At 72.0% G+C, this 56,196-nt stretch carries 50 protein-coding genes, 7 tRNA genes and 3 pseudogenes (1 of these 60 running past the window's edge); 20 read left to right on the forward strand and 40 right to left on the reverse strand.

Annotation, left to right across the window (positions count from 1 at the left end):
- Together O3W51_RS14590 and O3W51_RS14595 are read left to right on the forward strand one after the other, a co-directional pair.
- Window positions 1-364: pseudogene (locus tag O3W51_RS14590) on the forward strand (aldehyde dehydrogenase family protein); the annotation flags it as partial.
- A gap of 6 nt (window positions 365-370) precedes the next feature.
- Complete coding sequence (locus O3W51_RS14595; RefSeq protein ID WP_138352626.1) at window positions 371-1,162, forward strand: 3-oxoacyl-ACP reductase; 792 nt, start codon at window positions 371-373, stop codon at window positions 1,160-1,162.
- 57 nt (window positions 1,163-1,219) lie between these two features.
- On the opposite strand, the gene O3W51_RS14600 is transcribed toward O3W51_RS14595, so the two are convergent.
- Window positions 1,220-1,858, reverse strand: coding sequence for a vitamin K epoxide reductase family protein (locus O3W51_RS14600; protein WP_269286078.1), 639 nt, complete (start codon window positions 1,856-1,858; stop codon window positions 1,220-1,222).
- Between the two features lie 154 nt (window positions 1,859-2,012).
- Here O3W51_RS14600 and O3W51_RS14605 point away from each other — a divergent pair.
- Window positions 2,013-2,390 (forward strand): annotated as a pseudogene (locus O3W51_RS14605) (ATP-binding cassette domain-containing protein); the annotation flags it as partial.
- Window positions 2,391-2,498: 108 nt separating this feature from the next.
- Here O3W51_RS14605 and hisS read toward each other — a convergent pair.
- Window positions 2,499-3,761: a histidine--tRNA ligase gene (gene hisS / locus O3W51_RS14610; RefSeq protein ID WP_269286080.1), complete on the reverse strand. Its 1,263-nt coding sequence runs from the start codon at window positions 3,759-3,761 to the stop codon at window positions 2,499-2,501.
- 11 nt (window positions 3,762-3,772) lie between these two features.
- On the reverse strand, window positions 3,773-4,483 hold the full coding sequence (locus O3W51_RS14615) for an MBL fold metallo-hydrolase (RefSeq protein WP_138352629.1): 711 nt from the start codon (window positions 4,481-4,483) through the stop codon (window positions 3,773-3,775).
- 218 nt (window positions 4,484-4,701) lie between these two features.
- Here O3W51_RS14615 and O3W51_RS14620 point away from each other — a divergent pair, with 218 nt between their 5' ends.
- Both O3W51_RS14620 and O3W51_RS14625 read left to right on the forward strand, forming a co-directional pair.
- A complete protein-coding gene (locus O3W51_RS14620; protein ID WP_138352630.1) occupies window positions 4,702-5,526 on the forward strand; it encodes a peptidylprolyl isomerase in 825 nt (274 codons plus the stop codon).
- A 173-nt stretch (window positions 5,527-5,699) separates the two neighbouring features.
- Window positions 5,700-6,929 (forward strand): DUF349 domain-containing protein, encoded by a 1,230-nt coding sequence (locus tag O3W51_RS14625; protein WP_138352631.1) that lies wholly within the window; start codon window positions 5,700-5,702, stop codon window positions 6,927-6,929.
- 78 nt (window positions 6,930-7,007) lie between these two features.
- Here O3W51_RS14625 and O3W51_RS14630 read toward each other — a convergent pair whose 3' ends face one another.
- The 15 genes from O3W51_RS14630 to pgsA form a co-directional block, all read right to left on the reverse strand.
- Complete coding sequence (locus O3W51_RS14630; protein WP_138352632.1) at window positions 7,008-9,437, reverse strand: RelA/SpoT family protein; 2,430 nt, start codon at window positions 9,435-9,437, stop codon at window positions 7,008-7,010.
- A 126-nt stretch (window positions 9,438-9,563) separates the two neighbouring features.
- Entirely contained in the window at window positions 9,564-10,124 is a 561-nt protein-coding gene (locus O3W51_RS14635) for an adenine phosphoribosyltransferase (RefSeq protein WP_269286083.1), read from the reverse strand.
- Window positions 10,121-11,281 carry a protein translocase subunit SecF gene (secF, locus tag O3W51_RS14640; protein ID WP_138352634.1) on the reverse strand — a complete coding sequence of 387 codons (1,161 nt, stop codon included), beginning with the start codon at window positions 11,279-11,281 and terminating at the stop codon, window positions 10,121-10,123. The genes O3W51_RS14635 and secF overlap by 4 nt, the downstream gene beginning before the upstream one ends.
- On the reverse strand, window positions 11,281-13,059 hold the full coding sequence (gene secD / locus O3W51_RS14645) for a protein translocase subunit SecD (RefSeq protein ID WP_138352635.1): 1,779 nt from the start codon (window positions 13,057-13,059) through the stop codon (window positions 11,281-11,283). The genes secF and secD overlap by 1 nt, the downstream gene beginning before the upstream one ends.
- 90 nt (window positions 13,060-13,149) lie before the next feature.
- Window positions 13,150-13,584, reverse strand: a complete 435-nt coding sequence (gene yajC / locus O3W51_RS14650) for a preprotein translocase subunit YajC (protein ID WP_138352636.1) — start codon at window positions 13,582-13,584, stop codon at window positions 13,150-13,152.
- Window positions 13,585-13,744: 160 nt separating this feature from the next.
- Window positions 13,745-14,821, reverse strand: coding sequence for a Holliday junction branch migration DNA helicase RuvB (gene ruvB, locus O3W51_RS14655; RefSeq protein WP_138352637.1), 1,077 nt, complete (start codon window positions 14,819-14,821; stop codon window positions 13,745-13,747).
- A gap of 107 nt (window positions 14,822-14,928) precedes the next feature.
- On the reverse strand, window positions 14,929-15,552 hold the full coding sequence (gene ruvA, locus O3W51_RS14660; RefSeq protein ID WP_138352638.1) for a Holliday junction branch migration protein RuvA: 624 nt from the start codon (window positions 15,550-15,552) through the stop codon (window positions 14,929-14,931).
- Complete coding sequence (gene ruvC / locus O3W51_RS14665) at window positions 15,549-16,088, reverse strand: crossover junction endodeoxyribonuclease RuvC (protein ID WP_138352639.1); 540 nt, start codon at window positions 16,086-16,088, stop codon at window positions 15,549-15,551. Before ruvC ends, ruvA begins: the two co-directional genes overlap by 4 nt.
- Window positions 16,089-16,214: 126 nt before the next feature.
- Window positions 16,215-16,967: a YebC/PmpR family DNA-binding transcriptional regulator gene (locus O3W51_RS14670; protein ID WP_138352640.1), complete on the reverse strand. Its 753-nt coding sequence runs from the start codon at window positions 16,965-16,967 to the stop codon at window positions 16,215-16,217.
- Between the two features lie 60 nt (window positions 16,968-17,027).
- A complete protein-coding gene (pdxT, locus tag O3W51_RS14675) occupies window positions 17,028-17,624 on the reverse strand; it encodes a pyridoxal 5'-phosphate synthase glutaminase subunit PdxT (protein WP_269286091.1) in 597 nt (198 codons plus the stop codon).
- Window positions 17,625-17,631: 7 nt separating this feature from the next.
- Window positions 17,632-18,543, reverse strand: coding sequence for a pyridoxal 5'-phosphate synthase lyase subunit PdxS (gene pdxS, locus O3W51_RS14680; protein ID WP_138352642.1), 912 nt, complete (start codon window positions 18,541-18,543; stop codon window positions 17,632-17,634).
- Window positions 18,544-18,625: 82 nt separating this feature from the next.
- Window positions 18,626-19,183 (reverse strand): LemA family protein, encoded by a 558-nt coding sequence (locus O3W51_RS14685; RefSeq protein WP_138352643.1) that lies wholly within the window; start codon window positions 19,181-19,183, stop codon window positions 18,626-18,628.
- Window positions 19,184-19,205: 22 nt separating this feature from the next.
- The gene (locus tag O3W51_RS14690) at window positions 19,206-20,411 is read right to left on the reverse strand and encodes a glycosyltransferase family 4 protein (protein WP_138352644.1); all 1,206 of its coding nucleotides are present in this window, start codon (window positions 20,409-20,411) and stop codon (window positions 19,206-19,208) included.
- Window positions 20,408-21,325 carry a phosphatidylinositol mannoside acyltransferase gene (locus O3W51_RS14695; protein ID WP_138352645.1) on the reverse strand — a complete coding sequence of 306 codons (918 nt, stop codon included), beginning with the start codon at window positions 21,323-21,325 and terminating at the stop codon, window positions 20,408-20,410. Before O3W51_RS14695 ends, O3W51_RS14690 begins: the two co-directional genes overlap by 4 nt.
- Window positions 21,322-21,993, reverse strand: coding sequence for a phosphatidylinositol phosphate synthase (gene pgsA, locus O3W51_RS14700; protein ID WP_138352646.1), 672 nt, complete (start codon window positions 21,991-21,993; stop codon window positions 21,322-21,324). The genes O3W51_RS14695 and pgsA overlap by 4 nt, the downstream gene beginning before the upstream one ends.
- Window positions 21,994-22,275: 282 nt before the next feature.
- Here pgsA and O3W51_RS14705 point away from each other — a divergent pair, with 282 nt between their 5' ends.
- Together O3W51_RS14705 and O3W51_RS14710 are read left to right on the forward strand one after the other, a co-directional pair.
- Complete coding sequence (locus tag O3W51_RS14705) at window positions 22,276-24,507, forward strand: elongation factor G-like protein EF-G2 (protein ID WP_138352647.1); 2,232 nt, start codon at window positions 22,276-22,278, stop codon at window positions 24,505-24,507.
- 160 nt (window positions 24,508-24,667) lie between these two features.
- Window positions 24,668-26,317 (forward strand): hypothetical protein, encoded by a 1,650-nt coding sequence (locus O3W51_RS14710; RefSeq protein ID WP_138352648.1) that lies wholly within the window; start codon window positions 24,668-24,670, stop codon window positions 26,315-26,317.
- 169 nt (window positions 26,318-26,486) lie between these two features.
- Here the strand turns inward: O3W51_RS14710 and O3W51_RS14715 are convergent, their stop codons facing one another.
- From O3W51_RS14715 to O3W51_RS14730, 4 genes and pseudogenes are all read right to left on the reverse strand, one after another.
- On the reverse strand, window positions 26,487-27,044 hold the full coding sequence (locus O3W51_RS14715; RefSeq protein WP_138352649.1) for an HIT family protein: 558 nt from the start codon (window positions 27,042-27,044) through the stop codon (window positions 26,487-26,489).
- A 110-nt stretch (window positions 27,045-27,154) separates the two neighbouring features.
- Complete coding sequence (thrS, locus tag O3W51_RS14720; RefSeq protein ID WP_138352650.1) at window positions 27,155-29,134, reverse strand: threonine--tRNA ligase; 1,980 nt, start codon at window positions 29,132-29,134, stop codon at window positions 27,155-27,157.
- A 123-nt stretch (window positions 29,135-29,257) separates the two neighbouring features.
- Window positions 29,258-30,509 (reverse strand): annotated as a pseudogene (locus O3W51_RS14725) (hypothetical protein).
- Window positions 30,509-31,075, reverse strand: coding sequence for a DUF4365 domain-containing protein (locus O3W51_RS14730; protein WP_138352652.1), 567 nt, complete (start codon window positions 31,073-31,075; stop codon window positions 30,509-30,511). The pseudogene O3W51_RS14725 and the gene O3W51_RS14730 overlap by 1 nt, the downstream one beginning before the upstream one ends.
- Before the next feature lie 179 nt (window positions 31,076-31,254).
- On the opposite strand from O3W51_RS14730, the gene O3W51_RS14735 reads away from it, so the two are divergent.
- Window positions 31,255-32,004, forward strand: a complete 750-nt coding sequence (locus O3W51_RS14735; RefSeq protein ID WP_269286098.1) for an exonuclease domain-containing protein — start codon at window positions 31,255-31,257, stop codon at window positions 32,002-32,004.
- Window positions 32,005-32,077: 73 nt separating this feature from the next.
- On the opposite strand, the gene O3W51_RS14740 is transcribed toward O3W51_RS14735, so the two are convergent.
- Window positions 32,078-32,149 (reverse strand) — tRNA-Val (locus O3W51_RS14740).
- 38 nt (window positions 32,150-32,187) lie between these two features.
- Window positions 32,188-32,652, reverse strand: a complete 465-nt coding sequence (locus O3W51_RS14745; RefSeq protein ID WP_138352654.1) for an SRPBCC family protein — start codon at window positions 32,650-32,652, stop codon at window positions 32,188-32,190.
- Window positions 32,653-32,794: 142 nt separating this feature from the next.
- Here O3W51_RS14745 and O3W51_RS14750 point away from each other — a divergent pair, with 142 nt between their 5' ends.
- Window positions 32,795-35,332 (forward strand): SCO7613 C-terminal domain-containing membrane protein, encoded by a 2,538-nt coding sequence (locus O3W51_RS14750; RefSeq protein WP_269286102.1) that lies wholly within the window; start codon window positions 32,795-32,797, stop codon window positions 35,330-35,332.
- Between the two features lie 86 nt (window positions 35,333-35,418).
- On the opposite strand, the gene O3W51_RS14755 is transcribed toward O3W51_RS14750, so the two are convergent.
- Window positions 35,419-35,490: transfer RNA gene (locus O3W51_RS14755), tRNA-Val, on the reverse strand.
- A 54-nt stretch (window positions 35,491-35,544) separates the two neighbouring features.
- A complete protein-coding gene (locus O3W51_RS14760; RefSeq protein WP_138352655.1) occupies window positions 35,545-35,958 on the reverse strand; it encodes a TIGR02611 family protein in 414 nt (137 codons plus the stop codon).
- Window positions 35,959-36,148: 190 nt separating this feature from the next.
- Between O3W51_RS14760 and O3W51_RS14765 the strand changes: the two genes are divergently transcribed.
- Both O3W51_RS14765 and O3W51_RS14770 read left to right on the forward strand, forming a co-directional pair.
- Window positions 36,149-36,562 carry an SsgA family sporulation/cell division regulator gene (locus tag O3W51_RS14765; RefSeq protein WP_003959770.1) on the forward strand — a complete coding sequence of 138 codons (414 nt, stop codon included), beginning with the start codon at window positions 36,149-36,151 and terminating at the stop codon, window positions 36,560-36,562.
- 187 nt (window positions 36,563-36,749) lie between these two features.
- Window positions 36,750-37,310, forward strand: coding sequence for a CGNR zinc finger domain-containing protein (locus tag O3W51_RS14770; protein ID WP_138352656.1), 561 nt, complete (start codon window positions 36,750-36,752; stop codon window positions 37,308-37,310).
- 169 nt (window positions 37,311-37,479) lie between these two features.
- Here O3W51_RS14770 and O3W51_RS14775 read toward each other — a convergent pair whose 3' ends face one another.
- On the reverse strand, window positions 37,480-37,692 hold the full coding sequence (locus tag O3W51_RS14775) for a hypothetical protein (protein WP_138352657.1): 213 nt from the start codon (window positions 37,690-37,692) through the stop codon (window positions 37,480-37,482).
- A gap of 88 nt (window positions 37,693-37,780) precedes the next feature.
- Window positions 37,781-38,254: a hypothetical protein gene (locus O3W51_RS14780; protein ID WP_138352658.1), complete on the reverse strand. Its 474-nt coding sequence runs from the start codon at window positions 38,252-38,254 to the stop codon at window positions 37,781-37,783.
- A 149-nt stretch (window positions 38,255-38,403) separates the two neighbouring features.
- Between O3W51_RS14780 and O3W51_RS14785 the strand changes: the two genes are divergently transcribed.
- Window positions 38,404-38,919 (forward strand): DsbA family protein, encoded by a 516-nt coding sequence (locus O3W51_RS14785; protein WP_164296999.1) that lies wholly within the window; start codon window positions 38,404-38,406, stop codon window positions 38,917-38,919.
- A gap of 37 nt (window positions 38,920-38,956) precedes the next feature.
- Here O3W51_RS14785 and O3W51_RS14790 read toward each other — a convergent pair whose 3' ends face one another.
- Genes O3W51_RS14790 through O3W51_RS14800 form a run of 3 tightly spaced genes read right to left on the reverse strand, consistent with a single transcriptional unit; the run spans window position 38,957 to window position 41,701 of the window.
- Window positions 38,957-39,796 (reverse strand): GNAT family N-acetyltransferase, encoded by an 840-nt coding sequence (locus tag O3W51_RS14790; protein ID WP_138352660.1) that lies wholly within the window; start codon window positions 39,794-39,796, stop codon window positions 38,957-38,959.
- A 55-nt stretch (window positions 39,797-39,851) separates the two neighbouring features.
- Window positions 39,852-40,673 (reverse strand): aminotransferase class IV, encoded by an 822-nt coding sequence (locus tag O3W51_RS14795; RefSeq protein WP_138352661.1) that lies wholly within the window; start codon window positions 40,671-40,673, stop codon window positions 39,852-39,854.
- Window positions 40,670-41,701, reverse strand: a complete 1,032-nt coding sequence (locus O3W51_RS14800) for a chorismate-binding protein (RefSeq protein WP_138352725.1) — start codon at window positions 41,699-41,701, stop codon at window positions 40,670-40,672. The genes O3W51_RS14795 and O3W51_RS14800 overlap by 4 nt, the downstream gene beginning before the upstream one ends.
- Window positions 41,702-41,906: 205 nt before the next feature.
- Between O3W51_RS14800 and O3W51_RS14805 the strand changes: the two genes are divergently transcribed.
- The 5 genes from O3W51_RS14805 (at window position 41,907) to O3W51_RS14825 (ending at window position 42,389) form a co-directional block, all read left to right on the forward strand.
- Window positions 41,907-41,978 (forward strand) — tRNA-Gly (locus O3W51_RS14805).
- Between the two features lie 33 nt (window positions 41,979-42,011).
- Window positions 42,012-42,082 (forward strand) — tRNA-Cys (locus O3W51_RS14810).
- A gap of 3 nt (window positions 42,083-42,085) precedes the next feature.
- Window positions 42,086-42,157: transfer RNA gene (locus tag O3W51_RS14815), tRNA-Val, on the forward strand.
- A gap of 44 nt (window positions 42,158-42,201) precedes the next feature.
- Window positions 42,202-42,273: transfer RNA gene (locus O3W51_RS14820), tRNA-Val, on the forward strand.
- Between the two features lie 44 nt (window positions 42,274-42,317).
- Window positions 42,318-42,389, forward strand: a tRNA-Val gene (locus tag O3W51_RS14825).
- 92 nt (window positions 42,390-42,481) lie between these two features.
- Here O3W51_RS14825 and O3W51_RS14830 read toward each other — a convergent pair.
- The 4 genes from O3W51_RS14830 to O3W51_RS14845 form a co-directional block, all read right to left on the reverse strand.
- Window positions 42,482-42,796, reverse strand: a complete 315-nt coding sequence (locus O3W51_RS14830) for a TFIIB-type zinc ribbon-containing protein (RefSeq protein ID WP_198359265.1) — start codon at window positions 42,794-42,796, stop codon at window positions 42,482-42,484.
- Between the two features lie 63 nt (window positions 42,797-42,859).
- A complete protein-coding gene (locus O3W51_RS14835) occupies window positions 42,860-43,783 on the reverse strand; it encodes a phosphotransferase family protein (protein ID WP_198359266.1) in 924 nt (307 codons plus the stop codon).
- Window positions 43,784-43,954: 171 nt separating this feature from the next.
- On the reverse strand, window positions 43,955-44,158 hold the full coding sequence (locus tag O3W51_RS14840) for a hypothetical protein (RefSeq protein WP_138352664.1): 204 nt from the start codon (window positions 44,156-44,158) through the stop codon (window positions 43,955-43,957).
- Between the two features lie 305 nt (window positions 44,159-44,463).
- Window positions 44,464-44,694 carry a hypothetical protein gene (locus O3W51_RS14845; protein WP_138352665.1) on the reverse strand — a complete coding sequence of 77 codons (231 nt, stop codon included), beginning with the start codon at window positions 44,692-44,694 and terminating at the stop codon, window positions 44,464-44,466.
- Between the two features lie 201 nt (window positions 44,695-44,895).
- Between O3W51_RS14845 and O3W51_RS14850 the strand changes: the two genes are divergently transcribed.
- The 3 genes from O3W51_RS14850 (at window position 44,896) to O3W51_RS14860 (ending at window position 48,515) form a co-directional block, all read left to right on the forward strand.
- Window positions 44,896-46,059 (forward strand): serine/threonine-protein kinase, encoded by a 1,164-nt coding sequence (locus O3W51_RS14850; RefSeq protein WP_138352666.1) that lies wholly within the window; start codon window positions 44,896-44,898, stop codon window positions 46,057-46,059.
- A gap of 120 nt (window positions 46,060-46,179) precedes the next feature.
- Window positions 46,180-47,382: an acyl-CoA dehydrogenase family protein gene (locus O3W51_RS14855; protein ID WP_138352667.1), complete on the forward strand. Its 1,203-nt coding sequence runs from the start codon at window positions 46,180-46,182 to the stop codon at window positions 47,380-47,382.
- Complete coding sequence (locus tag O3W51_RS14860; RefSeq protein WP_138352668.1) at window positions 47,379-48,515, forward strand: acyl-CoA dehydrogenase family protein; 1,137 nt, start codon at window positions 47,379-47,381, stop codon at window positions 48,513-48,515. The genes O3W51_RS14855 and O3W51_RS14860 overlap by 4 nt, the downstream gene beginning before the upstream one ends.
- A gap of 253 nt (window positions 48,516-48,768) precedes the next feature.
- Here the strand turns inward: O3W51_RS14860 and O3W51_RS14865 are convergent, their stop codons facing one another.
- The 5 genes from O3W51_RS14865 to O3W51_RS14885 form a co-directional block, all read right to left on the reverse strand.
- On the reverse strand, window positions 48,769-49,587 hold the full coding sequence (locus O3W51_RS14865; RefSeq protein WP_138352669.1) for a TrmH family RNA methyltransferase: 819 nt from the start codon (window positions 49,585-49,587) through the stop codon (window positions 48,769-48,771).
- 75 nt (window positions 49,588-49,662) lie between these two features.
- Entirely contained in the window at window positions 49,663-50,895 is a 1,233-nt protein-coding gene (gene cobA, locus O3W51_RS14870; protein WP_138352670.1) for a uroporphyrinogen-III C-methyltransferase, read from the reverse strand.
- Between the two features lie 196 nt (window positions 50,896-51,091).
- Window positions 51,092-54,343: a nicotinate-nucleotide--dimethylbenzimidazole phosphoribosyltransferase gene (gene cobT / locus O3W51_RS14875; RefSeq protein ID WP_269286112.1), complete on the reverse strand. Its 3,252-nt coding sequence runs from the start codon at window positions 54,341-54,343 to the stop codon at window positions 51,092-51,094.
- Window positions 54,344-54,604: 261 nt separating this feature from the next.
- Window positions 54,605-55,807, reverse strand: coding sequence for a precorrin-6y C5,15-methyltransferase (decarboxylating) subunit CbiE (gene cbiE, locus O3W51_RS14880; RefSeq protein WP_138352672.1), 1,203 nt, complete (start codon window positions 55,805-55,807; stop codon window positions 54,605-54,607).
- A gap of 123 nt (window positions 55,808-55,930) precedes the next feature.
- Window positions 55,931-56,196, reverse strand: partial view of a GNAT family N-acetyltransferase gene (locus O3W51_RS14885; RefSeq protein ID WP_138352673.1) — the final stretch only. 382 nt of this gene lie beyond the right edge of the window; the window shows 266 of its 648 coding nt (coding positions 383-648); its start codon lies off the right edge, out of view; it ends in the stop codon at window positions 55,931-55,933.

The following is a 56,196-nucleotide window of genomic DNA, read 5'->3' on the forward strand; positions in this document are numbered from 1 at the left end:
CGAGCGGATGTAAGGAAGCAGCCCCGTGACCGAGCACCACCAGGTACTCAACCCCGCCACCGAGGAGATCTTCGGGCCGGTCGCCGTCGTCCTGCCCTTCGAGGACGAGGCGGACGCGCTGCGGCTCGCCAACGCCACCCGCTACGGGCTGTCCGGCTCGATCTGGACCCGCGACCTCGGCCGGGCCCTCCGGATGTCGCGCGGGGTCGCGGCGGGCAACCTGTCGGTCAACAGCCACAGTTCGGTCCGCTACGCGACGCCGTTCGGCGGCTTCGGGGAATCCGGCCTCGGCCGGGAACTGGGCCCCGACGCCCTCGCCGCCTTCACCGAGACCAAGAACGTCTTCATCAGCACTGAGGAGTAGCAGCGCATGTCAGAGCCATCCACCACCGAAGTCTGCCGCCGCCTCGTCGGCCGTACCGCGGTCATCACCGGCGCCGGCAGCGGCATCGGGCTGGCCACCGCACGCCGCTTCGCCTCCGAGGGCGCGAACGTGGTCGTCGCCGATATCGACGAGGGGTCGGGCAAGGCCGCGGCCGAGGAGGTCGGCGGGATCTTCGTCAAGGTCGACGTCACCGACCCCGAGCAGGTCGAGGCGCTGTTCAGGACGGCGTACGACACCTACGGATCGGTCGACATCGCCTTCAACAACGCCGGGATCTCGCCGCCCGACGACGACTCGATCCTCACCACCGGCCTGGACGCCTGGCGCCGGGTCCAGGAGGTCAACCTGACCTCCGTCTACCTGTGCTGCAAGGCCGTGCTGCCGTACATGCAGCGGCAGGGCAAGGGCTCGATCATCAACACCGCGTCGTTCGTGGCCAAGATGGGCGCGGCCACCTCGCAGATCTCCTACACGGCGTCCAAGGGTGGCGTCCTGGCCATGACCCGCGAGCTGGGCGTGCAGTTCGCCCGCGAGGGCATCCGGGTCAACGCGCTGTGCCCCGGCCCGGTCAACACCCCGCTGCTCCAGGAGCTGTTCGCCAAGGACCCGGAGCGCGCCGCCCGCCGGATCGTGCACATTCCGGTGGGCCGCTTCGCCGAGCCGACGGAGATCGCCGCCGCGGTGGCGTTCCTCGCCAGCGACGACTCCAGCTTCATGACGGCGAGCGAGTTCCTCGTGGACGGCGGCATCGGCGGGGCGTACGTCACCCCGCAGTAGCCGCGGGCCCCGCCGCGCCCGGAGGACGGGTGCGGCGGGCCTACCGGGCCCCCGGGCTCAGATGAGCGTCTTCCAGTACGACCACCAGCGGGTCAGGATCAGCATCGCGATGATGCCGTACCAGAGCACCGGCACGACCCAGTGGAACTCCAGGACCGCGCTACGCACCCCGGCCGGGACCTTGATGATGCCGTGCTTGATGTTGTGCACGGCCGTGTACCAGAAGAGCGCGATGGTGACGACCCAGGCCAGGGAGCACCACAGGCACAGGGAGTTGATGTTGTACAGCGACTGGTACTGCAGCCAGGTCACGAACCCGACGCCGAACAGGGTGCCGGCCTGCAGGCCGAGCCAGAACCAGCCCCGGTAGCGGGCGCCCGCGAGCACACCGACGCCGACGCAAACCACGATCGGGTAGGCGATCAGGCCGATCATCGGGTTCGGGAAGCCGAACGCGTGGGCCTGTTCGCTCTTCATGATGTTGCCGCAGGAGATGATCGGGTTCAGGCTGCAGCCCGGGACGAAGTTCGGGTCTTCGAGGAGCTTGAACTTGTCCCAGGTGATCACGAAGGACGCGAGCGTGCCGAGCGCGCCGCAGATCACCAGCAGCCACGCGAAGGGACGTCCCGTCCCGATGGTGTTCCCGGTCTCGCGGTCACCGTCGGTGAGAGTCTGGTCGAGCGCCGAAGTCGTCATATCGCCGTTCCGTAGATCCGTCGTTATCCCGCGCGACCTTCATTGTGCACCAGTGGCAGGGCCCGCAGGTGCCCGGTGGTCCATCGAACGGTGGACACGGGAGTGTCCTCCTGGTCGTCCCCCGCGGCGCCCGCCCGGGAGGATTCCTACCGGCATGGGAAACGAAGCGGTGCGGGTGCGGGGCCCCCACAAGCGGTACGGCGAGGTCACCGCGGTCGACGGAGTCGATCTCGACATCGAACGCGGCGAGGCGTTCGGGATCCTGGGCCCCAACGGGGCGGGCAAGAGCACGACGGTCGAGATCCTGCAGGGGCACCGGTCGGGGGACGGCGGCGAGGTGACCGTGCTGGGCGAGGACCCGGACCTGGCCGGCCGCGCCTGGCGCTCACGGGTCGGCATCGTCTGGCAGGACGAGTCGGCGCCGGCGGAGCTGACCGTCCGCGAGAGCGTGCGGCACTTCGCGCGGTACTACCCGCGACCGCGCGATCCGGCGGAGGTCATCGCCCTGGTCGGTCCCGAGGACAAGGCCGGTCACCAGCGCGATGCGGCACGGGCTGATCTGACCCCGCGTCCCGCACAGGGCGAAGGGCCCGGACAGCGACGGCTGTCCGGGCCCTTCCCCGCAGGTCGGAGCAGCGGGTCAGGCCAGCTTCTCCTGGAGGGTGGCGACCAGCGCGTCCAGGGCGACCGCCGTCTGCTCACCGCTCCGCATGTTCTTGAGCTGCACCACGCCCTCGGCCAGATCACGCTCACCGGCCACGATCGCGAAGCGGGCGTCGGCGCGGTTCGCCGACTTCATCGCGTTCTTCAGGCCCTTGCCGCCGAACGCGAAGTCGGTGGCGATACCCGCCCGGCGCAGCTCGGTGACCGTGCCGAAGAGCGTGCGGCGCGCCTCCTCGCCGAGCGGTACGGCGAACACGTCGGTCGTCGCGGGCAGTTCGAGCTCGACGCCCTCGGCCTTGAGCGCCAGCACCGTACGGTCCACGCCCAGCGCCCAGCCGACGGACGGCAGCGCGGGGCCGCCGATCATCTCGGACAGGCCGTCGTACCGCCCGCCGCCGCCGACGGCGGACTGCGAGCCGAGACCGCCGTGCACGAACTCGAAGGTGGTGCGGGTGTAGTAGTCCAGGCCGCGCACCAGCTTCGGGTCGTCCTCGTACGCCACGCCCGCGGCCGTCAGCAGCTCGCGCACCTGCTCGTGGTACTCCTTGCACGCCTCGCACAGGTAGTCACGGAGCATGGGGGCACCGGTCAGCTGCTTCTGCACCGCGTCGCGCTTGTCGTCCAGAACGCGCAGCGGGTTGATCTCCGCCCGGCGCACGGTGTCCTCGTCCAGGTCGAGACCGGCCAGGAACTGCTGGAGCGCGGCCCGGTAGACCGGACGGCACTCCTTGTCGCCGAGCGAGTTGAGCAGCACCCGGAAGTTCTTCAGGCCGAGTGCCTTGTACGCGTCGACGGCCAGGATGATCAGCTCGGCGTCCAGCACCGGGTCCTCGGTGCCGATCGCCTCGGCGCCGACCTGCGAGAAGTGCCGGTACCGGCCGGCCTGCGGGCGCTCGTAGCGGTAGTACGAGCCCGAGTACCAGAGCTTGACCGGCAGGTTGCCGAGCTTGTGCAGGTTGTTCTGCAGGGCGGCGCGCAGCACGGAGGCGGTGCCCTCGGGGCGCAGCGCGAGCGTGGTGCCGCCCTTGGTGGTGAGGGTGTACATCTCCTTGCTGACGATGTCGGTGGACTCGCCGACGCCGCGGGAGAAGAGTTCGACCGCCTCGAACCCGGGGGTCTCGATATAGCCGTAGCCGGCCCGCTTGAGCGGTGCGGAGATCGCCTCGCGCACCGCGAGATACGCCGCGGAGTCCGGCGGGATCAGGTCGTACGTGCCCTTGGGGGCCTGGAAGGTACTCACAGGAAGCCTTGTCACAATCCTCGTCGCGGAGCCGGTGAACCGGCTCCGAAGCCGCGGGCCGCTTCCCCCAGGTAGGGGTTGGCGGCGCGCTCGCGGCCGATGGTCGTCTGGGGGCCGTGGCCGGACAGCACCACGGTCGAGTCGTCGAGCGGCAGGCACACCCGCGCCAGCGACTCCATCAGCTCGTCCGCGGAGCCACCGGGCAGGTCGGAGCGTCCGACGGAGCCGGCGAACAGCAGGTCGCCCGAGAAGAACACCGACGGCACGTCGGAGGTCTCGGGAAGCCTGAAGGTCACCGACCCCTTCGTATGGCCCGGCGCGTGCGAGACGGTGAACTCCAGGCCGGCCAGCCCGAGGGCGGCGCCGTCGGTCAGCTCCCGGACGTCGTCGGGTTCCCCGATCGTCAGCTCGCCCAGCAGCTGCTGCCCGATGGAGCGCCCCAGGGCCTTCTCCGGGTCGCTCATCATGTAGCGGTCCCGGGGGTGGATCCAGGCCGGGACGTCATGGGCCCCGCAGACCGGCACGACGGACGCCACATGGTCGAGGTGGCCATGGGTGAGGATGACGGCGACGGGCTTGAGGCGATGCTTGGCGAGCGTGTCCTCGACGCCCTGGGTCGCTTGGTGACCCGGGTCGATGATCACGCACTCCTCACCGGCGGCGGGGGCGACCACATAACAATTGGTCCCCCAGGCCCCGGCGGGGAACCCGGCAATAAGCACGTTCGTCCTTCTGTCGTCCGCGGAGGTGTCGGCAGCTCACGAGCCTACCGGCGCGGGAGTGGCCGCGGCGAACCCGTATCGTCCCGCAGGTGCGCCTGTGCGTGGCGCGCGGGTACTGGACTGCGGGCCGGGTGGGGCGCGAAGATCTGCCGCACGCGGATTCACGTTCGAGATGACGTTTTCGAGAAGACTGAAGCAGAAGACCGGGAGACGGCGAAGTGGTCACCAAGGAACAGCGGCGGCGACAGCTCGCCCGAGAGAAGTTCGAGCGGCAGCAGCAGCGCAGGACCGCGGAGCAGTCCAAGGCCCGCCGGCGCAACAGCGTGATCGCCGCCGTGGTGGCCGTCGTGGTGGCCGCCGGCGCCACCGCGTACGCGACGGGCAGCCTGGACGGCAAGGAGAAGTCGAAGACCGACGCGGCCGCCAGTCCGTCGGCCACGACGCCTTCCAAGGCGCCGGACCCGTGCGCCAAGCCGGGCGCGGGCACCCCGGGGAAGCAGCAGTGGAAGACCGAGCCGGCGATGGACATCGACAAGAGCGCGAAGTACACCTTCACGCTCCAGACCACCTGCGGTGACATCGCGATGGCGCTGGACGCGGCGAAGGCGCCGGCCACCGTGAACTCGTTCAAGTTCCTCGCCGACAAGGGCTTCTTCGACCACACCAAGTGCCACCGGCTCACCGCCGACAACATCTTCGTCCTGCAGTGCGGCGACCCGACCGGTACCGGCCAGGGCGGCCCCGGCTACACGATTCCGGACGAGAACCTCAAGGACCCGGCCGTCGCGAAGGGCACCTACCCGGCGGGCACGATCGCGATGGCGAACACCGGGCAGCCGCACACCGGCGGCAGCCAGTTCTTCCTGGTCTACAAGGACAGCCCGCTGCCGGCGTCCTACACGCCCTTCGGCACCATCGGCGCCGACGGCATGAAGGTGCTGCAGAAGATCGCGGCGGCGGGCGCGGCGGCCCCCGACGCCCAGCAGAACACCGCCCCGAACGCGACCGTGGTGATCAACAAGGCGGTCGTGAAGCAGTCGTGAACCCCTGATGAGCCGGGCCCCGGCGGTAAATTTCGCGTGTGCTGGATGCGGACAGCCGGGGCGCCGGTCGCCTATGTTGGCGTTGGACCGGTCAGGGCGCAGCCCGGCCGGAGGAAACTGTGAACGATGCCCGCGAGCCGGAAAGCGGCCGGGCATCACGTGGAGGAGGCGCTGTGAGCAGCGACCCATGGGGCCGCGTCGATGAGACGGGGACCGTGTACGTGCGTACGGCCGACGGGGAGCGGGAGGTCGGTTCGTGGCAGGCGGGGTCTCCGGATGAGGCACTGGCCTACTTCGAGCGCAAGTACGAGGGGCTTGTCGTCGAGATCGGCCTCCTCGAGCGGCGGGTGAAGACCACCGACCTCGCGCCCAAGGACGCGCTGACCGCGATCGAGCACCTTCGGGCGTCGGTCACCGAGGCGCACGCGGTGGGCGACCTGGCGGCGCTCGCCACACGGCTGGACGCACTCGTCGGGCTGGTGGAATCGCGCCGCGAGGAGCGCAAGGTCGCGAAGGCGAAGGCGACCGACGAGGCCAAGGTGGCCAAGGAGGAGCTGGTCGCGGAGGCCGAGGGGCTGGCCGAGAGCGAGCAGTGGCGGACCGCGGGCGAGCGGCTGCGCGCCCTGGTGGACACCTGGAAGGCGCTGCCGCGCCTGGACCGCAAGGCCGACGACGAGCTGTGGCACCGTTTCAGCCACGCCCGTTCGGTCTTCTCCAAGCGGCGCAAGGCGCACTTCGCGTCGCTGGACTCCCAGCGCGAGGAGGCCCGCCGCGCCAAGGAGAAGCTGGTCACGGAGGCGCTGGCGCTGTCGAACTCCACCGACTGGGGTCCGACCGCCGCCCGCTACCGCGAGCTGATGACGGAGTGGAAGGCCGCGGGCCGCGCGCAGCGCGAGTCCGAGGACGACCTGTGGAACCGCTTCCGCGGCGCCCAGGACCAGTTCTTCCAGGCCCGCACCGAGGTCTTCAACGAGCGCGACTCCCAGGAGCGGGAGAACCTCGCGCTCAAGGAGGAGCTCGCCATCGAGGCCGAGAAGATCCTTCCGGTGACGGATCTCAAGGCGGCCCGTGCGGCGTTCCGCGCGATCAACGAGCGCTGGGAGGCCGTCGGCCATGTGCCGCGCGACGCCCGGCCCCGTATCGAGGCCCGGATGCACGCGGTCGAGCGCGCGATCCAGGACTCGGAGGAGAACGAGTGGCGCCGGACGAACCCGGAGGCGCGGGCCCGCGCCGCGGGTCTGACGGGTCAGCTCCAGGCAGCCGTGGACAAGCTGCGCACCCAGGCCGAGGCGGCACGGGCAGCGGGCAACGCGTCGAAGGCCGACAAGCTCACCCGTGAGCTCGAGGGCCGGCAGGCCCTGCTGGACCAGGCCCTGAAGGGCCTGGAGGAGTTCGGCGGCTGAGCAGGCCCTGAGGCCCGCACCGCGCGACGAAGCTGCCCCGGTACGGATCTTCCGTACCGGGGCCGCTCGCGTACGGGCTCAGCGCTGACGGCCCGAGGTGACGCGGTACACGTCGTAGACGCCCTCGACGCCGCGTACGGCCTTCAGGACGTGCCCCAGGTGCTTGGGGTCGCCCATCTCGAAGGTGAAACGCGAGGTCGCGACCCGGTCACGGGAGGTCTGCACGGCGGCGGACAGGATGTTGACGTGCTGGTCGGACAGCACCCGCGTCACGTCCGACAGCAGCCGCGACCGGTCCAGCGCCTCGACCTGGATGGCGACCAGGAAGACGGACGACTGGGTGGGCGCCCACTCGACCTCCAGGATCCGCTCGGGCTCCTGGGACAGCGACTCGATGTTGACGCAGTCCGTGCGGTGCACCGAGACTCCGCTGCCCCGGGTGACGAAGCCGATGATCGGGTCGCCGGGCACCGGGGTGCAACAGCGGGACAGCTTGACCCACACGTCGTCGACGCCCTTGACGACCACGCCGGGGTCGGCGTTGGCCCGCCGCTTGGAGCGGTTGCGCGAGGGGGTGGTGACCTCCTCGATCTCCTCGGTCGCACCTTCCTCGCCGCCGAGCGCGTCGACCAGCTTCTGGACGACGGACTGGGCGGTGATGTGCCCCTCGCCGATCGCCGCGTAGAGCGCGGAGATGTCCGGGTAGCGCATCTCGTGGGCGAGGGTGACGAGCGAGTCGCCGGTCAGGACCCGCTGGATCGGCAGGTTCTGCTTGCGCATCGCCCGCGCGATGGCGTCCTTGCCCTGCTCGACGGCCTCCTCGCGGCGCTCCTTGGAGAACCAGGCGCGGATCTTGTTCCGGGCGCGCGGGGACTTCACGAAGCCCAGCCAGTCGCGCGACGGGGCGGCGCTCGCGGCCTTGGAGGTGAAGACCTCCACCAGGTCGCCGTTGTCGAGCGTCGACTCCAGCGGCACCAGGCGGCCGTTGACCCGGGCCCCTATGGTCCGGTGCCCGACGTCGGTGTGCACCGCGTAGGCGAAGTCCACCGGGGTGGCGCCGGCCGGCAGCGCTATGACGTCGCCCTTGGGGGTGAAGACGAAGACCTCGTTCTGCGAGAGGTCGAAGCGCAGCGACTCCAGGAACTCGCTCGGGTCCTCGGTCTCCTTCTGCCAGTCCAGCAGCTGCCGCAGCCACGCCATGTCGTTGACGGTGTCGCCGTCGCTCTTGCGCGGGGTGTCGGTGCGCACCTTCGAGGCGCCGGAGACCGGGTCCTGCTTGTACTTCCAGTGCGCGGCGATGCCGTACTCGGCCCTGCGGTGCATGTCGAAGGTGCGGATCTGCAGCTCGACGGGTTTTCCGCTGGGCCCGATGACCGTCGTGTGCAGCGACTGGTACATGTTGAACTTGGGCATCGCGATGTAGTCCTTGAACCGCCCGGGCACCGGGTTCCAGCGCGCGTGGATGGTCCCGAGCGCCGCATAGCTGTCGCGGACGGTGTCGACGAGGACGCGGATCCCCACCAGGTCGTAGATCTCGGCGAAGTCGCGGCCTCGCACGATCATCTTCTGGTAGACGCTGTAGTAGTGCTTCGGGCGGCCGGTGACGGTCGCCTTGATCCGGGCCGCGCGCAGGTCCTGCTGGACCTGGTCGGTGACGACGGCGAGGTACTCGTCGCGCTTGGGGGCGCGCTCGGCGACCAGCCGCACGATCTCGTCGTACATCTTGGGGTAGAGGATCGCGAAGGCGAGGTCCTCCAGCTCCCACTTGATGGTGTTCATGCCCAGCCGGTGCGCCAGCGGGGCGTAGATCTCCAGCGTCTCGCGGGCCTTCTTCTCCTGCTTCTCCCGCTTGAGATACCGCATGGTGCGCATGTTGTGCAGGCGGTCGGCGAGCTTGATGACCAGGACGCGCGGGTCCTTGGCCATGGCCACGACCATCTTGCGTACCGTCTCGGCCTGCGCGGCCTCGCCGAACTTCACCTTGTCGAGCTTGGTGACGCCGTCGACGAGCAGCGCGACCTGGTCGCCGAAGTCCCGGCGCAGCGCGTCCAGGCTGTAGTCGGTGTCCTCGACGGTGTCGTGCAGCAGTCCCGCCATCAGTGTGGCCGGGTCCATGCCGAGCTCGGCGAGGATCGTGGTGACCGCGAGCGGGTGGGTGATGTACGGGTCGCCGCTCTTGCGCTTCACTCCGCGGTGCCAGCGCTCCGCGACCTGGTAGGCGCGCTCGATCTGGCGCAGCTGCGCGGTGTCGCCCTTCGGGTCGTTGCCCCGGACGATCCGCAGCATCGGCTCCAGCACCGGGTTGTACGGGCTGGACCGCTGCACACCGAGCCGGGCGAGGCGGGCGCGGACGCGGTTGGAGGAGCCTGCGGCGCGCGACGGCGTCGCGCTGGCGGGGGTCCGTACGGGCCGGACGGCAGGCGTCGGCGGCTCGGGGGCGGCTCCGTTGCTCCCGGCGGGGGTTTCGTCCCCGCCTTCGGCGTCGAGCGGCTGGGCCTCGTCTGGCAAGAGCACTCCTCACGCGGGTGGGAGCACCCATGGTATCGATCTGTGGCAGGAGGCGGGCGCCCGGTGGGTTCCGGGCGCCCGCCTCCGGGCGGTGCTGTGGTGCCGCAGGGCGCTGTGCCTGTGGTGTCAGACGATGATCAGTGCGTCCAGCGGGGCGCCCGCGAGGGCGGTGGAGAGCCGTTCGCGGCCCTTGAGGAAGCCGAGCTCCAGCAGGACCGCGACCCCGGCCACCTCCGCGCCGGTCCGCCGGATGAGCTCCAGCGAGGCCTCGGCGGTGCCGCCGGTGGCCAGCACGTCATCGATGACCAGGACCCGGTCGCCGGGGGCGAGGGCGTCCTGCTGCACCTCTATCTCGGCGCTGCCGTACTCCAGCTCGTAGCGCTGCGACAGCGTCGCGCCGGGCAGCTTGCCCGCCTTGCGCACGGGCACGAAGCCGAGGTGGGCCCGGGCCGCCGCGGGGGCGGCGAGGATGAACCCGCGCGCCTCCAGTCCGGCGACCTTGGTGGCGCCATGGCGCGCGCAGAGCACGGCCAGGGCGTCCACCAGGACGTTGAACGCGTCGGGGTCGGCCAGCAGCGGGGTGATGTCCTTGAACATCACACCCGGCTGCGGGTAGTCCGGCACGTCCCGGATCCGGCCGAGCAGCTGCTCGCGCAGCGCTTCGGCGCCGGCCGCGGTCGCCGTCACCGCCGCTTCCCGGAAGGACGGTTCTTGCCACGGTTGCGGGCGGCCTGGGGACGCTGGCCGACCACACCGCCGGCGGCGGCACGGTCGCCGTCCTCCGGCTCGTCGTCCTCGGCGTCCTCGGCGGCGGCGACGTCCTCACGGGCGCGCCGGTCCTCGTCGGCCGGGTCCACGCCCTTGGCGGCGTCGGCCTTGCGCTTGGCCAGCACACGCTTCTTGAGGGCCTTGATCTCCGGGTCGCGCTCCTTGAAGTCCGCGACCAGCGGGGTCGCGATGAAGATCGAGGAGTACGCACCGGCGGTGAGGCCGACGAAGAGCGCGAGCGCGATGTCGTTGAGGACACCGGCTCCGAGGATGCCGCCACCGATGAACAGCAGGGCACCGACGGGGAGCAGCGCGACGACCGTGGTGTTGATGGAACGCACCAGGGTCTGGTTCAGGCTGCGGTTGGCCAGCTCGCTGTACGTGTAGCGGGTCTGCTTGGTGATGCTGCGGGTCGTCTCCTTGAGACCGTCGAAGACGACGACGGTGTCGTAGAGGGAATAACCGAGGATCGTCAGCAGACCGATCACGGTGCCCGGGGTGACCTCGAAACCGACGAGGGCGTAGACGCCGACGGTGATCGTGAGGTCGTGGATCAGGGCGACGAGGGCGGCGATGGCCATCCGCCACTCGAAGGCGATGGCGAGATAGATCACCACCAGGATCATGAAGATGATCAGGCCGGTGAAGGCCTTCTTCGAGATCTCCTCACCCCAGCTGGGGCCGACGATCTGTGCGTCGATCTTGGTCGAGCCGCCGAGGTCGGTGGCGACCTGCTCCTGAATGGTCTTCGACTCCTCGGTGGAGATGTCGCTGACCTGGATCCGGACGCCGCCGTTGCCGAGCTTCTGCACGGTGGCGACATGACCGCCGGTGTGGCCGGCGATCTTGTTCTGCACGTCGGTGACCGAGTACGGCGTCTTGCCGGTGGTGAAGACCGCGCCACCGGAGAACTCGATGCCGAGCTTGAGGCCGTTGATCGCCAGGCCGGCGATGGCCACGATCGTGATCAGGATCGAGACGCCGTACCAGAGGTTGCGCTTGCCGACGAAGTCGTAGGCGATCTCGCCACGGTGCAGCCGGTGTCCGAGCTGTCCGAGATTACCGAGCTTGGACATCAGGCCTCCTTCGTCTCGGTGCTCGTCCTGCGGCGGACGCGGCGGATGGGGGCCTGGACACCCAGGCCCTTCGGGTCGAGGCCGGACCACTTGTGGCCCTCCGCGAAGAACTTGTTGCGGGCCAGGATCGTCATCAACGGCTTGGTGAAGAGGAACACCACCACGACGTCGAGCAGGGTGGTCAGACCCAGCGTGAACGCGAAGCCCTGGACCTTGCCGACCGTGACGGCGAACAGCACCGCGGCGGCCAGGAAGGACACGAAGTCCGACACCAGGATGGTGCGCCGGGCGCGCGGCCAGCCGCGGGCCACGGCGGGCTGCAGCGAGCGGCCCTCGCGCAGCTCGTCACGGATCCGTTCGAAGAAGACGATGAACGAGTCCGCGGTGATACCGATGGCGACGATGGCTCCACAGACGGCCGGCAGGTTCAGCGCGAAGCCGATGGCCGGGCCGAGCAGGGACATCAGCGTGTAGGTGAGTGCCGCCGACACCAGAAGGCTGACGATCGCGACGAGGCCGAGGCCCCGGTAGTACGCCAGCATGTAGAGCACGACCAGCGCGAGGCCGACGGCGCCCGCGATGAGGCCGCCGCGCAGCTGCTCGCCGCCGAGTGCGGCGGAGACCGTGGTCACGTCGCTGATGTCGAAGGACAGCGGCAGCGAACCGTAGGACAGGACGTTCGACAGGTTCGTCGCGGACGTCTGGGTGAAGCTGCCGAAGATCGTCGCGCTGCCGCCGGGCAGGGCCTGCGAAACCGAGGGCGCCGAGACGACGTTGCCGTCGAGGTCGATCGCGAACTGGTTCAGCGGGGGCTGCTGGGCGGCGAGCTGCGTGGTGACCCTCGTGAACTTCTTGGCGCCACCGCCGGTGAAGCTGAGGTCGACGACCCAGCCGTTGCCGGACGTGGTGTCGAACTTCGCACTGGCCTTGGAGACGTCCTTGCCGTCGAGGACGGCCGGGCCGAGCGCGTACTTGTACCAGATCTTGTCCTTGCCGTCGCCACGCTCGCCGCAGCCGACGACCTTGTTCTCCGGCTTGACACCCTGGTTCGCGGCCAGCCGCTGCTTCGGGTCGTTGCAGTCAAGGGCGGTGAACTTGGCCTGCAGATCGGCCGGAATCGTGCTGTCCAGCGTGCCGGCCGGGGGCGCGGACGGGGTGGGCGTCGGGGTCGGCGCCTTGGCCGGGTCGGCCTTCAGACCGTCGGTGACCGCGCGGCCCTGAGTGGTGGCGCTCGACGAGGGAGTGGCCTTCGTCGAGGGCGTGCTCTTCGGCGTGGCCGTACCGGTCGGCTTGGTACCGGGCTTGCCCGACGGAGTCGCCGAAGGGGTCACGGACGGGGTGGGCGTCGCCGGCGGCGTCTTGGCCGCCGGGGGGTTCGCCTGCTCGGCGAGCACCTGCCGGAAGTACAGCTGGGCGGTCGTGCCGACCTGCTCCTGCGCCTGCTTGGGGTCGGTGCCCTTGGGGATGTTGACAATGATGTGATTGTCGCCCTGGGTCTGCACCTCCGCCTCGGAGACACCAAGACCGTTCACACGCTGGTTGATGATGCTCACAGCGGTGTTCATGTTGGTCTTGTTGACCGCGCCGGCCTGATCGCTCTTGGCGGTCAACGTGATGCTGACACCGCCTGCGAGGTCGATGCCCAGTCGCGGCTTGGTGTTGTGCGAGAGGAACATCGTCCCCGTCAACGCCACGAGCGCGATCAGGATCGCGGCCAGGGCGCGCCCGGGGTACCCCTGACTCCCCGAGGACCTGCGGCCCTTCTTGGGTGCTGCCACCTTCTTGTATCTCCCTGTCCAACCAGCCCCCGGGCCTGCGCGCCCGTGGGGTGGCCACGAAGTGATGTGAGAGTCCGGACCGACGCGCCCTTACTTGGGGTCGGTGCCGTCCTTCTTCGGCTCGTCCTCCGTCTTGCTCAGGTCGATGCGCTCGTCATCGGCGGCCTCGGCCGTCACGGCGTCCTCATCGGTGGCCGCGTCCCCGTCGGTGTCCTCGGAGCCGTCCTCCAGCTCGTCCGGCTCGATGCCGTGCACGATCCGGTCGTACTCGGACTGGTCCAGGACGGCGCCGATGGAGTTCTTCGCGAAGTGCGCGTGCACCCCGTCGGCCAGCTCCAGGAGGACGGTGTCCTCGTTGACTTCCTTCACCACGGCGTACATGCCGCCGATGGTGCGGACACCGGAGCCCGGTTCCATCTGGTTCCGCATCGTCGCCGCCTGCCGCTGCTTGTTCTTGGCAGACCGGGTCATGAGGAACATGGCACCGATAAGGATGATGAACGGGAGGAGCAAGCCGATACTCACGATTTACAACGTTCCTTCGCACGGCCGCGGTGGCTGGCCTGATCTACGGGGGTGTATGCCGTTCCGGAGGAAGGGCGTCGGCGGAGTCTAAGCGAGTCCTCGCCGGTGAAACAACGCCCAGCATGGCACTGGGGTTCCTGGGGGGCGAGTCCCCATGCCGTCACGGTCCGAACAGGCCACCCTGGCCGGGGCCCCCGGGCTGCTGGGGCGGGACCAGGCCGAGGTGCGTCCAGGCCGCCCGGGTAGCCACCCGGCCACGGGGAGTACGCGCCAGCAGACCCTCCCGGACCAGGAACGGTTCGGCGACCTCCTCGACCGTCTCGCGCTCCTCACCGACGGCGACCGCCAGTGTCGACAGACCGACCGGGCCGCCGCCGAACAGCTGGAGCAGGGCGCGCAGCACCGCCCGGTCCAGCCGGTCGAGGCCTCGGGCGTCCACCTCGTAGACCTCCAGGGCCTGCGTGGCGATCTCGCGGGTGATCCGGCCGTCGGCTCTGACCTGCGCGTAGTCCCGGACCCGGCGCAGCAGCCGGTTGGCGATACGGGGCGTGCCGCGGGAGCGGCCGGCGATCTCCGCACCGCCGTCCGTCTCGATCTCGACGTCCAGCAGCCGGGCCGAGCGGTGGATGACGCGTTCCAGCTCGGCGGGGGCGTAGAACTCCATGTGGCCGGTGAAGCCGAAGCGGTCCCGCAGCGGGGGCGGCAGCAGGCCGGCCCGGGTGGTGGCGCCGACCAGGGTGAAGGGCGGCAGCTCCAGCGGGATGGCGGTGGCGCCGGGACCCTTGCCGACGATCACGTCGACCCGGAAGTCCTCCATCGCCATGTAGAGCATCTCCTCGGCGGGCCGGGACATGCGGTGGATCTCGTCCAGGAACAGCACCTCGCCCTCCTGGAGGGAGGAGAGGATCGCGGCGAGGTCGCCCGCGTGCTGGATGGCCGGGCCCGAGGTGATGCGGATCGGGGCGCCCATCTCGGCGGCGATGATCATCGACAGGGTGGTCTTGCCGAGGCCGGGCGCTCCGGAGAGCAGCACGTGGTCGGCGGTGCCGCCGCGCTTCTTGGCGGCCTTGAGCACCAGGTCCAGCTGCTGCCGCACCCGTTCCTGCCCGACGAACTCACCGAGGTCCTTCGGCCGCAGCGCGGCCTCGACGGCCTGGTCCTCACCGTCGGCATCGGAGCCGACCAGCCGGTCCGGCAGCTCGCCGGCGGTCGGGGGTGCGGGCTCGTCCCAGTTCATGTCGGACTTTCGGGTCGTCGGTGCGGGGCTCGTGGGTGCGGGGCTCGTCGGGTCGTAGCGGCGTCAGGCAGTCGGTGCGGGGATCGTGTCCGTGCGGCGGCATGCCCTCAGCGGGTGCGGTTCAGGGTCTGGAGGGCCGCTCGCAGCAGTGCGGACACATTGGGCGCTCCGCCCCCGGCCAGCTCCGCCTCTGCCTGCGGCGCGACCGCTGAGACCGCTTCGTCGGCCTCGCGGGTGGCGTAGCCGAGCCCGATGAGCGCCGCGTGCAGCTGGTCGCGCCAGGAAGCGCTGACGGGGCTGCCGATCCCGCGGTTCGCCCCGGGGCCGACGGGCTCGCCGAGCCGGTCCTTCAGTTCCAGCAGGAGCCGCTGGGCGCCCTTCTTGCCCACGCCGGGGACGGCGGTGAGCGCTTTCTCGTCCCCGGTGGCCACCGCGATCCGCAGGGCGTCCGGGGAGTGCACGGCGAGCATTGTCTGCGCGAGGCGCGGGCCGACGCCGCTGACGGTCTGCAGCAGCTCGAAGACCAGCCGCTCGTCGTCGTCCGCGAAGCCGTACAGGGTGAGCGAGTCCTCGCGGACGATCAACGACGTCGAGAGTCTGGCCGGCTGCCCGGTCCTGAGGGTGGCGAGGGTGCCCGGGGTGCACAGGACGGACATGCCGATGCCGCCCACCTCGATGACCGCGGCGTCCGGGGCGAGTGCGGCGACCGGGCCGCTGACGAAGGCGATCATGCTCGGGGCTCCTGGATTCGTGCCGGCCGGTGGGCGGCGATGGCCTGTTGGAGACGGTTGGTGGCGGTACCGCGCCAGAGGTGGCAGATGGCCAGCGCCAGCGCGTCCGCGGCGTCGGCCGGCTTGGGCGGGGCGTCCAGGCGCAGCAGCCGCGTCACCATGGCGCCGACCTGGGCCTTGTCCGCCCGTCCGCTGCCGGTGACGGCGGCCTTGACCTCGCTGGGGGTGTGCAGATGGACGGGGAGTCCGCGCCGGCTGGCGCAGAGCATCGCGACGGCGCTGGCCTGGGCGGTGCCCATGACCGTGCTGACGTTGTGCTGGCTGAACACCCGCTCCACGGCGACGACTTCCGGCCGGTACTCGTCCAACCACGCCTCGATGCCGCGCTCGATGAGGACGAGTCGGTGCCCGATATCCGCGTCGGCCGGGGTGCGCACCACGCCTACGCCCAGCATCGTCAACGGGCGCCCGGGGACGCCGTCCACGACTCCGATGCCGAGCCTGGTCAGTCCCGGGTCCACGCCGAGTACCCGCACCCCGTCACCCCTCAAGCCCTGTCGGTCAACTGTTCCTGCAGGTTAGCCGTTCCCACCGACAACGCCGCCAACGCCGACGGGCCGGCGGGATGTGTCCCGCCGGCCCGTGGTGCTGACAACGCGGAATCAGGCGTCGACCTGCTCCATGACCTCGTCGCTCACGTCGAAGTTGGCGAAGACGTTCTGCACGTCGTCGCTGTCCTCCAGCGCGTCGATCAGCTTGAAGATCTTGCGGGCGCCGTCCTCGTCGAGCTCCACCTGCATGGTGGGGACGAAGTTGGCGTCGGCCGAGTCGTAGTCGATGCCCGCGTCCTGGAGCGCGGTACGGACCGCGACCATGTCGGTGGCCTCGCTGATGACCTCGAAGGACTCGCCGAGGTCGTTGACCTCTTCGGCCCCGGCGTCCAGCACGGCGCCCAGCACGTCGTCCTCGGAGAGTTCACCCTTGGGGACGATGACGACGCCCTTGCGGTTGAACAGGTACGAGACCGAGCCCGGGTCCGCCATGGCGCCGCCGTTGCGGGTCATCGCGACCCGGACGTCGGAGGCCGCGCGGTTGCGGTTGTCGGTGAGGCACTCGATGAGCACCGCGACACCGTTCGGCCCGTAGCCCTCGTACATGATCGTCTGGTAGTCGGCGCCGCCGGCTTCCAGACCGGCACCGCGCTTGACCGCGCTGTCGATGTTCTTGTTCGGGACCGAGCTCTTCTTCGCCTTCTGGATGGCGTCGTAAAGGGTCGGGTTACCGGAGACGTCACCGCCACCCATGCGCGCCGCCACCTCGATGTTCTTGATCATCTTGGCGAACAGCTTGCCGCGCTTGGCGTCAACCACGGCCTTCTTGTGCTTGGTGGTAGCCCATTTAGAGTGGCCGGACATCGCCAGCTCCTTACAACGTCGCCAGTAGAAATGAACAGAAGAGATCCTACCGGGGTCGGGCTAGCCCGCGATGCGCACCATGTCGACGAAGAGCTCGTGAACCCGGTGGTCGCCGGTCAGCTCGGGGTGGAACGAGGTGGCCAGCAGGTTTCCGGAGCGTACGGCGACCACGGTGCCGTCCTCGAGCCGGGCCAGTACCTCGGTCCGCTCGCCGGTCGACTCGACCCACGGGGCGCGGATGAAGACGCCCTCGACCGGGCCGCCGCCGATACCGGTGATCTCCACGGCCGCTTCGAAGGACTCGTTCTGCCGCCCGAAGGCGTTGCGGCGCACGATCATGTCGATGCCGCCGATGGTCTCCTGGTCGTCCCGGCCGTCCAGGATCTTGTCGGCGAGCATGATCATGCCCGCGCAGGATCCGTAGGCCGGCATGCCGGCCGCGACCCGCTCGCGCAGCGGCTCCAGCATGCCGAAGATGACCGCCAGCTTGGACATCGTGGTGGACTCGCCGCCGGGGATGACCAGGCCGTCGATCCCGGCGAGCTCGGCCGGCCGGCGCACAGGCACGGCCTGTGCGCCGGCGGCGGTGAGCGCCGCGAGGTGTTCGCGTACATCGCCCTGCAGGGCCAGTACGCCGATGGTGGGTATGGCGCTCACGGTCCGGTTACCAGCCGCGGTTGGCGTAGCGCTCGGACTCGGGGAGGGTGTCGCAGTTGATGCCGACCATGGCCTCGCCCAGACCGCGCGAGACATCCGCGATGACCTTGGGGTCGTCGTAGAAGGTGGTGGCCTTCACGATGGCGGCGGCGCGCTGCGCCGGGTCGCCGGACTTGAAGATGCCGGAGCCGACGAAGACACCCTCGGCGCCGAGCTGCATCATCAGGGCGGCGTCCGCCGGGGTGGCCACACCGCCGGCGCTGAAGAGCACGACGGGCAGCTTGCCGAGGCCCGCGACCTCCTTGACCAGCTCGTACGGGGCCTGGAGGTTCTTGGCGGCGACGAACAGCTCGGTCTCGTCCAGGGTGCCGAGGCGGCGGATGTCGGTGCGGATCTGGCGCATGTGGCGCACGGCCTCGACGACATTGCCGGTGCCGGCCTCACCCTTGGAGCGGATCATGGCCGCGCCCTCGGCGATCCGGCGCAGGGCCTCGCCCAGGTTGGTCGCGCCGCAGACGAAGGGGGTGGTGAAGGCCCACTTGTCGCTGTGGTTGACCTCGTCGGCCGGGGTCAGGACTTCGGACTCGTCGATGTAGTCGACACCGAGCGCCTGCAGGACCTGGGCCTCGACGAAGTGGCCGATACGGGACTTCGCCATGACGGGGATGGACACCGCGTTGATGATGCCGTCGATCATGTCCGGGTCGGACATACGGGCCACGCCGCCGTCCTTGCGGATGTCGGCGGGCACCCGCTCCAGGGCCATGACCGCGACGGCGCCGGCGTCCTCGGCGATCTTCGCCTGCTCGGCGTTGACGACGTCCATGATCACGCCGCCCTTGAGCTGCTCGGCCATACCGCGCTTGACGCGCGCGGTGCCGGTCTCGGGGTTCTGGGCGGTGGCGGGGGTGGTGGACACGGTATGACCTCACTCGATGACGAATGGTGCGTTGTACCCATCCTGAACCGGTCCACCTGGCCGGAAAAGGGCCAATCCGGGGTCAGTGGCCTGCCGCGCCGTCCGCTGTGAACGCCATCGGTGGCTCGTCGTCCATCTCGAAGGCCAGCGGGAAGGGCGCGTGGCCGGCCAGCCGGAACCAGCGCACGACCCGGTGCCTGCGCACCGCCCGCGCCGCCCGGACCGCGTCGTTGTGGAAGCGGCGGGCCATCGGCACCCGGCGTACGGCCTGGGTCAGTTCGCCGACGGTCTCCTCGCCGCCGGGCGCGGCCAGCACCGCCTCGACGGCGTCCGGTTCGGCGAAGACCGCGCGCAGCGCCTGGCTCAGCTCGCTCTCGGCCACCTCTCGGTGCTCGTCCTCGGCCTGCCGGGCGGCGTGCGCGGACTGGTAGAGGACGATGGACGCCGCCGGGTCCAGCACCCCGGACGTCGCGAGCTCCTGGGCCACCGAGGCGCGGCGCAGCAGCTGCGCGTCCAGGGCGGCACGGGCGGCGTCGATACGGGCGTGCAGCCGGTCAAGGCGGCCCGCGGTCCAGCTCAGGTACAGGCCGATGGCAACGACAGCCACCGCGACCCAGATGAAGGTGGTCACGGGCGGCAAGGCTACCGTCGCGCCGGGTACTTCAGTCCCGGGCGAGCCCCAGGCGGGCTCGCAGGCCGACGCGTTCGTCGGTGGCGACGGCGGTGGCGCCTTCCGTCACCGTCTCGTAGACGGACAGGATGTCGGCGCCGACCGTGCTCCAGTCGAAGCGGCGGACGTGCCTGCTGCCCAGTTCCCGCAGCTCCGCGAGGCGCTCGGGGTCACCGAGCAGCCGCACCGCGGCGGCCGCGAGCGCGTCGGCGTCCTCGACGGGGAACAGTTCGCCCGCCGCACCGCCGTCCAGGACCTGGCGGAAGGCGTCCAGATCGCTGGCGAGCACCGGGGCGCCGGCCGACATCGCCTCGACGAGGATGATGCCGAAGCTCTCGCCGCCGGTGTTGGGGGCCACGTACAGGTCGACGCTGCGCAGCAGCCGGGCCTTGTCCCGGTCGCTGACCATGCCGAGGAACTCCACCTGGCCGCGCAGGTGTTCCGGCAGGGCCTCGACGGCTTCCTTCTCGTCACCCTTTCCGGCGACCAGCAGCCGGGTGTCCGGGCGTTCGGCGATGATCTTCGGCAGGGCCCGCATCAGGGCGGGCAGGCCCTTGCGCGGCTCGTCGATCCTGCCGATGAACCCGATCGTCCCGCCCGGCCGCGGCACGCCGTCCAGGGCCGTGCTGCGCGCCCCTTCCGACTGCCACTTCGGCTCGGCCTCGGCGGTGGCGAAGAAGTCGACGTCCACGCCGTTGGGGATGACCACCGCGTCGCCGCCGAGGTGCTCCACCAGGGTGCGCCGGGCGTACTCGCTCACCGCGATGCGCGCGCGGATCTTCTCCAGCGCGGGCTGCAGGATCGGATAGGCGGCGATCATGGCCCGCGAGCGCGGGTTGGAGGTGTGGAAGGTCGCGACGATCGGCCCCTGGGCCGCCCAGCAGGCCAGCAGGCCGAGGGACGGCGAGGTCGGTTCGTGGATGTGGATGACGTCGAAGCCGCCGTCGTGCAGCCAGCGGCGCACCCGCGCGGCGGACAGGAAGCCGAAGTTGAGCCGGGCCACCGAGCCGTTGTACGGCACGGGGACGGCGCGGCCCGCGGAGACCACGTACGGCGGGAGCGGCGTCTCGTCGTCGGCGGGCGCGAGCACGGAGACCTCGTGGCCGAGCTTGATCAGGTGCTCCGCGAGGTCGCGGATGTGGAACTGGACGCCGCCGGGGACGTCCCAGGAGTACGGGCAGACGATCCCGATCCTCAAAGTTTCTCCGTTCCGGAACTGTTCGGACGCGCTTCGAGATCGGCGAGCCACAGCCGTTGGAGCATGTGCCAGTCCTGGGGGTGCTCGGCGATCCCGGAGGCGTAGGCGTCGGCGAGGTCCTGGGTCATGACCGCGGCCTTCTCGGCCCGTTCCCCGAGCTCGGGGACCTCGACCGGCGGGTGGATCCGGCCCCGCATGATCGTCGAGTCGTCGTACCAGAGGGTGACCGGCAGCAGCAGCGCGCCGGTCTGCTGCGCGAGCATCGCGGGGCCGGCGGGCATCCGGGTGGCCTCGCCGAAGAACTTCACCTCGATGCCCGAGGCGGACAGGTCGCGGTCGGCGACGAGGCAGACCAGGCCGCCCGCGCGCAGCCGGCGGGCGAGGGTGCCGAAGGCGGAGCCGCCGGTGTGCGGCAGTACCTCCATGCCGAGTCCCTCGCGGTAGGCCACGAACCGGTCGTACAGCGTCTCGGGCTTGAGACGTTCCGCGACGGTGGTGAACGGGACGCCGATCTTGGTGGTCACCCAGGCGCCGGCCAGGTCGTAGTTGCCCATGTGCGGCAGCGCCAGGATGACGCCCTTCCCGGCGGCCAGGCCGTCCTTCAGGATGTGCGCGTCCTGGATGTCGACGCCGGTGCGGAAGCGGTCCCGGTCCCAGGAGGGCATCCGGAAGGACTCCATCCAGTACCGCAGGTAGGAGCGCATTCCGGCCCGGGACAGCTCGCGCAGCCGGGCCTCGTCCGCGTCCGGCACGACACGGGCGAGGTTGGACTCCAGCCGGAGCACTCCCTTGCCGCGCCGCCGCCAGACCAGGTCGGCGATCTGCCGGCCGAGGGCGTTCGCCACCGGTTCCGGCAGCTTCTTCACCGCACTCCAGCCCAGGCCGTAGAGGCCGTCGATCAACCGGTCCTTCACGCGGCGCCGCCCCCGTTCGCACCGGCGACGGCGTCGGCCGCGTCGGCCTCCGCCGCCTCTCGGCGCACGGTGACGACCCGCTGGATCAGGGTCACCAGGCTGCCCGCGGCGACGACCCACAGCGCGATCGGCAGAAGCCACTCGATATAGGGAACGCCGAACTTGTGCAGCCCGGCGAGACCGCACAGGACGAGGGTGATGACGAGCCGCTCGGCACGCTCCACCAGCCCGTTGACGTTCACCGGCAGGCCGATGGCCTCACCGCGGGCCTTGGTGTAGGACACCACCTGGCCGCTGGCGAGGCAGAAGATCGTCACCGCGCAGAGCACGAGGTCGTCACCGCCCCCGGCGTACCAGAGCGCGAGCCCGCCGAAGACCGCCGAGTCGGCGACCCGGTCGAGGGTGGAGTCGAGGAAGGCGCCCCATCGGCTGGACACCCCGGACTGCCGCGCCATGTTCCCGTCGACCAGGTCCGAGAAGACGAACAGGGTGATGACGACGGTGCCCCAGAAGAACTCGCCCATGGGGTAGAAGACCAGCGCACCCGCCATCACTCCCCCGGTGCCGATGAGGGTCACCGCGTCGGGGGTGACCCCGATGCGCAGCAGGAACGAGGCGAACGGCGTGAGAACACGCGTGAAGAATGCACGCGCGTACTTGTTCAGCATGGCCTTCCCGGATGGATCGGTGGATGTCGGCTGGCCCGGTCGGCCACTGGACGGCCCATCGTAGCCAGCCCTCGTCGTCCGTATGCGGGAGGCACCCGCCGGTACCCTGGGGACGTACGACGTATGGACGCACCGTGACCGCCGTGGGAAGGTCGGATAACCGCGGGCGTCGCCGGAAACCCTCCCTTTGTACCCCGTCCCGGGGCACCTCCGGTGCGGTCTCCCGTGACGTTGCGCGTTTGTGCCCCTGCAGAGGGCGCGGTCCCCCATGCAGTGACGGACATGGAGGCGAGACCCGTGGGTGGAGCAGCCGACAGGAGAGACGTACATCCAGGAGCCGCCGGAAGGGCACCGGCGGCCGGCCGGCCCGAGAAGGTGCGCAATGTGGTGCTGGTCGGCCACAGCGGAGCGGGCAAGACCACACTCGTCGAGGCCCTGGCGCTGGCAACCGGCGCGGTGAACCGGGCAGGGCGGGTGGAGGACGGCGGATCGATCTCCGATCATGACGAGATCGAGCAGCGGCAGCAGCGGTCGGTGCAGCTGTCACTTGTGCCGGTCCTCTGGGGCGATATCAAGATAAATCTGCTGGACACTCCCGGATACGCCGACTTCGTCGGGGAGTTGAGGGCCGGTCTGCGAGCAGCGGACGCGGCCCTCTTCGTCGTTTCGGCGGCGCAGGACGCCTCGGGCGTGGGCGGCGCGACCCGGTTGGTGTGGGACGAGTGCGCGGCGGTCGGGATGCCGCGGGCCGTGGTGGTGACGCATCTGGAGGCGGCCCGGTCCGACTTCGACGAGATGACGGCGCTGTGCGCCCGGGTCCTCGGCGACGACTCCCCCGAGTCGGTGCTGCCGCTGTACCTGCCGCTGCACGGCGAGCAGGGCCCGGACGGGCACGCCCCGGTCACCGGGCTGATCGGGCTGCTGTCGCAGCGGGTCTTCGACTACTCGACGGGCGAGCGGACCGAGCGGGCCCCCGAGCCCGGGGAGGTGCCGCTGATCGAGGAGGCCCGCAACCGGCTCATCGAGGGGATCATCGCCGAGAGCGAGGACGAGACCCTGATGGACCGCTACCTCAGCGGCGAGGAACTGGACCTCAAGACCCTCACCGAGGACCTGGAACGGGCGGTCGCCCGCGGCACGTTCCACCCGGTGCTCGCCGCCGCCCCCGCGGCCGACGGCGCCCGGCAGGGGCTCGGCACCCTGGAGCTGCTGGAACTGATCACCGGCGGCTTCCCGACCCCGCTGGAGCGCGAGGCGCCACCGGTGAGCGCCCTGCAGGGTGGCCCGTGCCCGCCGCTGACCTGCGATCCCGACGGGCCGCTCGCCGCCGAGGTGGTGAAGACCTCCTCCGACCCGTACGTCGGGCGGATCAGCCTGGTGCGGGTCTTCTCCGGGACGCTGCGGCCGGACGAGACGGTCCATGTCTCGGGGCACGGCATGGAGGACCGCGGGCACGCGGACCATGACGTGGACGAGCGGGTGGGCGCGCTGTCCTCGCCCTTCGGCAAGCAGCAGCGCGGGGTGGCGAGCTGTGTCGCGGGCGATCTGGCCTGCGTCGCCAAACTGACCCGCGCCGAGACCGGCGACACCCTCTCGGCCAAGGACCGGCCGCTGCTCATGGAGCCGTGGGTGATGCCCGACCCGCTGCTCCCGGTGGCCATCCAGGCGCACAGCAAGGCCGACGAGGACAAGCTCTCGCAGGGTCTGGCGCGGCTCGTCGCCGAGGATCCCACGATGCGTCTCGAGCAGAACCCGGACACCCGGCAGGTGGTCCTGTGGTGCCTGGGCGAGGCGCATGCCGATGTCGCGCTGGAACGGCTGCGCAGCCGCTACGGGGTCCAGGTGGACGCCGTGCAGCACCGGGTGTCGCTGCGCGAGACGTTCGGTGAGCAGGCCACCGCGCGCGGCCGGCACGTCAAACAGTCCGGCGGGCACGGCCAGTTCGCGATCTGCGAGATCCAGGTCGATCCGCTGCCGGCCGGCTCCGGCATCGAGTTCGTCGACAAGGTGATCGGCGGCGCGGTACCGCGGCAGTTCATCCCGTCGGTGGAGAAGGGCGTCCGCGCGCAGGCCGCCCGGGGTGTGGCCCTCGGCCACCCGGTGGTGGACATCCGGGTCACCCTCACCGACGGCAAGGCGCACTCGGTGGACTCCTCCGACGCCGCGTTCCAGACCGCCGGGGCGCTCGCCATGCGGGAGGCGGCCGCCGGGGCCAGGATCGACCTGCTGGAACCGGTCGTCGAGGTCGGGGTGCTGGTCTCCGACGACTACGTCGGTTCGGTGATGAGCGATCTTTCCGGACGGCGCGGCCGGGTCCTGGGCAACGAACCGGCCGGTCCTGGCCGCACCCTGGTGCGGGCCGAGGTGCCGGAGATCGAGATCGGCCGGTACGCCGTCGACCTGCGGTCCCTGTCGCACGGCACCGGCCGCTTCAGCCGCGCGTACGCCCGCCACGAGCCGATGCCCCCGCCGCTCGCGGCCAAGCTCAGGGAACAGGCGGATTCCGCCAAGTAACGCCGCAGGAAGGCCGGTCGGCGGTCCGTGTGCACCCCGCGCGGACCGCCGCGCCGATACTGTGGGCATTGCTCCAGAAGTGTGACGGCCCCGCTCGCGGGGAATGGGCCGGTGGAGCCGTTGTGCCCGCGGGGTCGTGTGGGGGAATGAGGGGGCGGTAGTGGCAGACGGCAAGGGGTTCGACTTCAGCCCCGGGGCGCAGGTCCCGCTGATCGGTACGGAGGGCGGCACCGCCGCAACCCAGGCCCTGTCGTCCGCGGCCTATCGGGACTCCCCGGTCGAGGACCTCAGGAAGGCCAACGAGGACGCGGTCTTCACCCCTCCCCGGCTCTCGCTCTTCGAGCCCAACCTCGGTGAGGCGTTCGCCCGTTCCGTCCAGGTGCGGATGCTCGGCGCGGCGCGCGGCGAACTCGTGCAGTCCTTCGGTGCCGAACCGCAGTCCGTCGTCGAGCACTGTCTCGCCGCGAACCGGATCCGGCAGGAGCGCGACAACCGGCTGACGATCGTGATGGCCGTCTTCGGGCTGCTGTTCCTGCCCGGGGTGCTGATCTGGCTCGGCGCGTTCCAGCTGCGCAGGTCGCTGGCGAAGGCGCAGGACTCGAAGGCGGGCCCGCTGGGCGCGGTGATCCTGCTGATCGTCGTCGCGTTCGCCGCCCTGCTCATCATCAAGCCGCCGCTGACCGGGTTCTGGCGCCAGTACCTGCGCGTCATGATGCTCGTACCGGTGCTGGGCTGGTTCTGGGCCAAGCGCATCTGCGAGCAGACCGCGAAGGACCTGCGCGAGCGCTGGGCCGGCCTGGTCTCCGGCACCGGCGTCGGCGCCAAGATCCCCGAGGCCGTACCGCGCAACCCGAACCAGACCAGGGCGGAGACGCTGCGGCAGAGCCTGGCGAAGCTCTCCGCCGAGCAGAACAGCAACGTGGTCTTCTATGCGGGCCCCAAGGGAATACTGGGCATGGGCACCCGCTGGGGCAGCTGGCAGATGGCCGAGGAGCTGGTGCCACGCGACGGCCTCGCCGAGATCCACCCCTTCCGCAGCTGGGACGTCATCCGCGCCATCCACGACAAACTGCGGATGCTGGAGCGCGGCCCGCTGCACACCGGAGGCTTCCCCAAGGCGTCGATACGGCACTGGGTCGTCGCCCCGACCGGGGAGAACGCCAAGGCCATCTCCCGGCCCACCGGCGCCGAGGTCGAGGCGTTCACCGTCAAGGACTTCGAGATCCAGCGGATCTGCAACAACCAGCAGTTCGGCAAGGGCAACCGGCACTACCTCGGCATCCAGTTCGTCCTGTGGGACGGCCAGTTGGTGATAACGCTGATGGTCACGGTGACCGTGCTGGCGCAGACCCTGCGGGTCGAGGTGACGGGCCACGCGCTGGGCCCCGTGCACCCGATCTTCACCGCACCGCCGGCGCCCAACTCCAAGACCGTCTCGCACCCGGTCAAGTTCTGGGAGACCCACACGGTGCAGCTACCGCTGATCCACCCCGGCGAGGTGGTCCGGCTGGCGGCCCGCGCGCCGCTCACCCGGTTCCCCAGCGTGCTGGACCACCTCGGCGGCACGCTCGCACTGCCCGAGCCGTTCGGCCTCCGGCACACCTGGGCGGACAAGCCGTGGAAGCACCGCTTCATGGCCGACGACGCGCTGCGCGCCGCGACCCCGGTGCTGCGCGCGGTGCACGCCGCGGCGATCCACGTCATGAAGGAGAACGGCGTCGACACCTCGCACTTCACCAACCGCTCGCTGATGCTGAGCGGCCTGGTCCAGGGCGCGGAACCCCGCAAGGCGGACGCGTACGACGCGTAAAGCCTGTCCGGCGGATCATGGGCACACCGGACGGAAGGGGGCCGGGGCCGCAGGGGTGGGTTTCGAAATGCTGCCGAGCTATTTGTGGGCCGCCAGGCCCGTAAATAGTCGATTTCGGACCCCTGCCCCGGAGGTCCCGGCCCCCGACCCACGACGCACCCGGCAGGGACTAGTGCGGCCAGACGTCCGCGAGCATCTTGCGGGTGTCTGCCAGCAGTTGCGGCAGGACCCGGGTGTGCCCGATGACCGGCATGAAGTTGGTGTCGCCGCCCCAGCGCGGCACCACGTGCTGGTGCAGATGCGCGGCGATCCCCGCGCCCGCCGCCCCGCCCTGGTTCATGCCGATGTTGAAGCCGTGCGCCCCGGACGCGGTGCGCAGCGCCGTCATCGCGCGCTTGGTCAGCCCGGCCAGCTCGGCGGTCTCCGCCAGATCCAGCTCGGTGTAGTCCGCGACGTGCCGGTAGGGGACCACCATCAGGTGGCCGCCGTTGTACGGGTAGAGGTTGAGCACCGCGTAGACGTGCTCGCCCCGCGCGACGATCAGGCCGTCCTCATCGGATTTGGACGGGATCGAGCAGAACGGACATCCGTCGCCGGCCTCCGGGCCGGTCGGCTTGTTCTCACCCTGGATGTACGCCATACGGTGCGGGGTCCACAGGCGCTGGAACGCGTCCTGCGTACCCACTCCGATCTGCTGCTCCGGCTCACTCGTCATGCCGATCAGCATAGGACTTCCGGGTCCCGCCACGTGGCGCAGGGGCGGTTCCCACGGCAACGCGCAGGCCCCTGGGGTGCGAGTCGCTCGCGCCCCAGGGGCCTGCGGTCGTACGCCGTGTGTCAGACCTGGACGCGGTCCTCGACGGCCTTGGCGATCTCGGCGACGGCCTCGTCGACCGGCACGCCGTTCTTCTGGGTGCCGTCGCGGTAGCGGAAGGAGACCGCGCCGGCCTCCATGTCCTCGTCACCCGCGATGATCATGAAGGGCACCTTGGCCTTCTGGGCGTTGCGGATCTTCTTCTGCATGCGGTCCGAGGAGGCGTCCACGTCGACCCGCAGCCCGAGGGCCTTCGCCTTGGCGGCGAACTCCTGCAGGTACGGGACGTGCGCGTCACCGATCGGGATGCAGGTCGCCTGCACCGGCGCCAGCCAGGCCGGGAAGGCACCCGCGTAGTGCTCAAGGAGCACCGCGAAGAACCGCTCGATCGAGCCGAAGAGCGCACGGTGGATCATCACCGGACGCTGCTTGGAACCGTCGCCGGAGGTGTACTCCAGGTTGAAGCGCTCCGGCAGGTTGAAGTCGACCTGGATGGTCGACATCTGCCAGGTCCGGCCGATGGCGTCGCGCGCCTGGACGGAGATCTTCGGGCCGTAGAAGGCGGCGCCGCCCGGGTCCATGACCAGTTCGAGGCCCTGCTTCTCCGCGGCCTTGCGCAGCGTCTCGGTGGCCTCGTCCCAGTTCTCGTCCGACCCGATGAACTTCTCCGGGTCCTTGGTCGAGAGCTCGAGGTAGAAGTCCTCCAGGCCGTAGTCGCGCAGCAGGTTCAGCACGAAGGTGAGGGTCGAGTCGAGCTCGTCCGCCATCTGCTCCTTGGTGCAGTAGATGTGCGCGTCGTCCTGGGTGAAGCCGCGGGCGCGGGTGAGGCCGTGCACGACACCGGACTTCTCGTACCGGTACACGGTGCCGAACTCGAAGAGCCGCAGGGGCAGTTCACGGTAGGACCGGCCCCGGGCGTCGAAGATCAGGTTGTGCATCGGGCAGTTCATGGGCTTGAGGTAGTAGTCGGTGCCCTCGTCGAGCTGCATGGGCGGGTACATGCCGTCGGCGTACCAGTCCAGGTGCCCGCTCTTCTCGAAGAGCGCGCCCTTGGTGGCGTGCGGGGTGTAGACGAACTCGTACCCCTCCTGCTCGTGCCGCTTGCGCGAGTAGTCCTCCATGACCCGGCGGATGACGCCGCCGCGCGGGTGGAAGACGGCCAGGCCGGACCCGATCTCCTCGGGGATCGAGAAGAGGTCCAGCTCGGAGCCGAGCTTGCGGTGGTCGCGCTTCTCGGCCTCGGCGAGGAACTCCAGATACGCCTTCAGCTCGTCCTTCGACGGCCACGCGGTGCCGTAGATGCGCTGCAGCTGCTTGTTCTTCTCGCTGCCGCGCCAGTACGCGGCGGCGCTGCGCATCAGCTTGAAGGCGGGGATGAGCCGGGTGCTGGGCAGGTGCGGGCCCCGGCAGAGGTCCTTCCAGCACAGCTCGCCGGTGCGGCTGTCGATGTTGTCGTAGATGGTCAGCTCGCCCGCGCCGACCTCGACGTTCGCGCCGTCGTCGGAGGAGGCGGAGCCCTTGAGGCCGATCAGCTCCAGCTTGTACGGCTCGGCCGCCAGTTCCTCGCGGGCGTCGTCGTCGCTCACCACGCGGCGAGAGAAGCGCTGGCCACGCTTCTGGATCTCCTGCATCTTCTTCTCGATGCTCTTGAGGTCCTCCGGGGTGAAGGGGGTCTCGACGTCGAAGTCGTAGTAGAAGCCGTCCTTGATGGGCGGGCCGATACCGAGCTTCGCCGACGGGAACAGCTCCTGCACGGCCTGGGCCATGACATGCGCGGCGGAGTGCCGCAGGATGTTCAGCCCGTCCTCGCTGGTCAGGGGGACGGCTTCGACCTCGTCGCCGTCGGCGACCGGGTACGCCAGGTCCTTCAGCGCGCCGGCGACGCGCGCGGCGACGATGCTGCGGTCGCCGTCGAAGAGCTCTCCGGCGGTCGTCCCGGTCGTGACCACCCGCTCTTCCCGCTCAACGGAATCGCGAATGATGATCACACGGACGTCTGACACCGGTTCTCTCCCATGACTCAATACCGCACGGCGGCGGATGCCGCACGGGTGAATCGTACCGAGCCCGGCGGGTCCGCCGCGAAGTGATGGGGGGCGGTGAGCGACCGAGAGGCCGTTCCCGCGTCAGGAGTCTCCGCCGCAGGCGTCCTCGAAGGTGTCGACGCCGCCGTGCAGCGACTTCAGCAGCCGGTCCCGTTCGGCCTCGTCCACCTGGACCGGGGTGACGCCGACGGCCTCGGTGAGCCGGCGGAAGCCGCCGCGGCTCTCCAGCCGTCCGCTGACCCGGATCGGCAGTCCGACCAGGTGGGCGTGGGCGGCGATACGGTACTCCGCCTCGTCCAGCCGGACCCGGACCTGGCGGACGTCGGCGCCGGCGAGGACCCGGAGCCGGACCGAACCGCCGCCGGACGGGGTGGGCCGGCGCAGCCGGACGACGGTGCCCGTCACCCGGACCGGGACCGACGGTTCGCGGCGCAGATAGCGGGCGCTCGCCGCCTCCAGGGCCGGCAGGTCACCGGGCGAGAACTCCACCGGCTCGGGACGGCTCGCGAAGCCGCCGGGCGGACCGGCCGCCGGTGACCAGGCGAGCGCCACCTCCATGCCCTCGGTGCCGCGCACCAGCCGGACCAGCGCCTCGGCCAGCTCATGGCAGACGCCGAGGTCGACCGCGGCGTCGAACGCCTCCATCCCGCCGGTGGCGCGCTGGAGGTCCACCGCGTCCCGGGCCGCCTGCAGCGCCCGCAGCACCGACCGGGCCCGCGCCGCCCTCGGGGACGGGGGCGTACGCGGTGAGCAGATGGCCGCCGGTCACCGGCCCGACCAGGACCTGTTCCAGGAAGCCCGCGGCATGCGGCCCGTGCCGCTCGCCGAAGTACCCGGCGGTCTGCCGGGCGGCGCGCGCGGCGGCCAGCAGCATCGCCCGGGCGCCGGCCCGCAGCTGCTCGGCGGTGGTCCACGGCACCGCCTCGCCGATCCGCGGCACCTCGCGCCGCCAGCGGATCTCGTCGCCGGGGACGGTGAGGGCGAGCAGCACCTCGCGGGCGGACGGGGCGGCGGAGCGCGCGAGTGCGGTGAGCGCCTCACCGAGCAGGTCGGTGTTGTCCGCGTAGCCCGGGTCCGTGGTCCGGCCGCGGCGCGGACGGCCCTCGGGGACGAGCAGGCTGGTGCCGGTGCCGTTCCCCGTCGGCCGGCCGGCGTCCGCCCCCGCGTCCTGGAGCCGGACGGCGCTGCCGGGCGGGGTCCAGCGGCTGTAGCGGCCGGGGGCGCCGCCGCGCCGCTCCCAGCCGTGCCGGACGAGCAGCGCGGTCAGTACCGCGGGGTCGACCCGCTCGGGGTCGGGCAGAACGGGCTCATCGGTGTCGGTGGGCCGGTGCATCACGGTCTTCCTCCCGCCCCGACCCGCGCCATGATCTGGCACAGCGCACGGTCGTCGAAGATCCGCGCGGTCGGTATCCGCACTGTGGTCTTGCGCTTGCCCGTCACGGCGACGCCGGCCAGGTTCGTCCAGTAGCAGCAGTGCCGCAGTTCCAGCCGGTCGTGCCCGGCCGCCAGCCACTCGTCCTGCGTGCGCGGCACGAGCATCACCACCAGGATCTTGTGCACCGACGCCGGGGTCCTGGCCAGTTTCACCAGGTGCTCGTTCTCCAGCGTGAAGCCGAAGGTCGGCCCCGCCGGATGCGGGGCGACCTGGTAGGTGCACTTGAGCTGCACCTTTATCGTCACCTCGTCGTCGACGGCGTGCGCGCGCGAACTGTGGCTGAGATGCCAGTCGATGCCGTTGTCCGGGAAGGGCTGGGCGAGCGAGCAGCCGGCCGCCGCCGCGACCGCGTGCAAATACCCCACCTGCAGGGTCTCCATGCAACTGGTGGTGGCGAGCCCTCCCCTGAGCGGTGTGGCCCGCTCGGCCGTCGGCTCGCCCGGGGCGGGCTGCGTGAGCGCCATCGCTCTTCCGTGCCTTCCGAGCCGTGCGTTGTCAGTGCGTATCCGTCACCTGTGTCTTCTCCACCAGCGGAGGGTCGCAAACAGTTGCGGTTCAGTGACCACGAGTTACGGGTACATACCGCTCAGGGGCGGCAGATCTGACCGCCCGTCAACCTCCCCGACATCCTTGGGAGTACCCCATGCCTCGCTGGTACGACGGACCACTGGCCTCCTTCGACACCGAGACCACCGGCGTGGACGTGGAGCACGACCGCATAGTCTCCGGGGCCCTCGTGGAGCAGGACACTCCCGGCGCCGAACCCCGTGTCCTGCGCTGGCTGGTGGACCCGGGTGTGCCCGTGCCGGAGGGCGCGCGAGCCATACACGGACTCAGTGACGCCTTCCTGCGGCGGCACGGCCGCCGGCCGGGTCCGGTCGTCGAGGAGATGGCGCAGGCGCTCGCCGGCCGGGCGGCCCGGTCGGTGCCGCTGGTGGTGATGAACGCGCCGTTCGACCTCACGCTGCTGGACCGGGAGTTGAAACGGCACCGCGGCGGAACGCTGCACGGCCGGCTGGACGGGGCGGCGCTGTGCGTCCTGGACCCCCGGGTGCTCGACAAGGCGCTGGACCGCTACCGCAAGGGCCGGCGCACCCTCACCGACCTGTGCGCGCATTACGGCGTCGAGCTGGCGGACGCGCATGACGCCGCGGCGGACGCGACGGCGTCCCTGGAGCTGGCCCGGGCGATAGGCCGCCGCTTCGCGGAGCGGCTCGCCGAGCTCGGCCCCGCCGAGCTGCACGAACGCCAGACGGCGTGGCACGCGGGCCAAGCCCGCGGCCTGCAGGCCTACTTCGCCAGGAACGGTACGCCGGAACGCTGCGACCCGTCCTGGCCGCTGCGGCCCGCGCCGATGATCCCCGCGCAGCGCGCACGGCCCCCTGCCGCCTGAGCGCCAGGACCCGCGCGGCGCCCGTCACGCACGAAACCGGCCGGTCCATGAGGACCGGCCGGTTTCCCTGCTGTGGGCGATACTGGGATCGAACCAGTGACCCCTTCGGTGTGAACGAAGTGCTCTCCCGCTGAGCTAATCGCCCGGGACGTCCCGAACAATACAGGGCGCGGGCCCGTCCGTTCAAACGCCATTCCCGGCCGGGCCGGCCACGAGCCGGTCCCGCAGCCCCCGCCGCCCCTGGCGCATCATCAGCGCGTGGTTGGCCCGGAAGAACGGCCGGCACGGCACCGCGAGGCGCCGCATCAGGGGCTTGCGGACGACCACGTCCTCCTCGAAGAGCAGCCGCGTGCCGCCGCCGTCGGCCGTCACCGTCCAGCGGACCCAGCCCTCCAGGTCCCCGGTCATCGTCACCTCCAGCACTCCGGCGGCGTCGTCGTGGCGCGACTCGCGCGCGTCGACGACCAGGTCGTACGGGAGCACGGAACGGAACCGGAGGGTGCCGGTGGTCTCGCTGGTGCGCCGCACCTCGCGCACCTGCCGCCACCACGACGGGTACTCGTCGGGACGTTCCAGAACGGCGTAGACGGCATCGGGGCGGGCGCCGAGACGCCAGGTGGTGCGGAAGCGGTAACGGCTCCAGTCCATGGAAGCCAGTGTGGGTACTCAGGCACGTTCTGAGTACCGGCCCGGATGACGGATCTCGTGGTCCACGCCACACTCCATCGGTATGGAGCCCCTACCGCCACCCGCCCAATGCCCGGCCTGCGGAACGTTTCCGCACCCGGCGATGCCCGTACCGGTGTGCCCGCGCTGCGCGCTGCCGCTCACCGGCGAGATCGCCGCGGAGCTACGGGCGGTCGGGACCGCGCTCGCCGCGGTCGACGCGGAACGCGGCCGTCTCCTGGGCCGCCGGGCCCAGTTGCTCGCCGCGGCGCGCCCGGTGGCCTACCCACCGCCGCCGCCCGGCTGGGGCCCGCGCCCCGGTCCGGCCGCGGGTCCCTTCGCGGTTCCGTTCGCGCGTCCCGTCGCGGGTCCCGTCCGTGAGACGTCACCGCCGAGCGCGCAGAATCTGCTGCTCTCCCTCGGCGGCGCCCTGCTCGCCGTCGCGGTGACCGCCTTCACCGTCGTCAACTGGGGACAGCTCGGCATCGGCGGCCGGTCCGCGGTCCTGGGCGCGCTGACCCTCACCGCGCTCGCCGTTCCCGCGCTCCTGCTGCGCCGTGCGCTGTCGGCTACCGCCGAGGTGATCGCCTGCCTCGGGCTGGTCCTGCTGCTGCTCGACGCGTACGCCGTGCGGCGGGTGAGCGCGGAGCTCGGCGAGATCCACGCGCTGGTGTACACCGCCGGGTGCCTCGCCGTCGTGAGCGCCCTCTGGGCGGGCTACGGGCTGCTGCTGCGCGGCCGGCTCGTGCTGCCCGCGCCCGTCGCGCTGGTCCTCGCCCAACTGCCGCTGCCGCTGTGGGCGTGGGCGCACAGCTCCGTGCGCGGTTTCGCCGCCGCCGTGCTCCTCGCCGCCGCGTCGGACGCAGCTCTCGCCGTAACGGCACCGGGCCGCCGGCTGCCGCGCGGTCTGCGGACGACCGGCGCCGTGGCCGGCACGGTGTCGGGTCTGCTGGGCCTGGCCGCCGCGCTGTGGCTGTCGCTGGACGCCGCGTCGACCGGCGCCGCGCTGCAGGCCTGCGGCCTGCTGCTGGCAGGTGCCGCGGTGGCCCTCACGGCCGCCCACCGCCTCCCGGCGGCGGCTCCGGTGCACCCGGTTCCCGTCGCCGGTACGCCGCCCCTCAGCGCCCCCGTCACCCGGCACCCCGCCGCCGCACTGCTCGCCGCTCTGGCCGCTCTCGTGACCATCGCCGGGACCGGTGGCGTGGTGCGGACGTGGGTCGCGGACGACTGGGTCGTACCGGGGTACCTGGGCTGCGCGGTGGCGGTGCTGGCCCTGGCCGCCGCCCTGCGCGGCGGATCGCGTGGCGCCACGGCCGACGGGGTCGCGACGGGAGCCTCGGCGGCGCATCTGCTGGCGGCGCTGTGGGCGGTGCCCGCGCTGGCCGTGACCTGTTTCGGGCCGCTGAGCTGGGTGGGTTCGATCTGGTCGGGCGCCCCGCACAGCGCCCACGACGCTCTGACGCCTCATGGGCTGCGGGTCGCTCCGCCGTCCATGGTGGTGGTCGCCGGGCTGCTCGCCCTGGTCCTCACGGCGACCGCGCTGCGGCGCCCCGCGTGGCGGGTGCCGGGCCCCGCGGCCGTGGTGTGCGGCGCCGTGACCGTCGCGGCGCTGCCCGCGGCCGCCGGCGCGACGTACCCGGTGGCGCTCTCCCTGCGGCTCGCACTCGCCGTCGCGCTGCTCGCGGCGGCCGTGGCCGTACGCGTGCCGCTGCTGTCGCGCACCGCGCTCATAGCCGGCACGGCCACCGCGGGGACCGCGGTGGCCTGGGGTCTCGCCGGGCGGACCGCCACGTTCGCCGTGCTGGGTGTGCTCCTGGCGGCGTTCGCGGGGACCGCGGCGGTGCGCGGTGACATCGTGCGGCGGACGGTGGGCGCCGTCGGCACCGTGGCGTGCGCGACCGGGCCGGCCTGGGCCGGTCCGGCGGCCGCGGGCCATCCGTCGCAGGTGGCGGCCTTCCTGGTCCTCGCGGTCGGCGCCACCGCCGTGCTGTCCGCGGCGCCGTCCGGGTGGCCCCGGCAGGCCCTGGAGTCGGCGGGGTGGGTCGCGGCGGCGCTGGCGGTCGTGTTGGCCGTCCCGGACGCTCCGGCCCTCGCCCTGGTCCTCGCGGCGGCCGGTGTGCTGGCCGCCGCTCTCGCCCTGCGCCAGGACCGCCGGCAGGCCGTCTACGCCGCCGGCGCCCTGACGGCCGCGGCGAGCTGGGTGCGGCTGGCCGCCTCCGGCGTCACGACACCGGAGGCCTACACGCTGTCGCTGACCGCCGCGGGGCTGCTCGTCGGCTGGCTGCGCCGCCGCCGCGACCCGGCGGCCTCGTCCTGGTCCAGTTACGGCCCGGGGCTGGCGGCGACCCTGCTGCCCAGTCTGGTGACCGCGTGGGGCGACGCGCACTGGCAGCGCCCGCTGCTGCTGGGCGCGGGCGCGCTCGCCGTGACGCTGCTGGGCGCCCGGCACCGGCTGCGGGCCCCGCTGCTGCTGGGCGGCGCCGTCCTGGTGCTCCTCGCGCTGCACGAGCTGGCCCCGTACGTCGTCCAGGTCGTGGGCGCGGCGCCGCGCTGGCTGCCGCTCGCGGTGGCGGGGCTGCTGCTGCTGGCGCTGGGCACGACGTACGAGCGCCGGCTGCGCGACGTCCGCCGGGTGCGCGAGGTCATCGGCCGGATGCGCTGAGCGCGGCGCGCTGGGTTTCCGGGGCGCGGGAGTCCCGGAAACGCCGAGGGCCCGGAAGCGTTTCGCTTCCGGGCCCTCGGTCGGGGTGGGCGATACTGGGTTCGAACCAGTGACCCCTTCGGTGTGAACGAAGTGCTCTCCCACTGAGCTAATCGCCCCCGTGCGGGGACAACATTACCGCACCTCAGACGGTGCCCCGGACCATCCGCGGGTCAGCCGATCCGCCATGGCATCTCGAATCCGAACCGCCAGACGTAGTAGCCGAGCAGGGCGCCGATGATCACCAGTCCGACGGCCGTCAGGATGATGTTGCGGCGCCGCACCCTGGGGTCGAGCGCACGCTGCGCCGCCTCGGTCACCTTGCGCTTCGTCCAGCGCAGCACGAGCTGCGCCCAGACGAATTCGGTGGCCCAGATCGCCATTCCCCCGAAGATCACCAACCAGCCGGGGCCCGGCAGCGGCAGCATCACCACACCGGCCGCCACCACGGCCAGCCCGACGATGAACACCCCCACCTGCCAGCTGAGGTGCAGTCCCCGGGATTTCCTGATGAATTCAGGAGCCTTGGAACCGAGTCTCCGGTCCATGGCCACATTCCCCTGAATTTCGTCACTCTCCGCAGTCATGGCGCCAAACCTACCCGAAGGGCGGAGATCACCGGAATGGCCTTCGACACCGTAAAAGTACTGGGCCGGACGAGGTACCAGAAGCCTCACAAACCAGTCAGAGGGGTTTACAACGTCCCCGCAGGTGGCATGTCGATTTCGCCGACGTGCGAATCCCCGAGCGCACACTGAGCGAAAGGCCCTGGCGCTTATGAACACCACGGTCAGCTGCGAGCTGCACCTGCGCCTCGTTGTGTCGAGCGAATCCTCACTGCCTGTACCCGCAGGCCTGCGGTACGACACGGCCGATCCCTATGCCGTGCACGCCACCTTCCACACTGGTGCCGAAGAGACGGTCGAATGGGTGTTTGCCCGCGATCTGCTCGCCGAGGGCCTGCACCGGCCTACCGGCACCGGAGACGTCCGGGTCTGGCCGTCCCGCAGTCATGGCCAGGGCGTCGTGTGCATCGCCCTCAGCTCCCCAGAGGGGGAGGCGCTGCTCGAAGCCCCGGCGCGGGCACTGGAGTCGTTCCTCAAGCGGACCGACGCCGCTGTGCCCCCGGGCACCGAGCACCGTCACTTCGATCTGGACACCGAGCTCTCCCACATCCTCGCGGAGAGCTGACCCCAGCCCACCAGCCGTCCGGTGCCGTCCTACTCGGGGGCATGGCCCGGACCCGACCGCCGTACGAAGCCTCGCATGCGCTTCACAGAGCCACCGCTGTGGACCACGACCCCCACGGCGGTGGCTCTCGCGCGCTAGAGTCGCCGGAACGCAGCCGCCCGACCCCCACCGGCCAGGGAGCGATTCCGTGTTGATCAACCATGACACCAGGTACGCACTCGACTGTGTGGTGGACCTGATCAACACCTCCCCGGAGAGCGAGGGCCGGGAGGGTCTGCACGATGTGGCCGCGCTGCGCGCGTTCGTCGAGGAACACCACGTGAGCGAGGTGGGCCGGCTCGGCGAGCACGACCTCGCCACCGTGCGCCGGGTGCGTGAGCGGTTCGCGCAGGTGTTCTGCGCCCCCAGCGCCCAGGCCGCCGCCACTCTGCTGAACGCGATGGTCGCCGAGGCCGGGACCACCCCGCGGCTCACGAACCATGACGGCCACGACTGGCATGTGCACTACTTCGCCCCGGGCGCGTCGCTCTCCGACCACCTGGCCGCAGACGGCGGCATGGCGCTGACGTTCCTGGTCGTCGCCGGTGAGTGCGAGCGGCTGCGGCGCTGCGACGCCCCCGACTGCCGCCGGGCCTTCGTCGACCTGTCGCGCAACCGTTCCCGGCGCTACTGCGACAGCCGCACCTGCGGGAACCGGCTGCATGTCGCCGCGTACCGGGCCCGGCAGCGCGAGGCCAGCCGACCCTAAAGCGTGTTGCGAAAGTCCCGCCTGGCACACGCCCTCGCCGCGTTGTCGGGCTCGTCCACGTACGACCAGTACGAGGACGACCCTCCGCCTTGCGAGCGCACGCACCAGACACCGTGGGCCACACCCTCCGGGCGAACAGCGCTACTTTCGACACCGCCCTAGCCGCGGCTCACAGCATGACGATGTCGTAGAGCGCGCCGAATCCGATGAGCCCCGCGATCACGCAGAGGAAGAGCATCAGCGGCGGCTGGGAGAGCGCGAACAGACAGCCCTTGGGCTCGTCGGCGCCCGCCCTCGGCCGCGGAATGTCTCCGGGGGCCGGCCTCTCGGCCTCAGGTGTCGGCCGTGGGCACGGGGGTGACCCCCCGGAAGATCGCAGCACACCGCGATGATGACGCAGCACCCCATGCCGCCGCGCCCAACACGCGAACTCTCAGGGGTGGTTCTGCGTTCCGGGGCCCTGCGGCAGGTCAGATGCCGCGGCGCTTGAGGATCTCCTCGATGTCGGAGAAATCGGACAGTCCGCCGTCGGTCGCGGCCTTGGACTTCGCCGCCGGCTTGCGCCCCGCGGGCAGTGAGGGCTGGGAGGCGCCGGGGGCCACCGCCGGAGCACCCGCGGCGGCAGCGGCGGCCTTGCGTTCACGGCGGCTGCCGCCGGCGCGGCCGGCGGCGAAGCGCGTCACCGTGTAGAGCACCACGGACACCGCGAGCACACCGAAGCCCAGCCACACCGTCGGCTTGAAGACCAGGTCCGCGGCCCAGCTCCCGGTGGCCGTGCCGACCTTCCGGCCCAGGGTCACCAGGCCCGTCATGTACAGGCCCACCGGCAGCAGGGCGAAGGCGGCGGTGCGGACGGCCGCGAGGTAACGCCGGCGGTACGCGGTCAGCATCGCGATCGCCAGGCCCGCCGCGGACAGTGCGACGCATACGGTAGCGGTCAGCATCCAGTGCTCCTGATCCTGTACTCCTGCGGCGGTATCGGGATGTTCCTGTATCCATCGTGCACCCGTCGCGAAGCCGGAGGCCACGTCCCGGGACCTGTCTCAGGGTGATCTCGGGGGAGGGCTCCTCCCCAGGTGCCAGACTGGGCCGCATGAACGACGTCACTCCCCCTGCCACCGCCCGCGCCGTCCTGGAAGTCTGGTGCGAGCTGCAGTGCCCCGACTGCCGCACCGCCCTCGACGACGTACGCGCGCTGCGCGCCCGCTACGGCGACGCGCTGGACATCCAGCTGCGGCACTTCCCGCTGGAGAAGCACCAGCACGCCCTCGCCGCCGCCCAGGCGGCCGAGGAGGCCTGGGCGCAGGGGCAGGGCTGGCCGTACACCGAGGCGGTGCTGGCCCGGACGGAAGAGCTCGGCAAGCGCGGCGAGGAGCTTCTCGTGGAGGTGGCCCGCGAAATGGGGCTGGACGCGGAGGAGGTGGACACCGCGCTGATCGACGGCCGGCACCTGCTGATCGTCGATGCCGACGAGGCCGAGGGCCGGGCGATCGGTGTCACGGGCACGCCGACGTATGTGATCGACGGGCAGCGGCTCGACGGCGGCAAGAGCCAGGAGGGGCTGCGCGCCCGGATCGAGGAGATCGCGGACCGGCTGCTGGCCGGATAGGTCCGGTCCGAAGTCCTCTCCTCTGGAGCAGCAGCCGCTAGAGCAGCCGCTTGAACAGATGGCGGCGCGTGGTCGCGTACCCCAGGGACTCGTACAGCCGCAGCGCCGGCGTGTTGCCGCCGAAGACGTTCAGGCCCAGGGTGCCGACCCCGGCGCCCAGGCACTCCCGCTCCGCGACGAGCATCAGGGTGCGGCCGTGCCCCTGGCCGCGGTGCTCCTCGGCCACCTCGACGGAGAAGACCCACGCCGGGACCCCCGGGTCGGCCGCGTCCCGCAGCCTCAGCCACAGGGTGCCGACGTCCCGGCGCCGGTGGACCAGGGTCAGCAGCAGGGTGCCGTCGGTGCGGGGGCCGTCCGGCAGGGCCGCGCTGTGGTCGGCCTCGGCCCGGGCGGAGGCCTGGGCGAACGGGACGCCGCGGGTCACCATGCCCTCCACGTACGCGATCATCTTCTGTTCGTTCCAGGCGGGGAACTCCGCCTCGGTCACCGGGCGGACGGTGCTGCCTGCGGGCAGTTCGGGTGCGGGACCGGACAGCCGCTTGACCATGCCGCGGTTGCGCTCGGTGTAGCCGAGGGTGTCCGCGAGCCGCTGCGCGAGGACGGCGTCCGCCGGGATGTCGACCGTCACCTCGTCGCACCCCCAGCCGCGGAGCACCTCCTCGGCGGCGAGCGCGGCGACCGTGGCGCGGCCGCGCCGCCGGTCCGCCTCGTGGATCTCCAGTCCGGTGATCCGGCCGGCCGTGACGCCGAACCGCGGCCCGGCGGAGAGCTCGATCCCGCCGACCGGCCTGCTGTTGACGCATACGGTGTAGCGGCGCGAACGCGCGCCCGCCGCTCCGTGCCGCTCCGGCTGATCGGGTCGCAGGGTGGTTGTCATGGCGTCACTCCCCCGTTTGGACTGGGGCCAGTTCTACCCGCTCCTCAGCGCCACGTCACGGATTCGGGTCGGCTCCGGCCCGTTCCGCGAAGACCCGCATCGCCTTGGCGGTGACCGGGCCCGGTGCTCCCGGCAGTTCCCGCCCGTCGACCAGCCGTACCGCCTGGACATCGCGGAGGGTGGACGTCAGGAAGATCTCCTCGGCCTCGTCGAGCGCCTCCAGCGGCAGATCCGCCTCCTGGGCCCCGCTCCACTCGGCGACCAGCTCGCGGGTGATGCCGGCGAGACAGCCGGAGGAGAGCGGCGGGGTGAGCAGTTGCCCGTCGAGCACGACGAAGATGTTGGAGCCGGTGCCCTCGCAGAGCCGCCCGACGGTGTTGCCGAATATCGCCTCGGAGGCGCCGTGGGCGTGGGCGCGGGCGAGCGCCACGACGTTCTCGCCGTAGGAGGTGGTCTTCAGACCGCTGAGCGCGCCCCGCTCGTTACGGGTCCACGGCACCGTGACCACGGCGGTGGTGTCGGGCCGGGCGGCGGCCTCGCCGAGGGCGATGATCAGGGTGGGTCCCGCGTCGCCGCGGTCGGAGCCGAGCGGGGAGAGCCCGCCGGTGTACGTGATCCTGAGCCGGCCGAGCGGCACCGGGTTGGCCGCCAGGACCGCCGCGCAGCCCCTGCGCACCTCGTCGTGGTCCGGGTCCGGGAGTCCGAGACCGCGTGCGGACCGGGTCAGCCGGTCCAGGTGGCGGGTGATCGCGAACGCCGCGCCGTCGACCGCCTTGAGCGTCTCGAAGACCCCGTCACCCACGGTGATCCCGTGGTCCAGCACCGACACCGTGGCGTCAGCGGCGTCCCGCAGCGTGCCATCGACCCAGATCTTCACGGTGTGGTCCCTTCGTGTCCCGGATGGTCCCCCGACGCTACCGCCAGCAGCCGGGACGCCTTCAGCTCGGTCTCGTCCCACTCCCGCACGGGGTCGGAGCCCCAGGTGATGCCGGCTCCCGTGCCGAAGCGCAGCAGCGGTTCCGGGCCGGTGCGGTCGACCCAGAACGTCCTGATCCCCACGGCCAGTTCACCGGTGCCGCGATCGGCGTCCACCCAGCCGATACCCCCGCAGTAGGGGCCGCGCGGCACCGTCTCCAGTTCCTCGATGATCCGCAGCGCACTGGACTTGGGGGCTCCGGTGACCGAGCCGGGCGGGAAGGTGGCGGCGAACAGCCCGGCCCAGCCGGTGTCCTGGCGCAGTTCACCCCGCACGGTCGAGACGAGGTGGACCAGCCCGGGGTGCTTCTCGACGGCGCACAGCTCCGGGACGGTGACCGAACCGGTCGCGCAGACCCGCCCCAGGTCGTTGCGGACCAGGTCCACGATCATCACGTTCTCGGCGTGGTCCTTGGGCAGCAGATCCGCCTCCGTACGTCCGGTGCCCTTTATCGGGCCGGATTCGACGAGGGAGCGGTCACGGCGCAGATAGAGCTCGGGGGACGCGGTGGCGATCTCCACACCGTGCCCGGGGAGCCGGATGGTGCCCGCGTACGGGGCCGGGTTGCCGTGGGCGAGCACCGAGCCGAGCGCGTCGACGTCGGACCGGGCGGGGTCGGGCAGCGGAGCGGACAGCACCCGGCAGAGGTTGGCCTGGTAGACGTCGCCGGCCGCGATGTACGCGCGTATACGGCGCACACCCGCGATATAGGCGTCCCGGTCCAGTGAGGAGGTCCACGCTCCGGTGGCCGGTCCGCACCAGCCGTCCGGCGCCGCCGGCGGCGCGCTGCGGACGTCCCCGAAGCGCGCGCACACCACCTGTCCCTCGAAGTCCACGGACACCGCCCAGAAGCCCGAGGAGTCGAGCGCGGCGAGATCGCTGGTGACATCTCGCAGGTCGGAGGCGACGCGGCCGCCGAAGCGGGCCATCGGGACGAGGTCTCGCACAGTGCTTCCAGGGTCGGTCCGAAGGGGTGTGGCCGAGTCTAGAGCGGTGCCCGTCGCGGCGCCCCGCTGGTCATCCGCTGGTCAGCAGCCCGGCACGCTGCGGAAACCGGTTTTTGAGCTGGCCGTGGAATCCGCTAGAGTTCAACACGTCGCCGGGACGCGGAAGCGCCCCGGAGCTACGACACCTGCGGACGTGGCTCAGTGGTAGAGCATCACCTTGCCAAGGTGAGGGTCGCGAGTTCGAATCTCGTCGTCCGCTCGGCGTGGGGGATTTCCCGTCCCCCGCGATGTTGGTGGAGTGGCCGAGAGGCGAGGCAACGGCCTGCAAAGCCGTCTACACGGGTTCAAATCCCGTCTCCACCTCACGCGCGATTAGCTCAGCGGGAGAGCGCTTCCCTGACACGGAAGAGGTCACTGGTTCAATCCCAGTATCGCGCACGCAGCACAGCACCACTTGTATCGCAGCAGTTGTAGTGGGTCCCGCGCGATTAGCTCAGCGGGAGAGCGCTTCCCTGACACGGAAGAGGTCACTGGTTCAATCCCAGTATCGCGCACGCAGCACAGCACCACTTGCATGGCAGCAGTTGTAGTGGGTCCCGCGCGATTAGCTCAGCGGGAGAGCGCTTCCCTGACACGGAAGAGGTCACTGGTTCAATCCCAGTATCGCGCACACGTCATGACCGAGGGCCGGAGCGATCATCGCTCCGGCCCTCGGTCGTTCCCGCTGCCGCTCGCCGGGCGTCCCCGGCATCCGTCCTGGGATCAGGACGAGAAGAGCATGTGCCCGAAGCTGCGGTGCTTCTGGTGGTGGCCGCCGTGGTGACCGCCGTGGCCGCCGTGCTGCGGGGCGCTCCAGGCGGGACCCGCGGGGTACGCCTGCGGTGCCGGGTAGGCCTGCTGGGCCGGGTAGGCCTGCTGCGGCGGCGCGGCCGGCTGGTTCCACTGGCCTTCGACACGGGTGAGTGCCTCCAGCTCGCCGTAGTCCAGGAAGATCCCCCGGCAGTTGCCGCATTGCTCGATCTGGACGCCGTTGCGATTGAACGTGTGCATCGGGCCCTGGCACTTGGGACAGTGCATCTCCGGCTCAACTCCTCAATTGCGGTGATTCGCCACCGGAACGCCCGTCCGGCGGAGCTGGGTTCACGATACGTGGGTGATCCGGGCGCAGGCAGCGGTGAGGTCCTGCTCGACTTCGTCGAGCGGTCGGTTCTCGCGGGCGGCCCGCACCACGGCCAGCGCGGCCGACTGGACGGTCAACGCGCGGGCCGGCACGTCCAGATACGGCCAGGGGTCGCCGTCGGGGGGGACCGCCCGGCCGCCCGCGTCCCGGTAGGCGCCCAGGAAGCGCGTCCAGACGTCCGGGTCGAGCAGTCCGGTCGCGAACCACATGGCGGGGCGGGCCAGGTCCCAGGCGGGATCGCCGATCCCCAGGTCGTCGACGTCGATGAGCTGCCACGGACCGCCGGGGGCGGGGTGCCGGACGAGCTGGCCGAGGTGCAGATCACCGTGGCAGAGGGTGTCCGCACGCGGCTGCGGTGCCTCGTCGCGGGCCCAGCCCGGCAGACACTCCCAGGCCCGCAGCACGGTGTCCGCGGCGGGCGACCGGGCGCCGGCGGTCATCCGGGCGACGGCGCGGGCCGCCTTGGCGGGGCCGCGCATGGGCGGCAGCGGGTACGGCAGCGCCTGCGGGGGGACGGCGTGCAGCCGGGCGAGCAGGACGGCGGCGTCCTCCCAGGGGGCACTGCCGGGCTCCTCGCGGTCCACCGGTACACCCAGCGGCCAAGCGGTGACGGGGCGGCCGTGCAGCAGCGAGCCTGTCCTGGGCGCCGGCAGTGGCAGCGGGGCGAGCAGGATGCCGCGCAGCAACGGGTGCGCGGCGACCCCGAGGCGGACCGTGAGGGCCTCAGGGTCGGTGTCACCGGCGTGGGCCTTGGCGACGAGCGCGCCGCTGCGGACCACCGTGCCGTCGGGCCGGTGGGCGAGCACCGAGGTCTCCGGTACGCCGGAGATGCCCGCGGCGAGCGCGGCGAGCTCCGCCGTCAGCTCCTCCCCCACCACTGTCATACGTTCAGTCAAGCACCCTCGCGGGCCCTGACGTGCGTGATGCCCAGGTACCACCGCTGGTACCCGGGCATCACGGCCGTCCGTCGCACCCCCGTCCCCACGGGGTTTCGTACCGGTTCCCCAGCCCGGACCGCTCTTCCGGGCATGGGGCCGATGCAACGGGGCGCTGTGTCAGCGCCCCATCAGCCCGGCTACGGACGACGCTTGTGCGGCCACCGCGTCGAAGCCTCCGAAGAGCAGGGCGAGGAGCACCGCGAGTGGCAGCACCATGGCCGCTGCGACCAGCGGATGGCGCGTGCCGGACGGGCGGGTACCGAAGGCGGCGATCCTGCTGCCGCGCACGGGGCGCACCGTACGACTCACTGTGTTCGCCATGGCCCTCTCCTGAGGTGTCGGTCGTTCACGCTGGTGGTACGTCTGGTTGTCGGTCAGGCAAGCGGCGGGCGTCTGACCTCGGGGGACGAGTGCTACGCCCGCCGCTTGATTTCAAGATTAGGTGCGCGCCATGGCCTGGTCGTCATGCCGTCGTACCGCTTTCCGGGCCTCCGGGAGGATGACGCGGACCCGCCCGGGGTACTCCCCTGGGTGGACACCGGGCCCCCGGTCCCAGGGTGATCCCTGAGGGGGCTACCCCCAGGGGATGACCGCCCGCCGGGCCCTTCGGTCGCGCTGGACCCGGCCTAGGCTTCGGTGTCGTCCCTCGGAATGGGCTGCTCCACCAGGGCGAGCACCCGGGTGGACATGAATCGGGCGGTACGGACGACGGTGCCGTTGCGGGTGACTTCACTCACTTCCACCACACCGCGGCGCACCGCGGTCTCGACCCGGCGGCCGGCCCTGGTGGCCACCACCTCATAGGTACGGGTGGTGTCCCCGGCATCCACGACTATCTCCACGCGATCACCTTTCACGGCGTCATTCCCCCTTGGCAGACGGGCCGTTGATGGTGCGGGCCCGGCCGTTCCACCCCTTCGGAGCGGTCCGTTCCCACCTCTTAAGGATCCCACCCGGCACTGACAATCCCCCGTCCGGCGCATGCGCGGCCTATCGGCGCAGCGGGAGTTCAGTCCGTAAGCTGTGGACGTCCAACTGGCCAGGCAGCGGGGAAGAACATGGCGATGATGCGGCTCCGGCGCGAGGATCCGCGTGTCGTCGGCTCGTTCAGGCTGCACCGGCGGCTGGGCGCCGGCGGCATGGGTGTGGTGTACCTGGGTGCCGACAAGCGCGGCCAGCGGGTGGCACTGAAGGTGATCCGGCCGGAACTGGCGGAGGATCAGGAGTTCCGTTCGCGGTTCGCGCGGGAGGTCTCGGCCGCGCGCAGGATCCGCGGCGGCTGCACGGCGCGGCTGGTGGCGGCCGATCTGGACGCGGACCGGCCGTGGTTCGCCACCCAGTACGTGCCCGGCCCCTCGCTGCACGACAAGGTCGCCGAGGAGGGGACGCTGCAGGCGTCCGAGGTCGCCGCGATCGGCGCGGCGCTCGCCGACGGCCTGGTGGCGGTGCACGAGGCGGGCGTGGTCCACCGCGATCTGAAGCCGTCGAACATCCTGCTGTCGCCGAAGGGCCCGCGGATCATCGATTTCGGGATCGCGTGGTCGACCGGCGCGAGCACCCTGACGCATGTGGGGACGGCCGTCGGCTCCCCCGGGTTCCTCGCCCCCGAGCAGGTGCGCGGCGCGGCCGTCACCCCGGCGACCGACGTCTTCGCGTTCGGCGCGACCCTCGCGTACGCGGCGACCGCCGACTCGCCGTTCGGGCAGGGCAGTTCCGAGGTGATGCTGTACCGGGTCGTGCACGAGGAGCCGGATCTGAGCGGGGTGCCGGACGCGCTCGCTCCGCTGGTCTACGCGTGTCTCGCGAAGGACCCCGGGGACCGGCCCAGCACCGTTCAGCTGTCCGAGCGGCTGGCCGAGATCGCGGCGCGTGAGGCGCGCGGGCTCGGCGCGCCCCGGCGCGAGGCGGTGCCGAAGACGGCGGGCCCGCGCCCGGAGCGGCCCACCGGGCGGCGGGCCGAGGAGTACGCCCAGCAGCACACCGAGCGGCGGACGGCGGGCGGTACGGCGTCCTCGGCGCGGCACACCGGCCGTACGCCGGTCCCGCGGCCGCCGGGGCAGCGCACTCCCGCACCGCGCACTCCAGCGCCCCGCACGCCCGCGGGACGCCGGCCCGGCGGGCCCGACCGGCGGCTGCTGCGGCAGCGCCTCATCGTCTTCGTCATCGTGACGCTGCTGGCCGCGGCCTGTATCGCGGTCGCGCAGGGCGCCTGGCCGCGCTGACCCCTCTCCCGAAGCCCACCCGCGCTGCTGCGGGGTCTGGCGTCGGCACCCTCACATCGACTACGTTACCAAGCGCTTGCTTAGTCGCGATGAGATGGATGAGCGGGAAGGACGTGGCGTATGACGACCGAACCGGCGGGCACCCCCGACGAGGAGGGCCTGCGTCACCGTGTGCGGGCGCTGCTCTCCGCGCATGACCCCGCCTCCACCGACCGCCTCGCGTTCCTGCGGGCCCGGTTCGACGCGGGCCTGGCCTGGGTGCACTACCCCCAGGGCCTGGGCGGCCTCGGCGCCCGCCGCTCCCTGCAAGGGGTCGTGGACGCCGAGCTGGCGGCGGCCGGAGCGCCCGAGAACGATCCGCGCCGGATCGGCATCGGCCTGGGCATGGCCGCCCCGACCGTCCTGACCTTCGGCACCGACGAGCAGAAGGCCCGCTTCCTGCGGCCGCTGTGGACCGGTGAGGAGGTCTGGTGCCAGCTCTTCAGCGAGCCGGGCGCCGGCTCCGACCTGGCCTCGCTCGGCACCCGCGCGGTACGGGACGGCGACGACTGGGTGGTGACGGGCCAGAAGGTCTGGACGTCCAACGCGCACAACGCGCGCTGGGCCATCCTCATCGCCCGCACCGACCCCGACCTGCCCAAGCACCGCGGGATCACGTACTTCGTCTGCGACATGACCGACCCCGGTGTCGAGGTCCGCCCGCTGCGGCAGATCACCGGTGAGGCCGAGTTCAACGAGGTCTTCCTGACCGGCGTCCGGATCCCGGACGCGCACCGGCTCGGGGCCGTCGGCGACGGCTGGCGGGTCGCGCAGACCACCCTCATGAACGAGCGGGTCGCGATCGGCGGCGCCTCCATCCCGCGCGAGGGCGGGATGATCGGCACGGTCGCCGCCACCTGGCGCGAACGGCCCGAGCTGCGCACCCCGGACCTGCACGACCGGCTGCTGCGCCTGTGGGTGGACTCCGAGGTCTCCCGGCTCACCGCGGAACGGGTCCGCCAGCAGCTCGCCGCCGGTGCTCCCGGCCCCGAGGGCTCCGGGCTGAAGCTCGCCTTCGCCCGGCTCAACCAGCAGATCAGCGGCCTGGAGGTGGAACTCCTCGGCGAGGACGGACTGCGCTACGGCGACTGGACGATGACCCGCCCGGAGACCGTCGACTTCTTCGGCCGGGACGCGGGCTACCGCTATCTGCGCGCCAAGGGCAACTCGATCGAGGGCGGCACCTCCGAGATCCTGCGCAACATCGTCTCCGAGCGGGTGCTCGGCCTGCCGTCCGAGCCCCGCACCGACAAGGACGCCGCCTGGAAGGACCTTCCCCGATGAACCAGCCGTCGTCGCAGCCCGCGACCCCCGATCTGCTGTACTCCGACGTCGAGGACGATCTGCGGTCCGCCGTTCGCGGTCTGCTGGCGGACCGCTGCCCGCCGACCGCGGTGCTGGCCCGGATCGAGAGCGGCACCCCGTACGACCTGGACCTGTGGCGCACGCTGGCCGCGGAGATCGGCATCGCGGGGCTGCTCGTACCGGAAGAGCTCGGCGGCCAGGGGGCGTCCGCCCGTGAGGCCGCGGTGGTGCTGGAGGAACTCGGCGGCGCGGTCGCGCCGGTGCCGTTCCTCGGCAGCGCGGTGCTCGCCACCTCGGCGCTGCTGGCCGCACCCGCGGCGGCGGGTCCGCTGCTGAAGCGGCTCGCCTCCGGCGAGGCCACCGCGGCGCTGGCCGTACCGCTGCCCACGGCGCCCGGCGCCGCGTTCCCGGGGAGTGTTCGTGTTGCGGCCGACGGCACGCTGAGCGGCCGGATCACCGGCGTCGCCGACGCGTCGGCCGCGGACGTGCTCGTCGTGCCGGCGGTCGGCCCCGACGGGCCGGGCCTCTACGAGATCGCCGCCGACGCCCCCGGGGTCTCCATCGACGTGCCGGTCTCGCTCGACCTGACGCGGCCGATCGCCGACCTCACCCTGGACGCGGTCGCCGCCCGGCTGCTCGTCGGTCCCGACTCGGCCGCCGATGCGCTGCGCGCCGCGTTGCTCGCCGGGGCCGGTCTGCTCGCCTCCGAGCAGTTGGGCATCGCCCAGTGGTGCCTCGACGAGACCGTGCGCTACCTGGGCGAGCGGCATCAGTTCGGCCGTCCCGTCGGATCCTTCCAGTCCCTCAAGCACCGGCTGGCGGACCTCTGGCTGGAGGTCGTCTCGGCCCGCGCCGCCGCGCGCAACGCCGCCGACGCGCTGGCGTCCGGCAGTCCTGACGCGGCCGTCGCGGTGGCCGTCGCCCAGGCGCACTGCGCCACGACCGCCGTGCACGCGGCGGAGGAGTGCGTCCAGCTGCACGGCGGTATCGGCATGACGTGGGAGCACCCCGCCCACCTCTACCTCAAGCGCGCCAAGGCCGACGAGATCGCCCTGGGCACGCCGGGCCGCCACCGGGCGGCTCTCGCCGAGTTGGTGGGTCTCCCGGCCTGAGTCCCGGGTGGTGACCGGCCGTCAGTCGGTGGGACGGCCGGGCGCCTCCGGCTGATGGGCGCCCCGGCTCGCGGGTGGAGGTGTCATCGCGCCTGCTGCCCGGCGACGGCGGCACCGTCGCGGGTGGGTCGGGGACGTGGCGGGGCACCTCCTCGGCGCTCGAACCCGCGGGCCGTCCGCACAGTGACGGTGGTGGATTCTCGTCGCCTGCGGCGGCACCCCGCCACGTCCCCTTGGGTCGGACGGGCGCTTCTCAGTCCTGGGGGCGGCCGGACGCCACCGCGTAGAAGGCGACGGCCGCCGCGGCGCCGACGTTCAGGGAGTCGACGCCGTGGGCCATCGGGATGCGGACCCATTCGTCGGCGGCGACGAGGGCCTGGGTGGACAGACCGTCGCCCTCCGCGCCGAGGAGCAGGGCGACCCGTTCCAGCCGGTGCGGGGCGGCCTCGTCGATGTCGGTGGCCTTGTCGGCCGGGGTGAGGGCGAGCAGCTTGAAGCCGGCCGCGCGCACCGTCTCCAGGTCGCGGGGCCAGCTGTCGAGGCGGGCGTAGGGCACCGAGAAGACCGCGCCCATCGAGACCTTGACGGAGCGTCGGTAGAGCGGGTCGGCGCAGTCCGGGGAGAGCAGCACGGCGTCCATGCCGAGCGCCGCGGCGCTGCGGAAGATGGCGCCGATGTTGGTGTGGTCGTTGACGGATTCCATGACGACGATGCGGCGCGCGGTCCCCAGCAGGTCGTCCGCCTCCGGCAGCGGCTTGCGGCCCATGGAGGCGAGCGCGCCGCGGTGCACGTGGTAGCCGGTGACCTGCTCGGCGAGCTCCGGGCTCACCGCGTACACCGGCGCCGGCACCTCGTCGATGACGTCGCGCATGACGTCGACCCACTTGGCCGACAGGAGCATGGACCGCATGCGGTACCCGGCGTGCCGGGCGCGCCGGATCACCTTCTCGCCCTCCGCGATGAACAGCCCTTCGGCGGGCTCGCGGCGGCGCCGCAGCTCGACGTCGGTCAGGGCCACGTAGTCGTGAAGGCGCGGGTCGTCCGGGTCGTCGATCGTGATGAGCTCAGCCACAGGCTGATACTGCCCTGTCCCGCGGCACATGCCAACGCCGGGGTGGCTACCTGGCCGGTACCCGCCGGGCGCTGCCTACCCCTGGACGGCGCGGCCGACGGTGACGACGTCGCCGATGACGATGACGGCCGGCGGCCGGATCTCCGCGTCGGCGACGACCTGGGCGACGGTCGCCAGGGTGCCGTCCACACGCCGCTGCGCGGCCATGGTGCCCTCCTGGATGACGGCGACCGGGGTGTCGGCGGAACGGCCGTGCTGGACGAGCGCGGCGGCGATGGCACCGATCCGTTCGACGGCCATGAGCAGCACGAGCGTGCCGCGCAGCTTCGCGAGCGCCGGCCAGTCCACGAGGGAACGCGGGTCCTCGGGGGCGACATGGCCGCTGACGACCGTGAACTCGTGCGCGACGCCCCGGTGGGTGACCGGGATGCCGGCGGCGCCGGGCACGCTGATGGAGCTGGAGATGCCGGGCACGACGGTGCAGGCGATGCCCGCCTCGGCGAGCGCCTCGGCCTCCTCCATGCCGCGCCCGAAGACGAACGGGTCGCCGCCCTTGAGCCGGACCACGGCCTTGCCGGCCCTGGCGTGCTCGATGAGCGCGTTGTTGATCGCCTCCTGGGCCATGAACCGGCCGTAGGGGATCTTCGCGGCGTCGATCACCTCGACGTGCGGCGGGAGTTCGTCCAGCAGGTCGCGGGGGCCGAGCCGGTCGGCGATGACCACGTCGGCCTCGGCGAGCAGCCGCCGGCCGCGCACCGTGATCAGGTCCGGGTCGCCGGGGCCGCCGCCGACGAGCGCCACGCCGGGGGTCCGCTCGCGGTGCCGGGGAGCGACCAGCGTGCCGTCCCGCAGCCCTTCGACGACCGCGTCGCGGACGGCCGCGGAGCGGCGCGGGTCGCGCCCGGTGAGGACGGCGACGGTCACCCCTTCGCTGCGTCCGGTGGCGGGGGTCCACGCGGTGGCGGCCTCGGCGTCGTCGCTGCGCACGCACCAGACGCGGCGGGCCTCGGCCTCCGCGGACGCGGCGGCGTTCGCAGTCGTGTCGGTGGTGGCGATCAGCGCGTACCAGGCGTCCGCGAGGTCGCCCTCCTGGTACGGACGGCGTTCCCAGCGCAGCTCGCCCGCGTCGGCCATCGCCTCGACGGACGGGGTCGCCGTCGGCGAGACGAGCACGATGTCGGCGCCCGCCGACACGAGCGCCGGCAGCCTGCGCTGCGCGACGGTACCGCCGCCGAGCACGACCACCCGCCGTCCGGACAGCCGCAACCCGACGGGATAGGCGGGAGCGTCGTTGCGGTCGTCGGCCATGGCTGTACGGCTCCTTGTGGCGAAGTTGCTGCCGCTGCTCCCTTGGAGCGGCTGTGGTGCGCGCGGGGCCGGGCCCCTGTTGCCAACCCTACGGTCGGATGCGCCCGGGCCGCAGCGCGCAAGATCACACCTGCGCGCGGCGACGCCGGGCGGCCGCACCCGGCGCGCCCGGCGTTCGCTGCTGACGTCATGGGCGTCAGCCCTTCTCGGTGACTCCCGCGGAGTCGAACGTCGCGACCTCGTGCATGACGCGCGCAGCGCTCTGCACCAGCGGCAGCGCCAGCAGTGCGCCGGTGCCCTCGCCGAGTCGCAGGTCGAGGTCGATCAGCGGTCGCAGGCCCAGCTTGGTGAGGGCCGCGACATGGCCCGGCTCGGCGCTGCGGTGGCCGGCGATGCAGGCGGCCAGCACCTCGGGGGCGATGGCGCGGGCGACCAGCGCGGCGGCGCCGGCGCTGACGCCGTCCAGGATCACCGGTGTGCGCAGCGCCGCGGCGCCGAGCAGCAGGCCGACCATGGCGGCGTGCTCCAGGCCGCCGATCGCCTCGAGTACGCCGATCGGGTCGGCCGGGTCCGGGCGGTGCAGGTCCAGCGCACGGCGGACGACGTCGATCTTGCGGGCGTGCATCTCGTCGTTGATGCCGGTGCCGCGACCGGTCACCTCGGCCGGGTCCTGGCCGGTGTAGACCGAGATGAGCGCGGCGGAGGTGGTGGTGTTGGCGATGCCCATCTCGCCGGTGAGCAGCGCCTTGTTGCCGGCCGCGACCAGGTCGCGGGCGGTCTCGATGCCGACCTCGATGGCGCGCAGCACCTCGTCGCGGGTCATGGCGGGACCGGCGGTGAAGTCCGCGGTGCCGTACCGGACCTTGCGGGGCAGCAGCCCGGGGGTGCTGGGGAGTTCCGACGCGACGCCGACGTCGATGACGCAGACTTCGGCGCCGACCTGGTTGGCGAACGCGTTGCAGACCGCGCCGCCGCCGAGGAAGTTGGCGACCATCTGGGCGGTCACCTCCTGCGGCCAGGACGTGACGCCCTGGGCGTGCACCCCGTGGTCACCGGCGAAGATCGCGACGGCCGCGGGCTCCGGGATCGGCGGCGGGCACTGCCGGGACAGGCCGCTGAGCTGCGCGGAGATGATCTCCAGCATGCCGAGCGCGCCGGCCGGCTTGGCCATCCGCTTCTGCCGCTCCCAGGCCTCGCCGAGCGCCTTGGCGTCCAGCGGGCGGATGCCGCGGAGCGTCTCCTCCAGCAGGTCGTGCGGCTCCTCGCCGGGCAGGGCGCGGTTGCCGTACTCCTCGTCGTGGACCACCCAGGACAGCGGGCGGCGCTGGGACCAGCCGGCCTGCATCAGCTCGGGCTCTTCCGGGAACTCGTCGACGTAGCCGATACAGAGGTAGGCGACGACTTCGAGGTGCTCGGGCAGCCCCAGCTCACGGACCATCTGGCGCTCGTCGAAGAAGCTGACCCAGCCGACCCCGAGCCCTTCGGCGCGGGCGGCGAGCCACAGGTTCTCGACCGCGAGGGCGGAGGAGTACGGGGCCATCTGCGGCTGGGTGTGCCGGCCGAGCGTGTGCCGGCCGCCACGGGTGGGGTCGGCGGTGACGACGATGTTGACCGGGGTGTCGAGGATCGCCTCGATCTTCAGCTCCCGGAACTGCTTGGCGCGGGCCTTCGGCAGCGACTTGGCGTACGCGTCGCGTTGCTCGTTTGCCAGCTCGTGCATACGCTCGCGGGTCTTGGCGGAGCGGATGACCACGAAGTCCCAGGGCTGCGAGTGGCCGACGCTGGGGGCGGTGTGGGCCGCCTCCAGGACGCGCAGCAGCACCTCGTGCGGGATGGGGTCGTCGCGGAAGCCGTTGCGGATGTCCCGGCGTTCGCGGATCACGCGGTGGACCGCGTCACGGACGGCGGGTTCGTACCCGTCGGCGGCGGGCTGCCGCACGACCGGTACGGGTGCCTCGGCGGGCGGGGCGGCGGACTCGTCCGGCTCACCGGGGAGTTCGGCCGGGACCGGCGTACCGGGCACGGGCGGCTGCTCGGCCGGAACCGGCGCCAGGACGGCGGCGGTCAGGTCCGGGGCGGGAGCGTCCGGCACCGGAGCGTCCTGCGGTGCGGACGGCGCCGGGGCCGCCGCTGCCGGTACGCCGATGGGCTCGGGCAGCGCGTCGGGCAGGACGTAGGGCTCCGCCGGGTGCTGGGCGGGAGCCGCCGGAGGAGTGATCGTTTCGGCAGGGACCTCGGTGACCTGCACCGGCGGCTGCGCGGCGACGACGACCGGCGGCACCTGCACGTTCACGGACGGCTGCACCGGCTCCGGTGCGACGGGAGCCACGGGTGCCACTGCTTCCACGGGTGCGACGGGCGCGACCGGTTCGGCCTGCGCTGCCGGCGCGACGGCGATCGGTGCGGCCACGGCGTCCGGGACGGGCGTGCCCGCGTGCGGCGTTGCCGGCACTCCCTGGGCGGGGACGACCGGTGCCACGGCCTGCGGCTGGACCGCGGCGGGGTGCTCGGCCTGGACGGACGGCTGGGCCGCGCCCGACTGCTCCACCGCGGCCTGCGGCTGCGGCTGGACCGGCTCGGGCGCGGGTACCGCCGCGAGGACCACGGGCGGGAGGTCCTGCTGCTGCGCCACGGGGACGGCGGGCGCCGCCGACGGCCATGCGCTGCCCTGGACGGGCGAGCCCGGCTGCCCGACGGCGGCGGGCTCGGGAGCCTCGCCGGTCTGCTGCGCGGGGATGGCTGCGGAGTCGCTGTGCGGGACGTCGAGGTACTCGGGTCCCGCGGTGGCCGGGCCGCCGGTCGCGCGCAGCGGGGCGGGCGTCTGGCCCTGGGCCGTAGCCGGTCCGCGGTCGGCCAGCGAGCGGACGGAGACACCGCTGGAAGCCGGGTCCGGCATCGGCGGACCCATGTGCAACGGCCGCCGGGGCGGCGTCGGCTGGGCGGCCGGCTGCTCGGCGGCGAACGGCTCGGCCGCCGGCTCCGGAACCTGCTCCGTGGCCTGCTGGGCCACGGGCTCCGGTTCCTGGACGGCGGCGGGGACCGCACCCTCGGGCAGCGGCTGCTCGGCCTGCGGCAGCCGGACCGTCCCGTAGTCGAGGGATCCGGAGTCGCGTCCCGCGGACTCGTGGGACGCGTGCCCCTCTCCGTTGAGGGGAGGCACGACGACCTCGGGCTGCGGCGGAACGGGCTGGGGATCGCTCCAGGAGCCCTGCAGACTGGGCATCAGGAGCAGGTCCTCGTCGTCGTCGACCGCCGGGCCGGAAGGCTCCGACTGGTCGAGGAAGGTGTACGCGGGAGCGCCGTCGCCGCTCAGCGCGTCCGTTCCCCAGTGGGGAGCGGTCGGTTGGTGAGCGGCACTGCCGGGCAGATCGGCGGGCGGCTGCGGAACCGCTTCCCCGACTGCGTTCTCCGGCAGTCCCTCGCCCGGGACCTGGCCGGTGTCAGTCATGCGTGCCCCTCGCCCATCGGTATCGCTCCTTCCAACGCCGCGCCGCGCACACTGTCCACCCGCCGGCCACAACGGCCGGAAGGCGGGGAATGCGGCGCGTCGGCACCGCGTGTGCTGCCCGGCGGCGACGGATGACCAGCAGATCGACAACGGGTCGATCCGTCAACGCACGACGACGGCACAACGATCCGCCAGCCTACCGCGCGTGCGCCGGAGGACGGTCCAAGGGTCCACAGTGCGGGCGGGCCGGCGGGCCCGCTGTCACCTGCGGTGGCCGCAGAGGGCGAAGGTGACGAGGCGTTCGCGTTCCGCCCAGCCGGAATCCAGTTCGACGGTCTGCAGCAGGGCGCGTTCGACGTCGTAGCCGCCCTCCTCCAGGGCCCGGCTGACCGCCTCCGCCTCGTCCCGGTTGCCCGCACTCGCGACGATGCGCTCGGGGCGCCGGGCGGCGCACGCCGTGACGACTTCGGCGTCTCCCCCGCCGATCCGGATGACGTCCGGCTCGGGGAGGTCCTCCAGCGCCTGCGGCGCGGTGCCGTGCACGACCTGGAGCTGGACGCCGAAGCGCCGGCCGGCCGCCGTGATCCAGTCGCAGGCGTCCTCGTCACGGTCCACCGCGATCACCGCCGCGCCGAACCGGGCGGCCTCCACGGCGAACGCCCCGTCCGCGGAGCCGATGTCCCAGACCAGGTCACCGGTGCGCGGTCCCAGCCGGGCGAGTTGGAGCGCCCGCAGCTGGTGCGAGCCGTCGCCGCCGTACTCCGAGGACGGCAGGGCCCAGCCGCGCACCGCGCCGGGGAACCCCGGGTCGCGGCCGGCGATCCAGCCGCTGCGGCCCGCGACCGCCGGGTCCGCGGAGGTGATGCCGCCGACGACCAGGACGACGTTGGGATCGCGCCAGATGTGGTCGGCGACCTTGTCCGAGGTGAGGACGCTGACCTGCTCGTGTTCGGTGCCCAGCGCCTCGCAGATGACGAAGGTGCGGTGTACGCCCTCGAGCAGCAGGGCGAGTTCCGCGGGGCCCGCGCCGGGTGCGGTCAGCACGGCGACCTTGGGGTAGGCCCGGCACACATTGACCGCGCGGCGCAGCGACCGGCTGTGCGCGACGACGACGCGGGCGTCCTCCCACGGCATGCCGGCCAGCGCGAAGGCCCGTGCGACGGAGGAGACGCCGGGGACGACCTCGATCTCCAGGCCGTGCTCCGGATCGCGCAGGGCGCGCACGACGCCGAAGAAGCCCGGGTCGCCGTCGGCCAGTACCACCGCGGTGCCCCGGTGCTTGGCGATCCGGCGGGCGGCCAGTTCGATGCTGCCGAGCACGATCCGCTCGGCGGCCGCCGGTACGTACGGCAGGTCCAGATGACGGCGGGTACCGGCCACCAGGGTGGCTGCGGCGAGCGCCGACAGCGCGGCATCGGACGGCGGCGAGCCGTCCCACCCGATCACGGTGACCCGGTCGGCCATGTCGTCAGTCTCCTGGGCGTGGTCGCGGTCGGTGTCCGGGCGTGGCGCGCTCCCCCGGGAAAGCACAGTACCCCGGGGCCCGATCTTGACCGGACGACGGCGCCGACGGCGCCTGCAGGGTCGTTACTCCCAGTCGGCGAAGGCCACGTACCCCTCGTCCCCCGAGCCCCGGCCGCGCGGTACGTCCAGGTCCTCCGGGAGCAGGCTCCACACGATCAGGTCGGTCCTCATCTCCGCCCACCGGCCGCCCGGGTCCTCCTCCGGCCGGCTGCGCACTATGCCGGCGTTGCGCAGCACGCCCTCGCTGATGCAGCCGATCTTCTGGGCGACCTGCTGGGAGGCGGTGTTGTCGGCGGCGATCCGCAGTTCGAGGCGCTCGAACTTCTGGT

Origin of the sequence: Streptomyces sp. H39-C1, from assembly GCF_027158125.1 — a bacterium.
In the GTDB taxonomy this organism is placed as follows: domain Bacteria; phylum Actinomycetota; class Actinomycetes; order Streptomycetales; family Streptomycetaceae; genus Actinacidiphila; species Actinacidiphila fildesensis.

Excerpts from the sequence above, each read along its gene's own strand:
- O3W51_RS14595 (WP_138352626.1), top strand. The coding sequence starts at position 371 with ATGTCAGAGCCATCCACCACCGAAGTCTGCCGCCGCCTCGTCGGCCGT.
- O3W51_RS14600 (WP_269286078.1), bottom strand. The coding sequence starts at position 1,858 with ATGACGACTTCGGCGCTCGACCAGACTCTCACCGACGGTGACCGCGAG.
- secF (WP_138352634.1), bottom strand. The coding sequence starts at position 11,281 with ATGTCCAAGCTCGGTAATCTCGGACAGCTCGGACACCGGCTGCACCGT.
- ruvB (WP_138352637.1), bottom strand. The coding sequence starts at position 14,821 with ATGAACTGGGACGAGCCCGCACCCCCGACCGCCGGCGAGCTGCCGGAC.
- ruvA (WP_138352638.1), bottom strand. The coding sequence starts at position 15,552 with ATGATCGCCTTCGTCAGCGGCCCGGTCGCCGCACTCGCCCCGGACGCC.
- O3W51_RS14670 (WP_138352640.1), bottom strand. The coding sequence starts at position 16,967 with ATGTCCGGCCACTCTAAATGGGCTACCACCAAGCACAAGAAGGCCGTG.
- pgsA (WP_138352646.1), bottom strand. The coding sequence starts at position 21,993 with ATGCTGAACAAGTACGCGCGTGCATTCTTCACGCGTGTTCTCACGCCG.
- O3W51_RS14705 (WP_138352647.1), top strand. The coding sequence starts at position 22,276 with ATGGAGGCGAGACCCGTGGGTGGAGCAGCCGACAGGAGAGACGTACAT.
- O3W51_RS14715 (WP_138352649.1), bottom strand. The coding sequence starts at position 27,044 with ATGCTGATCGGCATGACGAGTGAGCCGGAGCAGCAGATCGGAGTGGGT.
- O3W51_RS14730 (WP_138352652.1), bottom strand. The coding sequence starts at position 31,075 with ATGGCGCTCACGCAGCCCGCCCCGGGCGAGCCGACGGCCGAGCGGGCC.
- O3W51_RS14735 (WP_269286098.1), top strand. The coding sequence starts at position 31,255 with ATGCCTCGCTGGTACGACGGACCACTGGCCTCCTTCGACACCGAGACC.
- O3W51_RS14745 (WP_138352654.1), bottom strand. The coding sequence starts at position 32,652 with ATGGACTGGAGCCGTTACCGCTTCCGCACCACCTGGCGTCTCGGCGCC.
- O3W51_RS14750 (WP_269286102.1), top strand. The coding sequence starts at position 32,795 with ATGCCCGTACCGGTGTGCCCGCGCTGCGCGCTGCCGCTCACCGGCGAG.
- O3W51_RS14760 (WP_138352655.1), bottom strand. The coding sequence starts at position 35,958 with ATGACTGCGGAGAGTGACGAAATTCAGGGGAATGTGGCCATGGACCGG.
- O3W51_RS14765 (WP_003959770.1), top strand. The coding sequence starts at position 36,149 with ATGAACACCACGGTCAGCTGCGAGCTGCACCTGCGCCTCGTTGTGTCG.
- O3W51_RS14780 (WP_138352658.1), bottom strand. The coding sequence starts at position 38,254 with ATGCTGACCGCTACCGTATGCGTCGCACTGTCCGCGGCGGGCCTGGCG.
- O3W51_RS14785 (WP_164296999.1), top strand. The coding sequence starts at position 38,404 with ATGAACGACGTCACTCCCCCTGCCACCGCCCGCGCCGTCCTGGAAGTC.
- O3W51_RS14790 (WP_138352660.1), bottom strand. The coding sequence starts at position 39,796 with ATGACAACCACCCTGCGACCCGATCAGCCGGAGCGGCACGGAGCGGCG.
- O3W51_RS14800 (WP_138352725.1), bottom strand. The coding sequence starts at position 41,701 with ATGGCCCGCTTCGGCGGCCGCGTCGCCTCCGACCTGCGAGATGTCACC.
- O3W51_RS14830 (WP_198359265.1), bottom strand. The coding sequence starts at position 42,796 with ATGCACTGTCCCAAGTGCCAGGGCCCGATGCACACGTTCAATCGCAAC.
- O3W51_RS14835 (WP_198359266.1), bottom strand. The coding sequence starts at position 43,783 with ATGACAGTGGTGGGGGAGGAGCTGACGGCGGAGCTCGCCGCGCTCGCC.
- O3W51_RS14840 (WP_138352664.1), bottom strand. The coding sequence starts at position 44,158 with ATGGCGAACACAGTGAGTCGTACGGTGCGCCCCGTGCGCGGCAGCAGG.
- O3W51_RS14850 (WP_138352666.1), top strand. The coding sequence starts at position 44,896 with ATGGCGATGATGCGGCTCCGGCGCGAGGATCCGCGTGTCGTCGGCTCG.
- O3W51_RS14855 (WP_138352667.1), top strand. The coding sequence starts at position 46,180 with ATGACGACCGAACCGGCGGGCACCCCCGACGAGGAGGGCCTGCGTCAC.
- O3W51_RS14860 (WP_138352668.1), top strand. The coding sequence starts at position 47,379 with ATGAACCAGCCGTCGTCGCAGCCCGCGACCCCCGATCTGCTGTACTCC.
- cobA (WP_138352670.1), bottom strand. The coding sequence starts at position 50,895 with ATGGCCGACGACCGCAACGACGCTCCCGCCTATCCCGTCGGGTTGCGG.
- cobT (WP_269286112.1), bottom strand. The coding sequence starts at position 54,343 with ATGACTGACACCGGCCAGGTCCCGGGCGAGGGACTGCCGGAGAACGCA.
- cbiE (WP_138352672.1), bottom strand. The coding sequence starts at position 55,807 with ATGGCCGACCGGGTCACCGTGATCGGGTGGGACGGCTCGCCGCCGTCC.